The sequence below is a fragment of the Vibrio barjaei genome (assembly GCF_001639065.2).
Taxonomy (GTDB): Bacteria; Pseudomonadota; Gammaproteobacteria; order Enterobacterales; family Vibrionaceae; genus Vibrio; species Vibrio barjaei.
This window is the reverse complement of the sequence record NZ_LQXO02000006.1, coordinates 230,481-288,151: the sequence shown is the minus strand read 5'-3', so window position 1 is coordinate 288,151 and position 57,671 is coordinate 230,481. Positions and strand designations below refer to the sequence as shown.

At 44.2% G+C, this 57,671-nt stretch carries 54 protein-coding genes, 1 riboswitch and 1 other annotated feature (2 of these 56 cut by a window edge); of the genes, 16 read left to right on the top strand and 38 right to left on the bottom strand.

Annotation, left to right across the window (positions count from 1 at the left end; all coding sequences use genetic code 11):
• The 3 genes from hisD to AWH66_RS03950 form a co-directional block, all read right to left on the bottom strand.
• On the bottom strand, positions 1-1,003 hold the 5' portion of the coding sequence (gene hisD / locus AWH66_RS03960; RefSeq protein ID WP_031493478.1) for a histidinol dehydrogenase. The gene continues 296 nt to the left of window position 1, outside the view; only the first 1,003 of its 1,299 coding nucleotides appear in the window; the start codon lies at positions 1,001-1,003; its stop codon lies beyond the left edge, outside the window.
• A gap of 4 nt (positions 1,004-1,007) precedes the next feature.
• On the bottom strand, positions 1,008-1,904 hold the full coding sequence (gene hisG / locus AWH66_RS03955) for an ATP phosphoribosyltransferase (RefSeq protein ID WP_006074105.1): 897 nt from the start codon (positions 1,902-1,904) through the stop codon (positions 1,008-1,010).
• A 41-nt stretch (positions 1,905-1,945) separates the two neighbouring features.
• Positions 1,946-2,082: a sequence feature (His leader region), on the bottom strand.
• 226 nt (positions 2,083-2,308) lie between these two features.
• Positions 2,309-3,910 (bottom strand): Na+/H+ antiporter NhaC family protein, encoded by a 1,602-nt coding sequence (locus AWH66_RS03950; RefSeq protein WP_063605619.1) that lies wholly within the window; start codon positions 3,908-3,910, stop codon positions 2,309-2,311.
• A 113-nt stretch (positions 3,911-4,023) separates the two neighbouring features.
• Positions 4,024-4,207, bottom strand: a riboswitch (Lysine riboswitch).
• 542 nt (positions 4,208-4,749) lie between these two features.
• Between AWH66_RS03950 and AWH66_RS03945 the strand changes: the two genes are divergently transcribed.
• Positions 4,750-5,157 carry an H-NS family histone-like protein gene (locus AWH66_RS03945; protein WP_038230058.1) on the top strand — a complete coding sequence of 136 codons (408 nt, stop codon included), beginning with the start codon at positions 4,750-4,752 and terminating at the stop codon, positions 5,155-5,157.
• Positions 5,158-5,210: 53 nt separating this feature from the next.
• On the opposite strand, the gene AWH66_RS03940 is transcribed toward AWH66_RS03945, so the two are convergent.
• Positions 5,211-6,515, bottom strand: a complete 1,305-nt coding sequence (locus tag AWH66_RS03940) for an inosine/guanosine kinase (protein ID WP_063605620.1) — start codon at positions 6,513-6,515, stop codon at positions 5,211-5,213.
• A 240-nt stretch (positions 6,516-6,755) separates the two neighbouring features.
• Here AWH66_RS03940 and mnmA point away from each other — a divergent pair, with 240 nt between their 5' ends.
• The 3 genes from mnmA (at position 6,756) to purB (ending at position 10,028) form a co-directional block, all read left to right on the top strand.
• The gene (gene mnmA / locus AWH66_RS03935; RefSeq protein ID WP_063605621.1) at positions 6,756-7,865 is read left to right on the top strand and encodes a tRNA 2-thiouridine(34) synthase MnmA; all 1,110 of its coding nucleotides are present in this window, start codon (positions 6,756-6,758) and stop codon (positions 7,863-7,865) included.
• Positions 7,866-7,897: 32 nt separating this feature from the next.
• Positions 7,898-8,515, top strand: a complete 618-nt coding sequence (gene hflD, locus AWH66_RS03930; RefSeq protein WP_006074097.1) for a high frequency lysogenization protein HflD — start codon at positions 7,898-7,900, stop codon at positions 8,513-8,515.
• Between the two features lie 142 nt (positions 8,516-8,657).
• Entirely contained in the window at positions 8,658-10,028 is a 1,371-nt protein-coding gene (gene purB, locus AWH66_RS03925) for an adenylosuccinate lyase (RefSeq protein ID WP_063605622.1), read from the top strand.
• 98 nt (positions 10,029-10,126) lie between these two features.
• Here purB and AWH66_RS03920 read toward each other — a convergent pair whose 3' ends face one another.
• The 9 genes from AWH66_RS03920 to htpX form a co-directional block, all read right to left on the bottom strand.
• Positions 10,127-10,651: a DUF3833 domain-containing protein gene (locus tag AWH66_RS03920; protein ID WP_063605623.1), complete on the bottom strand. Its 525-nt coding sequence runs from the start codon at positions 10,649-10,651 to the stop codon at positions 10,127-10,129.
• Positions 10,648-11,205 (bottom strand): chalcone isomerase family protein, encoded by a 558-nt coding sequence (locus AWH66_RS03915; protein ID WP_083399948.1) that lies wholly within the window; start codon positions 11,203-11,205, stop codon positions 10,648-10,650. The genes AWH66_RS03920 and AWH66_RS03915 overlap by 4 nt, the downstream gene beginning before the upstream one ends.
• A complete protein-coding gene (locus AWH66_RS03910; RefSeq protein WP_063605624.1) occupies positions 11,195-11,710 on the bottom strand; it encodes a DUF2878 domain-containing protein in 516 nt (171 codons plus the stop codon). The genes AWH66_RS03915 and AWH66_RS03910 overlap by 11 nt, the downstream gene beginning before the upstream one ends.
• Positions 11,711-11,745: 35 nt before the next feature.
• A complete protein-coding gene (locus AWH66_RS03905) occupies positions 11,746-13,002 on the bottom strand; it encodes an SAM-dependent methyltransferase (protein ID WP_063605625.1) in 1,257 nt (418 codons plus the stop codon).
• 12 nt (positions 13,003-13,014) lie between these two features.
• Entirely contained in the window at positions 13,015-13,812 is a 798-nt protein-coding gene (locus AWH66_RS03900; protein ID WP_063605626.1) for a DUF1365 domain-containing protein, read from the bottom strand.
• Positions 13,812-15,104, bottom strand: a complete 1,293-nt coding sequence (locus AWH66_RS03895; RefSeq protein WP_063605627.1) for an NAD(P)/FAD-dependent oxidoreductase — start codon at positions 15,102-15,104, stop codon at positions 13,812-13,814. The genes AWH66_RS03900 and AWH66_RS03895 overlap by 1 nt, the downstream gene beginning before the upstream one ends.
• 20 nt (positions 15,105-15,124) lie before the next feature.
• On the bottom strand, positions 15,125-15,865 hold the full coding sequence (locus tag AWH66_RS03890) for an SDR family NAD(P)-dependent oxidoreductase (RefSeq protein ID WP_063605628.1): 741 nt from the start codon (positions 15,863-15,865) through the stop codon (positions 15,125-15,127).
• On the bottom strand, positions 15,865-16,284 hold the full coding sequence (locus AWH66_RS03885) for a nuclear transport factor 2 family protein (RefSeq protein WP_063605629.1): 420 nt from the start codon (positions 16,282-16,284) through the stop codon (positions 15,865-15,867). The genes AWH66_RS03890 and AWH66_RS03885 overlap by 1 nt, the downstream gene beginning before the upstream one ends.
• Before the next feature lie 174 nt (positions 16,285-16,458).
• Positions 16,459-17,334: a protease HtpX gene (htpX, locus tag AWH66_RS03880; protein WP_063605630.1), complete on the bottom strand. Its 876-nt coding sequence runs from the start codon at positions 17,332-17,334 to the stop codon at positions 16,459-16,461.
• 388 nt (positions 17,335-17,722) lie between these two features.
• Here htpX and AWH66_RS25865 point away from each other — a divergent pair, with 388 nt between their 5' ends.
• Positions 17,723-17,890: a hypothetical protein gene (locus AWH66_RS25865; RefSeq protein WP_006074074.1), complete on the top strand. Its 168-nt coding sequence runs from the start codon at positions 17,723-17,725 to the stop codon at positions 17,888-17,890.
• Positions 17,891-17,944: 54 nt separating this feature from the next.
• Here AWH66_RS25865 and bioD read toward each other — a convergent pair whose 3' ends face one another.
• The 4 genes from bioD to bioB are packed head-to-tail and all read right to left on the bottom strand — an operon-like array spanning position 17,945 to position 21,619.
• Positions 17,945-18,628, bottom strand: coding sequence for a dethiobiotin synthase (bioD, locus tag AWH66_RS03875; protein ID WP_063605631.1), 684 nt, complete (start codon positions 18,626-18,628; stop codon positions 17,945-17,947).
• Positions 18,625-19,428: a malonyl-ACP O-methyltransferase BioC gene (gene bioC / locus AWH66_RS03870; protein ID WP_063605632.1), complete on the bottom strand. Its 804-nt coding sequence runs from the start codon at positions 19,426-19,428 to the stop codon at positions 18,625-18,627. Before bioC ends, bioD begins: the two co-directional genes overlap by 4 nt.
• Positions 19,429-20,583, bottom strand: coding sequence for an 8-amino-7-oxononanoate synthase (locus AWH66_RS03865; protein WP_063605633.1), 1,155 nt, complete (start codon positions 20,581-20,583; stop codon positions 19,429-19,431).
• Positions 20,567-21,619: a biotin synthase BioB gene (bioB, locus tag AWH66_RS03860; RefSeq protein WP_063605634.1), complete on the bottom strand. Its 1,053-nt coding sequence runs from the start codon at positions 21,617-21,619 to the stop codon at positions 20,567-20,569. Before bioB ends, AWH66_RS03865 begins: the two co-directional genes overlap by 17 nt.
• Before the next feature lie 120 nt (positions 21,620-21,739).
• Between bioB and bioA the strand changes: the two genes are divergently transcribed.
• A complete protein-coding gene (bioA, locus tag AWH66_RS03855; protein WP_063605635.1) occupies positions 21,740-23,017 on the top strand; it encodes an adenosylmethionine--8-amino-7-oxononanoate transaminase in 1,278 nt (425 codons plus the stop codon).
• Between the two features lie 73 nt (positions 23,018-23,090).
• Here the strand turns inward: bioA and AWH66_RS03850 are convergent, their stop codons facing one another.
• The 6 genes from AWH66_RS03850 to lrp all read right to left on the bottom strand — a co-directional run bounded on the left by AWH66_RS03850 (position 23,091) and on the right by lrp (position 30,759).
• Positions 23,091-23,357: a DksA/TraR family C4-type zinc finger protein gene (locus AWH66_RS03850; RefSeq protein WP_063605636.1), complete on the bottom strand. Its 267-nt coding sequence runs from the start codon at positions 23,355-23,357 to the stop codon at positions 23,091-23,093.
• Positions 23,358-23,573: 216 nt separating this feature from the next.
• Complete coding sequence (gene serS / locus AWH66_RS03845; RefSeq protein ID WP_063605637.1) at positions 23,574-24,881, bottom strand: serine--tRNA ligase; 1,308 nt, start codon at positions 24,879-24,881, stop codon at positions 23,574-23,576.
• 103 nt (positions 24,882-24,984) lie between these two features.
• A complete protein-coding gene (locus tag AWH66_RS03840; protein ID WP_276204911.1) occupies positions 24,985-26,274 on the bottom strand; it encodes a replication-associated recombination protein A in 1,290 nt (429 codons plus the stop codon).
• 68 nt (positions 26,275-26,342) lie between these two features.
• Positions 26,343-26,960, bottom strand: a complete 618-nt coding sequence (gene lolA / locus AWH66_RS03835) for an outer membrane lipoprotein periplasmic chaperone LolA (RefSeq protein WP_063605639.1) — start codon at positions 26,958-26,960, stop codon at positions 26,343-26,345.
• Between the two features lie 29 nt (positions 26,961-26,989).
• A complete protein-coding gene (locus tag AWH66_RS03830; protein WP_063605640.1) occupies positions 26,990-30,103 on the bottom strand; it encodes a DNA translocase FtsK 4TM domain-containing protein in 3,114 nt (1,037 codons plus the stop codon).
• Positions 30,104-30,264: 161 nt separating this feature from the next.
• Positions 30,265-30,759 carry a leucine-responsive transcriptional regulator Lrp gene (gene lrp / locus AWH66_RS03825; protein WP_004734558.1) on the bottom strand — a complete coding sequence of 165 codons (495 nt, stop codon included), beginning with the start codon at positions 30,757-30,759 and terminating at the stop codon, positions 30,265-30,267.
• Positions 30,760-30,915: 156 nt separating this feature from the next.
• Between lrp and ald the strand changes: the two genes are divergently transcribed.
• Complete coding sequence (gene ald, locus AWH66_RS03820; protein WP_063605641.1) at positions 30,916-32,040, top strand: alanine dehydrogenase; 1,125 nt, start codon at positions 30,916-30,918, stop codon at positions 32,038-32,040.
• Positions 32,041-32,108: 68 nt separating this feature from the next.
• Here ald and AWH66_RS03815 read toward each other — a convergent pair whose 3' ends face one another.
• Entirely contained in the window at positions 32,109-33,308 is a 1,200-nt protein-coding gene (locus AWH66_RS03815; RefSeq protein ID WP_063605642.1) for a methyltransferase, read from the bottom strand.
• A gap of 80 nt (positions 33,309-33,388) precedes the next feature.
• A complete protein-coding gene (gene cysB / locus AWH66_RS03810; protein ID WP_031496747.1) occupies positions 33,389-34,363 on the bottom strand; it encodes an HTH-type transcriptional regulator CysB in 975 nt (324 codons plus the stop codon).
• Between the two features lie 261 nt (positions 34,364-34,624).
• Here cysB and AWH66_RS03805 point away from each other — a divergent pair, with 261 nt between their 5' ends.
• Entirely contained in the window at positions 34,625-35,386 is a 762-nt protein-coding gene (locus tag AWH66_RS03805) for a hypothetical protein (protein WP_063605643.1), read from the top strand.
• 63 nt (positions 35,387-35,449) lie between these two features.
• The gene (gene miaE / locus AWH66_RS03800) at positions 35,450-36,220 is read left to right on the top strand and encodes a tRNA isopentenyl-2-thiomethyl-A-37 hydroxylase MiaE (protein ID WP_063605644.1); all 771 of its coding nucleotides are present in this window, start codon (positions 35,450-35,452) and stop codon (positions 36,218-36,220) included.
• An 82-nt stretch (positions 36,221-36,302) separates the two neighbouring features.
• On the opposite strand, the gene pyrF is transcribed toward miaE, so the two are convergent.
• The 7 genes from pyrF to sohB all read right to left on the bottom strand — a co-directional run bounded on the left by pyrF (position 36,303) and on the right by sohB (position 42,967).
• Positions 36,303-36,998, bottom strand: a complete 696-nt coding sequence (pyrF, locus tag AWH66_RS03795; protein ID WP_063605645.1) for an orotidine-5'-phosphate decarboxylase — start codon at positions 36,996-36,998, stop codon at positions 36,303-36,305.
• A gap of 79 nt (positions 36,999-37,077) precedes the next feature.
• Positions 37,078-38,247 (bottom strand): lipopolysaccharide assembly protein LapB, encoded by a 1,170-nt coding sequence (gene lapB / locus AWH66_RS03790; protein ID WP_006075560.1) that lies wholly within the window; start codon positions 38,245-38,247, stop codon positions 37,078-37,080.
• Positions 38,248-38,278: 31 nt separating this feature from the next.
• Positions 38,279-38,560, bottom strand: coding sequence for a LapA family protein (locus AWH66_RS03785; protein WP_063605646.1), 282 nt, complete (start codon positions 38,558-38,560; stop codon positions 38,279-38,281).
• 215 nt (positions 38,561-38,775) lie between these two features.
• A complete protein-coding gene (gene ihfB, locus AWH66_RS03780) occupies positions 38,776-39,060 on the bottom strand; it encodes an integration host factor subunit beta (protein WP_063605647.1) in 285 nt (94 codons plus the stop codon).
• A 181-nt stretch (positions 39,061-39,241) separates the two neighbouring features.
• Positions 39,242-40,912, bottom strand: a complete 1,671-nt coding sequence (rpsA, locus tag AWH66_RS03775) for a 30S ribosomal protein S1 (RefSeq protein ID WP_063605648.1) — start codon at positions 40,910-40,912, stop codon at positions 39,242-39,244.
• A 135-nt stretch (positions 40,913-41,047) separates the two neighbouring features.
• Positions 41,048-41,728, bottom strand: a complete 681-nt coding sequence (cmk, locus tag AWH66_RS03770) for a (d)CMP kinase (protein ID WP_031496510.1) — start codon at positions 41,726-41,728, stop codon at positions 41,048-41,050.
• A 177-nt stretch (positions 41,729-41,905) separates the two neighbouring features.
• Positions 41,906-42,967 carry a protease SohB gene (gene sohB, locus AWH66_RS03765; protein WP_063605649.1) on the bottom strand — a complete coding sequence of 354 codons (1,062 nt, stop codon included), beginning with the start codon at positions 42,965-42,967 and terminating at the stop codon, positions 41,906-41,908.
• 87 nt (positions 42,968-43,054) lie between these two features.
• On the opposite strand from sohB, the gene AWH66_RS03760 reads away from it, so the two are divergent.
• The gene (locus AWH66_RS03760) at positions 43,055-43,807 is read left to right on the top strand and encodes a YciK family oxidoreductase (RefSeq protein WP_063605650.1); all 753 of its coding nucleotides are present in this window, start codon (positions 43,055-43,057) and stop codon (positions 43,805-43,807) included.
• A gap of 62 nt (positions 43,808-43,869) precedes the next feature.
• Here the strand turns inward: AWH66_RS03760 and AWH66_RS03755 are convergent, their stop codons facing one another.
• Complete coding sequence (locus AWH66_RS03755) at positions 43,870-45,015, bottom strand: patatin-like phospholipase family protein (protein ID WP_063605651.1); 1,146 nt, start codon at positions 45,013-45,015, stop codon at positions 43,870-43,872.
• Between the two features lie 223 nt (positions 45,016-45,238).
• On the opposite strand from AWH66_RS03755, the gene imuA reads away from it, so the two are divergent.
• From imuA to AWH66_RS03740, 3 genes are read left to right on the top strand one after another with little or no spacing between them, the layout of a single operon-like run.
• Positions 45,239-45,934: a translesion DNA synthesis-associated protein ImuA gene (gene imuA, locus AWH66_RS03750; RefSeq protein ID WP_063605652.1), complete on the top strand. Its 696-nt coding sequence runs from the start codon at positions 45,239-45,241 to the stop codon at positions 45,932-45,934.
• A gap of 11 nt (positions 45,935-45,945) precedes the next feature.
• Entirely contained in the window at positions 45,946-47,370 is a 1,425-nt protein-coding gene (locus AWH66_RS03745; protein WP_063605653.1) for a Y-family DNA polymerase, read from the top strand.
• A gap of 20 nt (positions 47,371-47,390) precedes the next feature.
• On the top strand, positions 47,391-50,462 hold the full coding sequence (locus AWH66_RS03740) for an error-prone DNA polymerase (RefSeq protein WP_063605654.1): 3,072 nt from the start codon (positions 47,391-47,393) through the stop codon (positions 50,460-50,462).
• Positions 50,463-50,750: 288 nt separating this feature from the next.
• On the opposite strand, the gene AWH66_RS03735 is transcribed toward AWH66_RS03740, so the two are convergent.
• The 4 genes from AWH66_RS03735 to cydH all read right to left on the bottom strand — a co-directional run bounded on the left by AWH66_RS03735 (position 50,751) and on the right by cydH (position 54,548).
• Positions 50,751-51,689 (bottom strand): chemotaxis protein CheV, encoded by a 939-nt coding sequence (locus tag AWH66_RS03735; protein ID WP_062460368.1) that lies wholly within the window; start codon positions 51,687-51,689, stop codon positions 50,751-50,753.
• Between the two features lie 119 nt (positions 51,690-51,808).
• Positions 51,809-53,026: a sugar metabolism global transcriptional regulator Mlc gene (gene mlc / locus AWH66_RS03730; protein ID WP_063605655.1), complete on the bottom strand. Its 1,218-nt coding sequence runs from the start codon at positions 53,024-53,026 to the stop codon at positions 51,809-51,811.
• A gap of 234 nt (positions 53,027-53,260) precedes the next feature.
• Positions 53,261-54,448, bottom strand: coding sequence for a patatin-like phospholipase family protein (locus tag AWH66_RS03725; protein WP_063605656.1), 1,188 nt, complete (start codon positions 54,446-54,448; stop codon positions 53,261-53,263).
• 7 nt (positions 54,449-54,455) lie between these two features.
• Complete coding sequence (gene cydH / locus AWH66_RS25635; RefSeq protein ID WP_143081457.1) at positions 54,456-54,548, bottom strand: cytochrome bd-I oxidase subunit CydH; 93 nt, start codon at positions 54,546-54,548, stop codon at positions 54,456-54,458.
• A 161-nt stretch (positions 54,549-54,709) separates the two neighbouring features.
• On the opposite strand from cydH, the gene AWH66_RS03720 reads away from it, so the two are divergent.
• The 3 genes from AWH66_RS03720 to AWH66_RS25630 all read left to right on the top strand — a co-directional run bounded on the left by AWH66_RS03720 (position 54,710) and on the right by AWH66_RS25630 (position 57,344).
• Positions 54,710-55,297: an outer membrane protein gene (locus AWH66_RS03720; protein ID WP_063605657.1), complete on the top strand. Its 588-nt coding sequence runs from the start codon at positions 54,710-54,712 to the stop codon at positions 55,295-55,297.
• A 483-nt stretch (positions 55,298-55,780) separates the two neighbouring features.
• Complete coding sequence (locus tag AWH66_RS03715) at positions 55,781-57,250, top strand: sodium-dependent transporter (protein ID WP_063605658.1); 1,470 nt, start codon at positions 55,781-55,783, stop codon at positions 57,248-57,250.
• 1 nt (position 57,251) lies between these two features.
• Positions 57,252-57,344, top strand: a complete 93-nt coding sequence (locus tag AWH66_RS25630; protein WP_006075081.1) for a MetS family NSS transporter small subunit — start codon at positions 57,252-57,254, stop codon at positions 57,342-57,344.
• Positions 57,345-57,411: 67 nt separating this feature from the next.
• Here AWH66_RS25630 and AWH66_RS25305 read toward each other — a convergent pair whose 3' ends face one another.
• Positions 57,412-57,671 carry the end of a hypothetical protein gene (locus AWH66_RS25305; protein ID WP_083399946.1) on the bottom strand. The gene runs 286 nt beyond the window's last position, so the window shows 260 of its 546 coding nt (coding positions 287-546); its start codon lies beyond the right edge, outside the window; it ends in the stop codon at positions 57,412-57,414.

The window sequence follows — 57,671 nt, the reverse complement described above, 5'->3', positions numbered from 1 at the left end:
GCTCACGTGGTGCTTTAGTCTGAACAATTAAGTGCTCAGGGCCATAGTAGTTTGAAATAGACACACACTGAGTGATCGATTCAGCGATAATAATGAGACTTGAGCCTAACGCTTGCTGCGCGATATCAGCACGCGACAATTGCTTGAGCTGTTTATTGACCGCCTCTGTTACTTGGTCTGCAATCACTGGAGATGGAGTGACAAGCACTACTTGAGAGTCTGGACCATGTTCAGCTTGGCTCAATAGATCGGCCGCGACAAAATCAGCATCCGCCGTTTCATCAGCAATAACCAACACTTCAGATGGGCCAGCAGGCATATCGATCGCTGCTCCACGGAAATCATTACTCACTTGACGCTTAGCTTCGGTAACATAGGCATTGCCCGGGCCGAAGATCTTATCTACTTTTGAAACGCTCTCTGTGCCATACGCCATCGCCGCTACGGCTTGACCACCACCGACGTTATATACTTCATCGATTTTACATAGCTTAGCAACATAGAGGATTTCATCCGCAATAGGCGGTGGGGAACATAGTACCACCTTACGACAACCAGCAATCTGAGCAGGAACCCCTAGCATGAGCACGGTTGATGGTAATGGTGCGCTGCCGCCCGGTATATACAGTCCAACAGTATTAATAGGACGAGTCACTTGCTCGCAGACAACGCCTGGCTGAGTTTCTACTCTCAGTAGTTCCGGACGCTGAGCTTTGTGGAACTTAGCGATATTAGAATACGCTTGCTCAAGCGCTTGTTTCATTGTTTCAGAAAGGCGCGATGATGCAGCTTCAATCTCTTCGTTAGAGACTCGAATTGAATCAGGTCGAACTCGATCAAACTTTTCTGTAAGATCTAGCAGCGCTTTGTCACCTTCACTACGAACTTGCTCGATAACCGCCGATACCGCAGAAGTAATATTTGCGCCTTCAGTAATCGCAGGACGCTCAAGAATAGACTCTTGTTGCGACTGACTTAATGATTGCCAAACTACAGTTCTCATAGCCTTACCCCATCATTTTCTCAATCGGAAGCACAAGGATAGAACTCGCTCCAAGTTCTTTCAGCTGTTCCATAGTTTCCCAGAACAAGTTCTCTGTACTAACTAGGTGAACAGCCACACGCTCTTTATCTGAAGATAGAGGTAATACTGTCGGATCTTCCGCACCCGGTAAAAGCGCTTTGATTTGCTCAAGTTTTGCGACCGGTGCGTGTAGCATGATGTATTTGGACTCTTTCGCTTGCTGAACACCTTGCATACGAGTTAGTAGCTTCTCGATAAGCGCCTCTTTGTCGGCATCAAACTCCCCTTTGCGCTGAATCAGTGTTGCTTTAGAACGGAAGATCACTTCCGCTTCTTTTAATCCGTTCGCTTCCAGTGTCGCCCCCGTAGAAACAAGGTCGGCAATAGCGTCCGCTAGACCAGCTCGCGGCGCAACCTCGACCGACCCTGTAAGCATACACGTGCTGAAGTCTACACCTTGCTCGTCCATATAAGCTTTCAGTAATTGTGGGTAAGTGGTCGCTATTCGTTTGCCTGCTAGATCTTGTGGACCGTTGTACGTTTCATCTTTGTCGATAGCAATAGATAAACGACAACCACCGAAATCAAGACGGCGAAGCGTTACAAACTCATTGGGTTCACCAAGTGCTTTACGGTCTAAACGAACTTCTTCTAGCTCATTCTCACCAATAAAGCCAAGATCGACGACACCATCCATGATCAAACCAGGGATATCATCATCACGAACCAACAGTAGATCGATTGGCATATTTAACGAGTGAACAACAAGACGCTCACCCATTACGTTGAACTTAACTCCGCATTTTTTTAGTAGGTCTTGGCTTTCTCTACTAAGACGACCTTTCTTTTGTATTGCGATTCTTAGGCGTTGTGTTTGCATTGCTGTATCCCTGTGCAAGATATTGATTTTTAAATTATAAAACGAAAAAACCCTCGGGAGCTTTGGTCTCCCGAGGGTTTAATTCTTTAAATCTTAAATCGAACCTCCGAGAGTTTTACCTATCTCTCGGGTATGCGTTCATCTCCCGAAAGATTAAGCTGGGTGATGATGGTGATGATGAATGTTCATATCAAAATTTAGCATACTTATGTTTAGGTCCTTTGTGTCTGTACCTTCACACTAACGAAGCTCATTATGATTTTCAACCACTATTTTGCAGATCAGCGCATTTTTTTTCCGTACTCGCCAACAAGTATGATTTGTTATTACGAATATCGGCAGAGGTAAGCTAAAAGACATAAAAAAGGAGCCTTGGGAGGCTCCTTGATATTAAAGCAATTTATTTATGCATTCGCTTCTTTAGCCATTCTTGCTTTAGATAAAGCAGAAAGAATGAAACAGACAAGTACAAACGTCACTGTTGAAGCACCGAATGAAAGTGCTACCGACGTTGTCATACCCAATGTAATAAAGCCAACACAAGAAACAAATGCCACTGACAATGCATATGGCAGCTGCGTAGACACGTGGTCAATATGGTTGCAACGTGCACCTGTCGATGACAAGATGGTCGTATCTGAGATTGGTGAACAGTGGTCACCAAATACTGAACCCGCTAACACCGCACCAAGCATTGGAAGCATCATTGCGATATCCGTCGCACCCGCCATATCACCTGCGATTGGTAACATAATTCCGAATGTACCCCATGATGTACCTGTCGAAAATGCCATTAGACCAGAAAGCATAAACAGAATAACTGGTAGCCAATGGACATCAATATTGCCTTGCACTGTTGACGATAGGTAAGCACCTGTTTTCATGTCACCAATGACAGAACCGATAGACCACGCAAAGAACAAAATCAGGATTGCGCCAAACATCGACTTAGCACCAATCCACATGGTCGTTGCAATATCAGCCGCAGAAAGCTTCTGTTTCACAACGGTATAGACTGCTGTTAATAAACCCGCAGAGCCGCCGTAAATTAAAGAAGTACCAACATCGGTATTCTCAAATGCACCAAGAACATTAAATGCAACGCCATCTGCCGCCAGAGCTTGACCACCAGTAAAGATCATCGCAGCTACCATCGCACCAATAAGGACAACAATGGGTAGAATCAGATCTGAAACTGAACCAAAGTCGCTTTCTTTAATATCCAACTCTTCATTCAGCTCATGAGCTTCAGCAGAATCGTTCTCTTTATCTTTATCAAAGCCAAGACCTTGTTTTGCACGAAGCTCGTGCTTACGCATTGGGCCCACATCTAATTGGAACCAAGCAACAGCGAACACCATTAATAGCGCAAACACTGCGTAAAAGTTCATTGGAATTAGGCGAACATACGCACCAATCGCTGAGTATTCAGTAATACCATGTGAGATAAGAATACCGCTGACGATAGTCATAATGTATGCACCCCAGCTCGAGGCTGGCATAAGCACACACATAGGAGCGGCTGTTGAATCTAAAATATAAGCAAGCTTAGCGCGCGATACGTAAAAGCGGTCAGTAACAGGGCGAGAAATCGCGCCAACTGCTAAGCTGTTAAAGTAATCATCAACAAAAATAAACACACCAAGGAATGCAGCAAGTAGCTTTGAGCCACGTTTACTTTTCACGCGTGCTTGTGCCCACTCAGCAAACGCTTTGGTACCACCTGACAACGTTAATAACGCCGTCATCATTCCAAGTAGCAATAGGAAGCCAACGATACTCATGTTCCAGGTGTTTAGACCACCATCTTCAATAACAACGCCGGATACTGTGTCATAGACATAGCCTGCAGCATTCATTACCGAGTAATCGTTAAGTAGAAAAGCGCCTAATACAATACCTACACCTAGGGAAAGCAAAACGCGACGTGTGATAATCGCCAAACTCAAAGCTACGATCGGCGGTAGCAGTGATAATGGTGACGAAGCAAAATCGATTAAATTCATGATCTTCAAAAACCAGTTTTAATTATGGTTAGAGATCTACTGCAGACATGCGTATCTATAAGTTCATACGCAAACGTTGAACTAAGCGAAAGGGAAGTGAACACTTCTCCCAACCCTACAGTAGCGCTCCATAGTTTAACAATATAATAGACTATGGCAGTGTTGTTCGTTTCGGATACAACCCCAGCGAGAGTGCTTGATATTCAACTCTCACTTCGGCGACAGCGCCTTTTTTTGTCGTTCATTGGCATCACCCCAACGACAAGGACTTTTCGCAGTCGCGCCTCTACATCAAAAGAAAAATCATTCACTACTATGCGTTAGCATGTTGAAAGAATGTTCTTACTTTTGCATTAGGTGGACGTCATTGTACTTACCAAAGCATCAATTGCAACATGAATGTTGCTATCACCTTGTAAACAGTGTTGCAGCTTAGTTATAACGCAGAGTTTAAATCAACCATTAACTACTCAGAGATAAACATTTTTTGAACGACCATCACTGACAACTTAATTTTATAGAAGTTCATTTATATCGATTTCAATCAATTCCATAATACTTACAAATAAACTATCAGTCCGAAGAACCATACTTAGTACAATATGCAACAAAATCCACTCAAAGTCCGTCTTTTGTGTAGTTCATACCAAGATCGGGTAATTATTAATGTTTTAGTTTCACCCGCTATATACGCCACTATGTATTTCTATCGCTGTCTATTATCAGGATTTTGTAAGAATTATTATATTTCTTCTCTTATCCACTAAGAAAATATTGTCAATTCAATATTTGCTGTTTATTATTAATCCGAACCAAATAATAATCTCATGGGAACTGTCATGTCTGAATTAACCAAAACTCTACTAAATATTCGTAGCCTACGTGCATTTGCTCGTGAGCTAACTATAGAACAACTAGAAGAAGCACTAGAAAAACTAACTACTGTTGTTGGTGAAAGACAAGAAGCTGAAGCAGAAGAAAGAGCAGCGAAAGAAGCACGCGAAGCTAAATTAAGTGAGTACGCTCAAATGATTGCTCAGGACGGTATTGACGTTGAAGACCTTATCGCTGCACTATCTGGTGAATCTAAAGGTAAAGCAAAGAGCAAACGTGCTCCTCGTCCAGCAAAATACAAATATGTAGACGCGAGTGGCGCTGAAAAAACTTGGACTGGTCAAGGTCGTACGCCTTCTGCAATCCAAACTGCTCTAGACGCAGGTAAATCTCTAGAAGAATTCGAAATCTAATATCTTTAAATAATATTAGATTTATAAAAAAAGCGCCTTTCGGCGCTTTTTTATTATCGTTCCCAATATGCCTCTTCAAGGCTATCTTCTTTCTCTGGCAGACCACGAGAAAGACGTGGAGAATGCTGGACCAGCACTTCATAGCTTGCTCGGTTTGAGTATTTGCATACTTGTGAGAAAGAAGAGTAAGTAAGATATGGATGTTGGTGCTTACTTGAGTTTGGCACATTTTCTTTATGGTATTTATTCGCTGCCATATCGTGCAGTAATGCGGATAAAGCTGCGTCGCCCGCACCATTGGTATTCTTGATTTTTTCTGGCCCACCCATATAAGGAGCAATATGTGAATAAACTTTCGTAGGATTTTCACATGCAGATTTTATAGCCGGCCGACTAAATTCATATCGGTTAAATTCAGCAATACACCCTGGTAATAATGGTAAAGAAGTTTCTCTTTTTGCGGCGTCCTCTGTATAACCGGCCATAAATAAACCGATTGGTCCAGCAGTACATAAAACAAGATCAACCCAATCAAGTGCTTTATCCGCAGCAGCCAATGGATCTTTTTCACCTGTTAATGCTTCAGCCTCATCCTCATTCATAGCAACAACCGAAACATGCTGTTTCAAAAAGTCTTGCCAATATTCCGGATCATCTTGAATAACGAAGCGAGTTCCCAACGTTAATACCACAGGTACGTCATATTTCTTCGCATATTCTATTGCCTGCATGGTTGCTTCTGGCATTGGGTCGCCATCTTTGCAACGAACTAGGTAGGCTGTTAATACCAATGCCGAGGCTTTCTTGAAAATTCTCTCAGGAATACTGTCCGCACGAAGTTGATTCATTTGACCTTCGCTAATTGCAAAAGTTCGCTCACCGTCTTCAGTAATTAACGTAAAACAACGTCCAATGGCACCATCGACGCCTTGCAAATAGTTTAAGTCCATACGGCTAGAGGTATTACATAGATATCGATAGCCATAACTACCGATTCGGATATCAGCACTCATTACACCTAACAATACAGATTTGTCATCTGCCAACACGGAAAAGTTATGTAATGTATTCCCTATTGTGCCCCCAGCAAACTCATTGGTAATAAGCTCTTGCTCTTTCAGTTCGTTATACAGATTTTCAGCTGCTTGGTCATCAATAACCAAAGAGTGCCCTTTGCTCAGTCCAAATTTATCAATAACACTACTATCCACTCGCGCTTCTATATCAACTAGAGTTTGGTCAATACCGATAATATGGGTTCTCGACATCTTTTTGCTAGTTTGAGATTGGCTGACTAATGGATCACGAGCGTGAACCGGAAAGTAATGCTTCGATTTTCTTTGGCCGGGGAATTTCATAAGGATATCTTCGTAACAGGAAACTAAGGGCGACAATTCTAACTCTGTATAGTTTACCTCGGCAACATAGGCAAACTTAGCAAACGTTTACGCTACGATTTTTTTATCACTGGCCTTGTTTTTCACTCTATTTGTACACACATTCATGCTCTTAGAAAGTGTGATTTAGTTCGCGGATCTGTATTGCGCCTTCGGTTTCTGCTAGAATCTGCGTCCAATTGATATAGGTGGTATTTTAACATGTCTGATAACAGCCAAAAGAAAGTGATTGTCGGTATGTCCGGCGGTGTAGACTCCTCTGTTTCTGCCTACCTTCTGAAACAGCAAGGCTACCAAGTAGAAGGCCTGTTCATGAAGAACTGGGAAGAAGATGATAATGAGGAATATTGTACTGCAGCGGAAGATTTAGCCGACGCACAAGCGGTCTGTGATAAGTTAGGTATCCACCTACATACGATAAACTTTGCTGCTGAATACTGGGATAATGTATTCGAGTATTTCTTGGCAGAATACAAAGCGGGTCGTACACCCAACCCAGATATTCTTTGTAACAAAGAAATCAAATTTAAAGCATTTTTAGAATTTGCAGACGAAGTTCTCGATGCTGACTATATCGCAATGGGTCACTACGTTAGCCGTACCTTCCCTGAAAACGGTGAAAAGCCGCAAATGCTTCGCGGTTTGGACAGTAACAAAGACCAGAGTTACTTCCTTTACACATTAAGTCACGACCAAGTGGCTCGTAGCTTGTTCCCTGTAGGCGAGTTAGAGAAACCAGAAGTGCGTCGCATCGCCGAAGAGCAAGGCTTAATTACCGCGAAGAAAAAGGACTCGACAGGTATTTGTTTTATTGGTGAGCGCAAATTTACAGACTTCTTGTCTCGCTATTTGCCAGCACAACCGGGTAAAATTGAAACACCGGAAGGTAAAGTCATTGGTGAACACCAAGGTCTGATGTACCACACATTGGGTCAACGTAAAGGGTTACATATTGGGGGCCAAAAAGGTGGCGGCGGTAACGAAGATCCATGGTATGTTGCTGAAAAAGATCTTGAGCGTAATGTATTGATTGCGGTTCAAGGTGCTGATCATCCGTTACTTAAATCAAACGGACTGCGTGCATCTCAACTTCATTGGGTGAGTCGCGAAGCGATTAAAGAACCAGTGCAATGCACAGTGAAAACGCGCTACCGTCAACAAGATATCCCTTGTACGATTATCCCAATTGACGATGACAACATTAAGGTTATCTTTGATGAACCACAAGTAGCTGTCACTCCGGGACAGTCTGCTGTCTTCTATAGCAACAATGTTTGCTTGGGCGGCGGTATCATCGAAGAGCGTATCTAACATTTTTTAGTTTATTATCTTAGGAGAGCTACGTGGCTAATACACTTTATGACCGTACAATAGCATTTGCAGGAATATGCCAAGCCGTTGCCCTTGTTCAACGTGTTGCTAAAGACGGTTACTGTGATTCAGACGCGTTCGAAACTTCTATCAAAGCCATTACCAACATGAACCCATCCAGTACTTTGGATGTATTTGGTGTTGAATCCGACCTTAAAGTTGGACTCGAGTGTTTGGTAAAAGGCATTGATAGCACACCAAGCGGAAGTGAGATTACTCGTTACATCATCAGCCTAATGGCACTAGAGCGTAAACTGAACGGACGTAATGATGCCATGTCTCAACTTGGTGACCGATTACAAATGGTCAGTCGTCAACTTGAGCACTATGAGCTTCTTGACGAGCAGATGATCAGTAATTTAGCTAGCGTTTATTTGGATGTCATTAGTCCGATTGGTCCTAGAATTCAAGTGACAGGCACTCCTGCAGTACTGCAACAAACAGGCACCCAGCAAAAGGTGCGCGCGCTTCTGTTGTCGGGTATCCGTAGCGCAGTGCTTTGGCGACAGGTAGGTGGCAAACGACGTCACCTCGTGTTCGGTCGTAAGAAAATGATCGAACAAGCTCAGATTCTACTCGCTAGAATGTAATCATCGACTCGCGACCTTGTCGCGAGTTATTTTTTCCTACCAAAATAAATTTAGCGCAAACGTTTGCGCAATATTCGTGACAAATGCCGCAGTTATTGGTATAAAGCTCACGAAATTTAGAAACCCAATTCAGGAGAACATCATGGAACTGTCAGCATTGACTGCTGTTTCACCAGTAGACGGCCGTTACGGTAGTAAGACAACTGCACTTCGCAGCATCTTTAGTGAGTTTGGCCTACTAAAGTACCGCTCTATCGTTGAAATTCGTTGGTTGCAAAAACTAGCAGCAACGGATGCGATCAAAGAAGTTCCAGCATTCAGTGCCGAAGCTAACCAGTTTCTTGATGAGCTAGCCGCTAACTTTAGCGAAGAAGATGCGGCGCGTATTAAAGAGATCGAGCGCACTACTAACCACGATGTAAAAGCGGTTGAGTACTTCCTAAAAGAGAAAGTCGCTGGCGTTCCTGAACTGCACGCGGTAAACGAGTTCATCCACTTTGCATGTACTTCTGAAGATATCAACAACACGTCTCATGCTCTTATGCTTAAAGAAGCACGCGATACTGTGGTTCTTCCTGAGATCCGCAATATCATCGATGCGATCAGCAAACTAGCTGAAGAGTACCGTGACATTCCTTTGCTTTCACGTACCCACGGCCAACCTGCCTCACCTACTACTATGGGTAAAGAGATGGCAAACGTTGCTTACCGTATGGAGCGTCAATACAAGCAAATCGAAGCTGTAGAAATCCTAGGTAAGATTAATGGCGCGGTTGGTAACTACAACGCTCACCTATCTGCTTACCCTGAGTTGGATTGGCACAAATTTAGTGAAGAGTTCATTACTGAATCTCTAGGCGTAACTTGGAACCCTTACACGACTCAGATTGAACCACACGATTACATTGCAGAGTTGTTTGACGCTATTGCTCGTTTCAACACTATCCTAATTGACTTTGACCGTGACGTATGGGGTTACATCGCTCTTGGCCACTTCAAGCAAAAAACGATTGCTGGTGAAATCGGCTCTTCAACTATGCCTCACAAAGTTAACCCAATCGACTTTGAAAACTCGGAAGGTAACCTAGGCCTAGCCAATGCTGTGTTCGCTCACCTAGCACAGAAACTGCCAGTTTCTCGTTGGCAACGTGACCTTACTGACTCCACGGTACTTCGTAACCTAGGTGTTGGTTGTGGTTATGCCATCATCGCTTATACGTCGACACTAAAAGGCATCAGCAAGCTTGAAGTTAACCGTGAAGCACTTCTTGCTGAGTTAGACAAAAACTGGGAAGTACTTGCAGAGCCAGTACAAACGGTTATGCGTCGTTACGGTATCGAAAAACCTTACGAGAAACTAAAAGAGTTAACTCGTGGTAAGCGCGTAGATGGCGAAGCAATGCGCAGCTTCATCGATGGCCTGGAATTGCCAGAAGAAGAGAAAGCACGCTTGAAGTTAATGACGCCGGCTAACTACATCGGTCAAGCAATCGAGCTCACCGATAAACTGTAATCATTAATCAATACATAAACTCAAAAAGGCTGCTTATATTGCAGCCTTTTTTGTGGAGATCATCAACGATAAGTGTTCTAGACTGCCGCTATTGAGTTCTACTGTTTTTGGAAAAACAGTGTGATCTTTCCTAACTCGATACCAAACTTGCGGATGCTCGTTAGGTTAAATACATGCTTATCATCTTGGCGATACAACCAATCATCGAATGCCACGGTATAGGTTGAGCCATCAACCTTGAGTTCGAAGTCGTACTGCCATTGTAAAGCGTTGCCTTCTTCCTTACCGATTGCCGCACCAATGATGTCATCGGCTACCCCGCGATATGAACCATCTTTGAGCTTTTCAATGGTCCAAATCCTTTGGTCAATTTCCCCGTCATCAAAAACGAAGTCTTCAACTAGGACAAGCTTATTGTTCTGCACTGTGCCGACAATAGTGACGTCAAAGCGTCGGTTCTGTTTATTGGTATAGTCTTGAACCATTCCCCAAGCTTTTGTCTCTCCTTCAAAGTACCCGAACAAGTCAAATCTTGGGTCGCTGTTTTTATAATCTGGCAGGTCTGCACTACAGGCACCTAACATGAGTACAAGCGGCAGTGTAAGCCAACGAAATAACGTCATCTATTCATCCCTATTAGTTGGGCTCTGAGTTTCGGATACTGGCTATTTGGAGCTAGCCAAATACCAAGGAAGCCGTCGTTCAACGACTCATCATCTATAGACCCTACCAGCTGAAGTGGTTTCTGATTCGTAAGATAATAGAATTTGCCCGATGTTCCATCACTGACATAAATGAGCTGCTGTCCATCTGAAACACTTGGGAAAATATCGTATAACTTGGCAATCCATTGATTTCTTGTCGCTTTATCGACACCCATTTTTTGCCATTGGTCTAGCGTCGCATCTAAAAGTTGTTGTCGACTGATGTCTCTTTGGTACTGAATTCTTAATGCTATGGGATGGGGAGAAACATCTTCTGACACTTCGTATATACCTTGAGGTGCAAGCAATTGAGAACGATAGACGTCAAAGAACAACCAACTTAATTGCGCCTCCCCAACGACTTGCCACTGGCCCCACGCTTGATAACTGACGGGGGAATCTTTGGAGGCGACTGCGTTATGAGAACTCAGTAACAAGCTCAGCACGACCGCCAAAATCATCTTATGTTTCATGAGTCCAACTTCTCTCGTTTGGTCTTGGATATCGCACAATTATGTAAACGATTAAGACCCATTCAATAAAAAGGATTCCGAGAGTGACCTGCATCGAGTAATGCGTAGTTACAGCCCCAAGCTTAAAACCCGCCAAGTAACTAATCGCTCCACCGAATCCACCAATTATTGATACGAGCAGAATTGGGTAAGACGTCAAAAAAGTTTTCAAATAAAACGCATACCAAGAAAAAATTAACCAAAGCGCCATGAGCCATACTGGCAAAACATGAGTGTCGAACACAAGTAGACTAGCGAACATGTTCAGACTATCAATAACTAGGCCAGCGACAACCAACAGCGACAGTTGCAATAAGCGAAGGTTTAGCATTCGATACGAAATCAAAATCGTGACAATACTCAATGTCAGCGCTAGCCACTGAAACCTTGTTTGACCAATGACTGACAGTAACCAGATCACCTGAAACCAACTACTGATAATGAGAAGTTTCCACCCTGGTGACATGTTGTGACCTCCCCTATTTAGCATCAAACGTTTTATTAACGACCACGCTGGAATGTAATATGAACAGTACTGATACTTTTTGCCCTAAACCCGCCTTCGCAATAACAAAAATAGTAGCGCCACATACGGATAAATCGCTCGTCGTAGCCCAAGGATCTGACTCTCTCTAATGATGCTTCAAACCTTAGACGCCAATCCACCAATGTCTTCGCGTAATCCAAGCCAATATCAAACAGATCTCTCACGATGAGATCCGTGTGCTTAGTACTGTTAGTGGTGAGCGCTGTGATGGAGGGCAAGAAGCCCCCTGGGAAAATGTACTTCTGAATAAAGTCGACATTATCGGCATAGTAATCGTATCGCTGATCAGCAATAGTAATAGCCTGAATCGCCATCAAACCTTGGGGCTTTAGTAAAGACTGGCACTTTTGTAGATAGGAAACTAAGTATTGCTTACCAACTGCTTCAATCATTTCGATGGAAACAAGCTTATCGAATTCTCCCTCGAGTAAGCGATAGTCTTGCTTCAAGAGAGTAATCTTATCTTCGAGTCCTGCTTTTTCGACCTGCTGTTTTGCGTAATCAAACTGCTCATCAGAAATAGTGGTTGTGGTGACGTGACATCCATAGTGTTTGGCCATATAGATCGCCATACCGCCCCACCCTGTGCCTATTTCTATTACGTGATCTTCCGGTACCAATTGCAATTGCTGACAAAGCCGTTCCATTTTATTGAGTTGGGCTTGTTCTAGCGTGTCTGTCGGACTTACATAAATGCCCGAAGAGTAAAGCATTCTCTCATCGAGAAATGTCTCATAAAGACTGTTACCCAAGTCGTAATGCGCTTGAATATTCTCTTTTGACTTAGTGACCGTATTACGGTTCACCCAATGCCCGAGTTTATACATTACTTTCGTGAGTAGACTCGATTGGTCTTCAATAGAATCAAGAGCGGCTAGGTTGACCGCCATCAATTCCATTAAAGCGGACAAATCAGGGCTATCCCACCAATCATCCATGTACGCTTCACCCGCTGCTATACTACCTCCTTGGATTAGTCGACGGTAAAACTCTGGGTGTTTCACTTCGATAATCGCCGTCGGTTCCCCGCCTTTGGGTTTACCAAAGCGTTCACCAACATGTTTGCCGACACTTCCTTCTTCTTGAAAGCTCTCTATGATGGTTAAACAACCAATCTCTAGCTTGTATAAACATTTGAATGCAATACTTTTCGCGGTTTTTTGTAAACCAGTTAGGGCTCTAGGCGCCTCTATAGAGGTCGTATTTAACATGTTGAATTCTCCCTAATTCTTTGAGTTCGTATGCTGCGAAAATTCGTCAGAAGGAGCTGAATGAGCCGAAGCCTTCTTGGGTTTAGAGTGGTCATAGATGGGTGTTCCTTTAAGCCATAGCTTTAAGGCGTGCCAATATATCCCCATCACGACTTTCACCGTCATAATTGGGGTTTTGACCAGTTGCCGGATTAAATTTTTTGAGGTAAACGCACGCCCTTTCATTGACAAAGTGGCATCAAACACTTTCTCTGACTTGTGACACGCTAAGTACACAAACAAGCGCTGCCCTAGCGGCTTCAGACGCCACTGATACTGCTGATCCAAAGGATTAAACGGAGAAACGTGGAATGCCTTGTCATGGCGCCAATTTTGATGGTTTACGCCCTTGTCAGCCTCTATGGCGTAATAGTGCCTTTCATTCCAAGGGGTGTTACTTACTTCTGCCAACAGATAACGCCAGTTATCCTCATCATCATAAAGGTAATAGAAGTTGACCGGACTGAAATACAGACCGAGATATCTCAGATGGCAAACCGCAACCACTCTGCCCTTGACTCTTTCACCAGTCAGTTCTTCAACTTTATTTTGCACCGCCAACTTCAAATCACCTTCACCTAAGTAGTCTTCTCGGCGAAATCGAGCCCAATGCCACCAACGTTCCCCAAAACCCCATACTTTTTGCTGCAAGCAACCAAGCTCATCCAAATCGATAGCAGGCATAAACAACGGATAATCTAAATGGTGCTTGGTAGGCGTATAGCGACGATGCGCTACGTGCCCAACCATAAGTTGGCTGTTGGAAACCATCACGCAGCTCCTCGTGCAGAGCCGGAATCATCGTCAACACCGGTTAAGATACCTTCAACTACGTCTAACGCACTCTTCACTCCATCTTCATGGAATCCGTTGTACCAATAAGCTCCGCAAAACCAAGTGTTATTTTGTCCCCACAGTTCTTCTCTATGTTGCTGTGCTTCGATACTTTGGGTCGTAAACACTGGGTGGTTGTAGTTGAAGGTCCTGAGGATTTTGGAGCGGTCAATCACGTTAGATGAATTGAGCGACACACAGAATGTCGTATCAGAGTCAATATGCTGAAGAATATTCATGTCATAGGTCAATGTCGGCAAGCGAGCTTGTTCATCCTCCGAGCCATCTAACGCGTAGTTCCACGACGCCCATGCAGACTTTCTCACTGGAAGTAGACTTTCATCGCAATGCAGCACTACTTCATTTGATTGATACTCCATAGCACCAAGAATCGATAACTCGGATTGTGTCGGCTCGGCAAGCATCGTTAACGCTTGGTCGCTATGACAAGCAAAAACCACTCTGTCAAAACGTTCTGACTTGCCATTAGACGTTACTGTAACACCAGCAGAATCGCGAGAAACCGACGTGACAGGGGAGCTCAATCGGATCTGATCTGCAAAGCCCTGGGTCAGCGGACCGATATAACTGCGAGATCCACCTTCAATCACATACCACTGCGGTCTATTAACCACATCAAGCAAACCATGATTTAGGAAAAAGCGTAGAAAGAAACCAAGCGGGAATGCTCGCATATCGGCTAGAGTCGAGGACCAAATCGCAGCGCCCATTGGCAAGATGTAGTTTTGAGTGAAATAATCAGAGAAACGATGATGACTTAAAAAGTCGCCTAGCGTTTGAGTTGCTAGCAGGGATTTTTCTGATTCCGCAGACGATTTAGCAAGCTTGTTGAACCTTAATATTTCAAAGATAAAGCGGTAAAAGGTCGGGCTGAGTAGATTGCGTTTTTGGGCGAACAAGGTTGATAGTGTATGACCGTTGTACTCTAAGCCCGTGGCTGCATTCTTGACGCTAAAACTCATTTGTGTGGGAATACCCTTTACTCCAACCTCATCCATCATTCTCATAAAATTAGGATAAGTTCTATCGTTATAAACGATAAATCCAGTATCGATGGCATAGGACTTTCCTTGTACCTCAACGTCCACTGTGGCGGTATGACCACCAATGTAATCATTGGCTTCAAACAGAGTTACATCGTGATGGTTATGTAGATAGTAACCACACGTTAAGCCTGAAATTCCTGTACCGATAATTGCTATTTTCATAGAAGAATGTCCTATACCTATCACGATTTATTAAGCAAACGTGTTACTAATTTAGTTTGTAAGCCATAAGGTAAGATACCAACAAGGCGAAGAGTCCATGTGAAGCGCTTGGGGAAATAAATGTAGGCGGATCGTTTAACTATTCCATTTTGAATCGCATTTGACGCTTCTTCTACCGATACCATCATCGGCATATCAAAATCGTTTTTATCCGTAAGTGGGGTTTTCACAAATCCAGGGAAAACACAGCTGATGGCAACCCCTTTGTTTTTCCAATCGAGCTGTAGAGTGCGCACTAAATAGGTGACAGCGGCTTTCGAAGCACCGTAAGCTTCAGCACGAGGCAGAGCCAACTCGCCCGCTATTGAACTGACGACCACAACATGATGTTCCGATGACAATCTTGTCTGCATTTGTTCCAGTACATTCACGGTCCCCATCACATTGACTGTGATCACTCGCTCTATCAACGCTGCGTCAATCACCCCTTCATCGATGTATTCGCAGTCACCAGCATTGACTATCCACAGCGTTGGAACTTGTTCAATCTTGCTAAATGCCTGCGCTACCGCTTCCCTATCGGTTACGTCAAACGAAAGTGGAACGATATTCTCTCTCCCCGCTTGTAACGAATGAAGTTTCGCCTCTGAACGCCCGCAGGCGTAGACAAGATAACCTTTTTCAGCATAATCATTAGCTAACTGCCATCCTATGCCCGATGACGCGCCAGTAATGAAGACGGATTGATGCGAGTGCTCCATTACTTACCCAACCTCTGTTTAATGTTTTTAATCACAAAACCGAGTAACGGTATGTTTTCGTAAAGCATTTCCCCTAGATCGAAGTAATCCCGATGAAAGATGACTCGATCCCCGCTGAAACGAATGTGACTAACTCCATTTACTTCAACGGCTTCTCCCCCATTAAGCTTGGGATGCTGTAACTGCATGGTCCAAGTGAGAAAACCTGAATCTTCTACCTGTTGATGATGACGAATGTCAAAATCACATTTGATGACATTGGTATACAAAGAATCGAAATAAGCGGAAAGCTGCTCCCACCCCTCTAAGCGATGAGCTGAGTCCTCAAACACCACATCCTTGTGATAAATCTGTTCAAGAAGATGCAGGTTGTTCTTGTTTAGCTTCTGATACACCTCGCTAACTATTTCTATATTCATAACAACCCTTAATTCGTTTTTTCAAAAGTCTTTAAAGTACAAGCTAGTACAGCCTGAAAGTTATACAAGATTTGGAAAGTACAACTTTTTGTATAAGTGTTACGGTGGGGAGGTTTGAAAGGATCAAAAAAAAAGCTTGGAAATTTTTCCAAGCTTTTTAACAAGTTCTAAGAATTAGTACTGTTGATTTCTTAACGCATCAATACGCTTTTCTAGTGGCGGGTGGCTCATTAGAAGTTCGGTCATCGATCGCTTACCGTTGATGCCAAATGCCATCATCGAACCTTCAAGATGAGACTCTTGGCTCATTTTCAATCTTTCTAGTGCTGCAATCATCTTCTGTTTGCCAACAAGACTTGCCGCCCCCGAATCCGCATGGAACTCACGATGGCGGCTATACCACATAGTGATAAAGCTCGCTAGGAAGCCAAACACCAGTTCAAGCACCATAGAAACACCGAAGTACACCATCATGTTAGTGCCGCCTTCGCCTTCATCGCTGTTATTGTTTGACGCAACAATATTAGCGATAAAGCGAGATAGGAAGATAACGAAGGTATTCACGACACCTTGCATTAGCGTCATAGTAACCATGTCGCCGTTCGCGATATGGCTAACTTCGTGGGCAAGTACAGCTTCTGCTTCGTCTCGTGTCATATTGTGTAATAGGCCGCTAGACACAGCCACCAACGAGTCATCTCTCTTTGCACCCGTCGCAAATGCGTTAATATCTGGAGAATCATAAATCGCAACGGTTGGCATACCGATGCCCGCCTGCTGAGATTGTCGACTGACTGTTTCTAGTAACCAATGCTCTGTTTCATTACGAGGGCTTTCGATCACCATCCCACCAACTGAACGTAGCGCCATTTTCTTTGACATCATCAAAGAGATGAATGAGCCGCCAAATCCAAATACTGCCGCCATGACTAATAAACCCGACAGACTGCCCGGTTGCATGCCAGTAACTGCATAGACAATGTTAAGGACAACACTTAACACTAGAACCACAGCAAGGTTAGTTGCTAGGAAGAGTAATACTCGCTTCATTCACATTTCTCCAAATTAAGAAGCTTGATTATGACGAAAATGCCATTTTGCTTATAGTTTTAGTCAAAGTTCTACGGCCCAAGTTTGAGATCCGTGTGGCATTTTTCGATTTCACTATATACATATAGTCTTAGATTTAAAAATCAAGGTTAAGCTTTAAATTGAAACAAACGGTTAATATCTTGATTACTTCATAAACTATAAGCTCATGAAATAACAGAGATGCACATCAACCACATCAAAATGCAATTATATGCATAATATATATTGAGCTAAGATTTCATTGTGATTGATGAAAAGGTCTTAGACTTTGGTCGTATTGTGAGTGATAAGCGTGCGAGTTAAAGTCCAGTGAGATTGAACACTCCATGTCGAAAAGGAAAATACCATGGTAGAGAACAACAACTTTCAGATGGCAATTGATTTGCTTTGCTGCCACCTCGGTATCAGCGAAGACGAAGCTCGTGAGCAACTAGGTATTCAAGACACTACTGAGCTAGACATTCATCTTATGGAAACTCAGTCTGCACTTATGGGCCTATCGGAAGATAAGTAACTTCCTACATGTTATCTAATTAAAAAGGGCTGTCACAATGACAGCCCTTTGCATTTATATGCTTTCGAGTACATCTAACTTGATGTATTTGCCTAAGTCTCGCTTCTTACAGCCAGGAACGTAAGGCACCTCCCCTAACTTGGGCGCATCAATTTTATTTTCTAGCATCTCTATAATTTCAGCGTAATGCTCAACGCCTGGATTTACGCGGTTAGCCACCCATCCGACTAATTCAAGACCATCCGCTTTAATCGCTTCAGCAGTAAGCATAGCGTGGCTCAAACAGCCCAATTTAATACCCACGACCAAGACAACCGGTAACTTTTCTTGTTGAACCCAAGTCGACAGACAATCGTCTTTCGAAACTGGTACGCGCCAACCACCAGCGCCTTCAACTAACACAAAGTCACTGTTTTCTTTATGCAGGTGTAAGGTTGTAGAGAGCTTGTCGTAACTAATTACTTCATCATCAGCTATCGCAGCAATATGCGGCGACGCAGGTAACGAAAGCGCATAAGGATTGACTAAGTCGTAGTCGATATCTTGATTCGCAGCCGCTTGAAGATGTAACGCATCTGAATTTCTCAGACCGTGTTCTGTAATTTCGCATCCTGCTGCGACAGGCTTATACCCTATCGTTGATTTTCCTTGTGCACCTACAGCACTTAATATCGCTTTTGATACAACGGTTTTCCCAACTTCAGTATCCGTACCGGCAATAAATAGTGCTTTCATCATAATGCAACTGACCCCAAACAAATTTGATAACTAGCAGGTAGCAACCCATCTTGGTTTGCGTATTTTTGATATTCCATTTCAAGTGCCCTTAGAGCCTGTTTACCAGTAAACCCTTTTGAGCGACCTTCTACGTGATTGGCTCCTATGCCTTTCAAGTCCTTCATCAAACCAAGTGCGGTGCGATACCACATAACCATTTCCGGCAAGTCTAGTTGATGGTCACGACATCCAGATTGCGCTAACGCAATTTTTACCTGATTCAACGTCGTAAAGTCGTTTACATGTTGATATGCATCAATTTTACCCCATGACCTCTTTAGTTCTTTAAGAGAACCATCAATAAGAGATGAGAAGAATACAGCACCACCGGCTCTGGTAACGCGCTTCATCTCTCGCAGCGGTATCGACAAATCCGCACACCACTGTAAAGCCAAGCTGGAGACTACATAGTCAAATTCAGCTGACGTAAAAGGTAGCTGCTCAGCGTCTGCCAATTGATAAGTCACATTTTCGATACCACAACGACGTTGAGCCTCAGTTAACATCTCAGCGGAGAGATCAGCACAAACCACCTCAGCGCCTCTAAGCAGCAACTGCTGTGCGCAGTATCCCGTTCCACAGCCAAGATCGAGCACTCTGCATCCAGATAAGTCATTGGGCAGTTTGTCCAACAAACGGTCCGCTACTTTTCGTTGCAGTTCAGCATGCTGGTCATAATGCTCCGCAGCACGTCCAAATGCGGCGGAAATTGCATCTTTATTGGGTAATGGAGCATGCAAATGAGCTAACACTTCGGTCATTTATCCTTCCTCCGAAAAACGTGTCAATTGGTTGGCAAGCATGAGCACATCTTGATGCTGATGCGACGCAGAGAGAGTAATACGCAGCCTTGCACTTTCTCTGGGTACCGTTGGAGGACGAATAGCCGTGGTCCACACACCTTTTTCTTTTAAAGAAGAACAAAGCGCTAAAGCGCGAGCTGAGTCACCGACAACCCAAGGCTTAATTGGCGTAGAGGTGGAAACATATTCTGGGCAATCGCTTAACAGCTCCTCAAACATGGCAGACAATTCCATCCATTTTTCTCTGCGCCAATGTTGCGTTTGAATCATTGACAGGGCCTGTAACAGCGCTCGGGCATGAGCTGCTGAAAATGCCGTTGAATAAATGTAGTGACGAGCAAATTGGGTTAGATATTGGCCCATTTCTTCTGAGCAAAGTATTGCCGCACCATTAAGACCAAACGCTTTGCCAAACGTCACGACTAATATCTCTGGCTTGAGTTCACTGATCCCACAGGCTCCCAATCCATTGTCGCCAATAACCCCAATGCCATGAGCATCGTCGACCATCGACAACATACCGCGCGTCTGGCAAATTCCGACAAACGCTTCGATATCGGATAGATCGCCATCCATACTAAACACACTCTCGGTGACCGCAAGTGTTGAACGCTCAGCTCTAGCCAATGACTCTAGATGGGCAAGATCGTTATGACGAAAGCGCTTCATATCTGCGCCACAAAGCGAACCAGCTTCCATCAGTGAGGCATGATTGAGTCTATCTTGAAGTAACAAATCCCCTTTCGTTAATAGCGTGAGCAGCAGCGCTTGATTCGCGGCATAACCTGACGAAAAAAACAGTGCAGTATCAAAACCCAGCCATTCAGTAAGCGCAGATTTCAATGACTCATGCTGTGCAGAGTAACCCGTTACTAAAGGAGAGGCTCCACTACCCACTCCAAGCTCTCCAATGGCTTGTTGATAGCTGTGTTTGAGCTCAGAACTTGACGCCAGACCTAAATAGTCATTGGAAGAGAAGTTAAGGAATGACTGACCGTCTTTATGAAAAACAGATTGATTCCCTGACTCCAATGTTTGGACAGAGCGAAGCAAATTGCTCCGCTCCCTTTCCATTAGAGCATCCGAGATTCGCTGGTTAAACGCTCGCGTCATAGAACAAATCGTCTTTTGTTGGACGCGCAGCAACACGCTCTACTACTCTATCTAGTAATTCGCTTTCTTGGATTTCATCTGGCTTTTGCGATGTCTCTTCACGATTGATACCCAACTTCTTAAACAATTGAAGGTCGGTGTCTTCATCTGGATTAGGGGTCGTCAGCAACTTACAACCATAAAACACTGAGTTTGCTCCCGCCATGAAACACAGGGCCTGCATTTGCTCATTCATGTTTTCTCGCCCAGCAGACAAACGCACTGCTGACTTCGGCATCATAATACGGGCAATCGCAATAAGACGGATGAAGTCAAATGGCTCTACGTCATCCACTTCTTCTAACGGCGTGCCTTTTACTTTTACCAACATATTGATGGGTACACTTTCTGGTTGCACTGGTAAGTTGGCTAACTCCATCAGCAGACCCGCGCGGTCATTAGCACTCTCTCCCATACCAATAATGCCCCCTGAGCAAATCTTCATACCAGCATCACGAACATGGCTAAGTGTGTCTAAGCGGTCTTGGTAAGTTCTTGTGGTAATGATGTTGCCGTAAAATTCAGGTGAGGTATCAAGATTGTGGTTATAGTAGTCAAGTCCAGCCTCAGCTAAGTGACTTGCTTGGTCTGGCGTTAGCATCCCTAAGGTCATACAGGTTTCTAAACCCATATCTTTCACGCCTTTAATCATATCAGTTAGCAAAGGCATATCGCGCTCTTTGGGGTTTTTCCATGCAGCCCCCATACAGAATCGCGTTGAGCCAGCATTTTTCGCTTTTTTAGCCGCATCTAGTACACGCTCCACTTCCATCAAGCGTTCAGATTCTACGTCTGTTTTGTAACGTGCACTTTGGGGACAATATTTACAGTCCTCTGGGCACGCACCGGTTTTAATCGACAGCAAAGTGCTCACTTGGACGTGATTCGTTTGTTGATACTGCCTGTGCACCAACTGCGCCTCAAACAGCAGATCCATAAAGGGTTTGTTCATCAACGCTTGCACTTCGGCATGGGTCCAATCATGTCGTACTTCCACTGGTTTATCCTTTGCTCACTTATAATTAGTCTTGGCTAGTGTACTGACAAGCGGTACACTGTCAACACCGACCACACCAACAAGTTTACACTTGGTTAACTTTTAATCAGAGCTTATTCCATGGATTTAGAGTTTGATAAACAGCATATCTGGCACCCTTACACTTCTACCCTTAACCCATTAACTTGCTATCCCGTTATCTCTGCTAATGACGTACTTCTTAAACTAGAAAATGACCTTGAACTCGTGGATGGCATGTCTTCTTGGTGGTCTGCGATACACGGGTATAACCACCCAAAACTCAATCAAGCTTTGATTCAACAAAGTGAAAAGATGGCTCATGTCATGTTTGGTGGCATTACTCACCAACCCGCAATCGACGTCAGCAAACGACTGTTAGCACTGGCGCCTGATAATCTCGAGCACATTTTCTTAGCTGACTCTGGTTCGGTCTCAGTTGAAGTAAGTTTAAAGATGGCTCTGCAATATTGGCATGCAAAGGGCGAAAGCCGACCTAAGTTCCTGACGTTAAGTCACGGTTACCATGGTGATACTTTTGCGGCTATGTCAGTGACTGATCCCAATAACTCAATGCACAGTTTGTATAAAGGGTTTCTTCCGGAACATATTTTTGCGAAATCGCCAACGATCGGTTTTGGCGAGCAGTGGGATGAGGCCGATATTACCGACTTTAAAGCAAAGATTGACCTGCACCACCGCGAGATCGCCGCAGTAATCCTTGAACCTATTGTTCAAGGCGCTGGGGGGATGCGAATTTACCATCCTACGTTTCTTTCCCGAGTGCGCGAGCTCTGCGACCAATACGGTATTTTGCTGATTTTGGATGAAATCGCTACGGGCTTTGGAAGAACAGGAAAACTGTTTGCCTGTGAGCACGCCAATGTCCAGCCGGACATTATGTGCGTTGGCAAAGCACTAACTGGCGGCTATATGACTTTGTCCGCTACACTCACGTCGAAGCATGTCGCTGATACTGTATGTGGTGGGGAAGCAGGCTGTTTTATGCACGGGCCTACTTTTATGGGGAACCCTTTGGCTTGCGCTGTTGCTTCAGCCAGCTTAGAGCTCATTGCAGAGAACCACTGGCAACATCAAGTCAGCAGTATTGAAGCACTGTTTGCTGAGCTACTCCCTGCCTTAACTCGCCACCAACAAGTTGAGAACGTGCGTTGGCTTGGCGCAATTGGTGTGGTTGAAACCAAACACCCCGTAAATATGGAAGTGATTCAGAAGCATTTCGTCGAACAAGGGGTTTGGATCCGACCTTTCGGCAAGTTGATCTATATGATGCCACCTTACATAAGCCAGCCGGAACATATTGACGCCTTAGTTAAGGCGATTGATTTAGCGTTGGAAAATGAAGCTTGCTTCATTTAATCAAGCGCAGGATAACGTGCACTGAAAAGCGGTTTGACGCTTGGTTTCAAACCGCTTTGTATATCGATGATAATTAACGTAATTGGCTATCTTTACTTGCCCGACGATTAAACAACGCCTGACGTTGAGTCAAGTGCTCTAGCGATTGCTGACATTGAACGCAAAATCTAACACCCTTGATCGCTATGCGTCTCGCTTCAGGAATTGACTCCCCACACTCATCACAATAAAGCGCACTTTCTCCGCGACTCGTCGCGCTTCTTACCCGTGAAATCTCATCGTCAATGGTATTTTGAATTTGTTGGCTGACACTATCGTCATTTGCCCACCCTACGGCCATATGCCCTCCTCAATTAGGTCGAGAAATGAATACTTACCGTTGTAAGGCGGACATTATAACTATTAGGCTTAAGTTAATAATCCGTCGAAATTAGGAAAGACTATTACATTGGTGTAATAGTTACACCAGACGTCGCGTAGCTATACAAGGGGAAAGTAGACTTCCAGATATAAAAAAGCCCAGCAATGCTGGGCTTAGTAATTAGTAGGTTATGCATTAACCGATATGCGTTGCGCCACTCATGTACTTCTGAAGAACCGCTGGAATCGCGATACGACCATCTGCTTCTTGGTTGTTCTCTAGGATAGCAACCATAGTACGGCCAACCGCTAGACCAGAACCGTTCAGAGTGTGCACCAGCTCAGGCTTCTTCTCACCTTTACGGCGGAAGCGAGCTTGCATGCGACGAGCTTGGAAGTCCCACATGTTTGAGCAAGAAGAGATCTCACGATACGTCTCTTGCGCAGGAACCCAAACTTCAAGATCGTAAGTTTTACGAGCACCGAAGCCCATGTCACCAGTACAAAGTACCACTTTACGGTATGGAAGTTCTAGCAACTGAAGTACTTTCTCAGCATGACCTGTTAGCTCTTCAAGCGCGTTCATTGAATCTTCTGGCTTCGTGATTTGTACTAGTTCAACTTTATCAAACTGGTGCATACGAATCAGACCACGAGTGTCACGACCATAGGAACCCGCTTCAGAACGGAAACAAGGCGTGTGCGCCGTCATCTTAAGTGGCAAGTCCGCCTCTTCAGAGATGGTGTCACGAACTAGGTTTGTCACTGGCACTTCTGCTGTCGGGATAAGAGACAGTTTACGTGGCTCTTCATCGCTCGCTTTTTCAGTTAGTGGCTCAGTGTGGAAAAGGTCTTTACCAAACTTAGGTAGCTGACCTGTACCAAACAGGCTGTCCGCGTTCACTAGGTAAGGAACGTACATTTCTGTATAGCCGTGTTCTTCCGTGTGAAGATCCAGCATGAACTGAGCAATTGCACGGTGAAGGCGAGCAAATTGGCCTTTCATAACGATAAAGCGTGCACCAGTAATCTTCGTTGCGCTAGCAAAGTCTAGACCATCACCCATCTCACCAAGATCAACGTGATCCTTAACATCAAAGTCGTAAGACTTAGGCTCACCCCAACGTGAGATTTCTACGTTGTCGTTCTCATCTTTACCTTGAGGAACGTCGTCCGCTGGCAAGTTAGGGACAGACAGTGTGATGTCTTCAAGTTGAGCCATTACCGCTGTGAGCTCTTCTTTCTTCGCTTCAAGATCGCTACCCAGTGTACCGATCTGCTTTTTGATCTCTTCAGCGCCTTCTTTGTCGCCTGCAGCCATTTTCTGACCGATCTGCTTGGAAATGGAGTTACGCGTGGATTGTAAATTCTCAACTTCTACTTGAATGGACTTACGTTGTTCTTCAAGTTTACGGATAGTCTCTACGTCTAGCTTGAAGCCGCGACGTGCTAATTTTTCAGCTGTTTCATCCAGCTCTGTACGAAGTAATTTAGAATCCAGCATTGCCAATCCTATGCTTTTTAGTTGTGAATACCTCTACAACTGATTACTTTCCAACCAGTTGTAGATATTGATTTGTTAACCGGATAAAGATAACTAAAAGCCACTACTTTTCATAGCGCTTTTGTGGGCTTTTTGCGTCTAAATCCGCCAGATAATCTAACTTTTCGCCAATTTTGGTTTCGAGACCACGATTTGTTGGCTGATAATAGCGAGTTCCTTCCATTTCGGGCGGAAGATATCGTTCACCAGCCGCATACGCACCCGGCTCGTCGTGAGCGTAGCGATACTCTGCTCCATACCCCATATCTTTCATCAGTGAAGTCGGTGCATTTCTAAGATGATGCGGGACTTCATATTCTGGTAGGTTATGGGCGTCAGTTAAAGCCTGTTTCCACGCGGTATACACGGCGTTACTTTTTGGAGCGCATGCCAAATAGACAATCGCTTGAGCGATGGCCCTCTCACCTTCTGCTGGCCCGACACGAGTAAAACAGTCCCATGCGGATAGTGCAACTTGCATCGCTCTAGGGTCAGCGTTACCTACATCCTCTGACGCAATGGCTAATAGGCGGCGTGCGATATAGAGAGGGTCACAACCCGCCGCTATCATGCGTGCAGACCAATAAAGCGCCGCATCTGGATTTGACCCTCTAATGGACTTATGTACCGCAGAAATCAAGTCGTACCAGATATCGCCTTTATTATCGAAGCGATTGACTTTCTCGCCTGCGACTTCCGCTAATAGAGCTAACGTAATGTCCTTCTCACCCTGCGCATTATCTTCGGCCATATCGTAGAGTAGCTCTAGGTAGTTCAGCGACATACGCGCGTCACCATTAACCAGCTCTGCTAAACACTCTAGAACGTTGTCATGGAAATTTGCCGCGATACTTCCCAAGCCTCGCTTTTCATCATCTCTTGCTTGCTCCAATACCAATAAAATATCGGTTTTGTCCAAAGACGTCAGTTTGTAGACTCGAGCTCGAGATAATAGTGCGTTGTTAAGCTCAAATGACGGGTTTTCGGTGGTCGCGCCAATAAACGTCACTGTGCCATCTTCAATATGAGGTAGAAACGCATCTTGTTGGCTTTTGTTAAAACGATGGACCTCGTCCACAAACAGAATCGTTCGTTTACCGGCAAGCTTATTCTCACGAGCTCTTTCGATAGCCGCACGAATATCTTTGACTCCTGACGTCACTGCCGAGACTCTTTCTACTTCTGCATCCGCATAATTTGCAGCCACTTCAGCTAGGGTCGTTTTACCTGTACCTGGTGGGCCCCAAAGAATCATTGAGTGCAATTGACCCGCTTCAAGTGCACGTCGAAGCGGTTTACCCACACCCAGAATGTGTTGCTGACCAATATATTGCTCAACATTTTCTGGGCGCATTCTAGCAGCAAGGGGACGAAAATCTTCGTCCCCTGAAAAGTCAAAACTGAAATTACTCACGCAATCTCCTAGTTCCTTTGGTCGTCCACTTCGACGCCATTAGGAATCACAAAGGTAAATCGATCGGCAGAAGGTTTGCCTAACTTAATATTGTCAAACGCAAAGGTCCCTTTCTGACCATCTTGCTCAATAACATTAAAGCCATGCACAATACCTTTGCTATCGATATTAATCTGGAACTGCCCCTGTGTTGAATCAACAGCAGTAGGAATCAGAGTAAATACATCGCCCTTTTGATTGACGTTGTAATTGTCCCAGTCACTGGCGCGATTACGAGTCAATAATACAAACGGGGTTTGCTCGGTCGCTTGCTCCTGATTGTAAATACTGACTTGCTCTATGAATGGGCTGTAGTACCACAAGTTGTTGCCATCTGATACCAGGACATTTTCGTCAGGCATGGTTGTCACCCAGCGGAACATACTAGGCCGTGATATTTCAACGTTGCCCTCGCCTTCCATCACCACCTCACCCTCAGGGCTAGTGACTTTTTGAGTGAAGGTAGCACTAAATCCGTCGTTTAGCTGTAATCTGTCGCTTAGCTCCTGTTGAGGCGTCGCAGTTGCTAGTGCAGAAAAACCTAGCGTGGAAAAGCTCAAAGCGGCGAGCGTTAACCATTTCTTCATGTAGTCTCCTCAGAGCTTATCAATCATCATTAATCTTTAGGTGGCGGCGGTGCGAGCACCTCGCGATTACCGTTATGGCCTGGCGCACTAACAATACCTTGCGCCTCAAGTTGCTCTACGATACGAGCAGCACGGTTGTAGCCAATTTTAAATCGTCTTTGTACACCTGATACCGAGCCTCGACGAGACTGAACAACGTGCTCAACTACTTGGTCGAACAGCGGATCCATCTCTTCATCACCTTCCATTTTTTCACCTGGAAGTAGAGTTTCTGGTGATTGTTCACCGCTGGTAATCTCTTCAATGTAGTTAGGTTTACCACGAGCTTTCCAGTTATTCACCACCGCATGCACATCATCATCTGAGGCAAATGCACCGTGAACACGCGTGGTATGGCTTGAACCTGGTGGCAAATACAACATGTCACCCATACCTAATAGCGATTCCGCGCCGCCTTGATCGAGAATGGTTCGTGAGTCTGTTTTTGTCGATACAGTAAAGGCCACACGTGTTGGGATGTTCGCCTTAATAAGACCAGTGATAACATCAACAGAAGGTCGCTGCGTCGCAAGAATAAGGTGTACACCTGCCGCACGTGCTTTTTGCGCCAAACGAGCAATCAATTCTTCAACCTTCTTGCCAACTACCATCATCAAGTCAGCAAATTCATCGACGATAACGACGATGTAAGGCAGTTTTTCGAGTAATGGCGGCTCAGGATCCATACTGTCCCCAGCTTGCCACAGTGGATCATGAATTGGATGCCCAGCTTCAGCAGCCATCTTAAGTTTGTCGTTAAAGCCTTTAATGTTACGCACGCCTAATGCCGACATTAACTTGTAGCGACGCTCCATTTCTCCTACACACCAACGTAGTGCATTGGAGGCGTCTTTCATATCTGTCACGACTTCAGATAACAGATGAGGAATACCCTCATAGACCGATAGCTCAAGCATTTTCGGGTCGATCATAATGAAGCGAACGTCTTCTGGTGTCGCTTTATATAGCATACTCAGAATCATAACGTTCACACCGACCGACTTACCCGAACCGGTTGTACCTGCCACCAGCACGTGAGGCATCTTCGATAAGTCTGCAACGACGGCATCACCTGCGATATCTTGACCAAGCACGACTGTAGTAGGAGATTTCGCTTCAATAAACGCCTGACTGCCCACAACATCAGAGAAGAATACCGTTTGACGAGACATGTTCGGCAATTCTAGTCCAACATATGGTTTACCTGGGATAACCTCCACCACACGAACCGCCATTGCTGAAAGTGAGCGTGCTAAGTCCATCGACAGACCTGAAATACGACTTACTTTAACGCCCGGAGCGAGATCAAGCTCAAAACGGGTGATCACCGGACCAGGGAAGATATCCACCACCTCGGCTTTTATCTTGTAGTCGGCCAATTTCGATTCAACCAAACGAGCGATGTTTTCTAATGCCTCTCGGTCAATGAAATTCTCACGTTTTTCTGGATGATAAAGAAGTTCCAATGTCGGCATCGGCTCGACAGGTTTAGGAAGATTCTGCTCTTGCTGTACTAAGAACGGGTTCATCTTAGCCATTTGCGCTTTCTGGGCATCTGCGACTAAGTTTTGGAACGCAGCGGAGTCTGGGTCGACGGCTTCAGGTTCTGGCTCATTACTTTCTTGAGTCACTGAAGCGTGCAACGTTTCCTCTTGCTCGAGCGCATCAATATCGAATATAGGCTCTACATGGGTACGAGACGGTTCAACTTCAAGTTCCTCAAAATTCCCCAACTCGCTACTTGCTTTGGGCATCGACTCTGATGGAACAGCGTTAGTCGCCTCATCAACACGATTTGTGTCCACCGATACAGCTTGCGTTGTCGGCTCACTCGCTTCCCATGGCATGGTATCGATGTTGACACTCTCAACCGAAGTTTCAGCCAGAGCCGAGGTAGACGATAATGCCGCAGCTCCAATAACCGCAGAAGTTAGCGGTAAAGAAGCATCCACTTCTGGCTCACCGTTATCTTGCGCAGCAAAGTCATCACTGGAGCGCGCGGCCATCTCAAGCTCTTCGATGGTAGCACCCAATTGACGAGTTCGTTCAACCTGAGGTTCGTTGCTGGTCTCTGAATGAACCGCTGGTTCTTGTGCGGGAGCTTCAAATTCAGGCTTGACGGGCTCAATGGTCGGTGCTGCTTGATGATATTCTGGCTCTGGTTCAATCTCCGACTTAGGTATTGACATCGTCGGCTCAATACGTTGCGCGTCCGTTTCTGGTTGTTGCCAATCTGAAGAGAAGAGTGGGTCGAACTCTTCTTTATTTGAAATAGGTTGAGCTGCGACAGTATTAACTGGTTCTGGTACATGGATGTTGTATTGTTTCTTCGCAACCGGCGCAGTATCTACGTTGTCCGTTTCATACTCATTGGCTTTTGCTGAGAAGTGTGGCAGTTCGTCAGTCGACTCTTCTCGCTCAGGCTGCGATAAAACAGGCTCATACACTTCTTCCTTGGTACCACGCGCTTTATTGACGACGCTGGAAGACATAGACAACACAGAATCGCCAATCCATTCGACAATACTCAGCCATGAGACACCGGTTAGTAGCGTAAACCCAGCGCCCCAAAGAAATAACAGAACAATGGTTGTTCCTAATACGTTAAGCGTAGGTAAAGAGAGGCTCGTCAGAACATCACCAATAACACCGCCCGATGAAAAATACCAGATATCATCGAAGTTAATATCTGCAAGGCCGCAACTGGTTAAGATAAGTATAACCAAGCCGAGGATACGCGTTCCCCAGATCATCAAGTCAATTTCATCGTCTTCATCGCGATTGCGGAAAAAGACCCAGGCACTAAAAGCCACAATGAATGGTATTGGGTATGCCAAAGAACCAAAGACAAAAAATAAGGTGTCCGCCAACCACGCTCCGACAATCCCCCCTGCGTTTTGAATGTCTCCTCCCCATGAGGTCTGAGACCATGAAGGATCGGCAGGGTTAAAGGTGAATAGCGCTACAGCGAGTAGAATGGACGTAAGCACAGCCAAGATAAAGCAACACTCTCTCAGCCGTTGAAATCCGTTTAGGCGAAGCGCGTCTTGCTCTTCGCTCGTCTTGATAATCGTTTCGACTCTTTTTTTGTCCTGTTTGAACATAACCAACATCTAATTATTGAAAACAGCCCGAGCGGCAAAAGCCGCTCGGTGTATTCATTGATTTAACCACATCAAGGATTAAAACCCAATCTAGGCAGAGAATAAAGCATGGATTTTCATTACTTTAGTCAGCTTCCTGTAAGACTTACTGTAACTACAGTTTAGCGGGTTTTAATCACAAGTTGGTTGGTTTGCTTCACTTCTTCCATTACAACGTAGGTACGAGTGTCATTGACGCCCGGTAGACGAAGTAAGGTATCCCCAAGAAGCTTACGATAAGCACCCATATCCGACACCCTTGTTTTCAAAAGATAGTCGAAATCACCAGAAACTAGGTGACACTCTTGAATGTCATCCAGCTTTTGTACCGCAGTATTAAACTGCTCGAACACATCTGGCGCACCACGGTTCAATGTAATCTCTACGAAAACAAGTAGTGACGCATCTAAATATTGAGGATTAAGAAGAGCAGTATAGCCCGTAATATATCCCTGTCTCTCAAGTCGACGTACACGCTCTAGACATGGAGTGGGAGAAAGCCCCACTCGTTTAGAGAGTTCGACGTTTGAGATTCGACCATCTTTCTGCAACTCATTTAGAATGTTGCGGTCAATTCGGTCTAGTTCCTTGGACGGCTTCTTATAGTTGTCTGCCATTTTTTATTCCACCTTGTTACTTCCTTGCAAAAAAATATACTACAACTCTGTAATATTCAGTATCAAATTTTGTTTATTAGCTTCTATACTAGTACGTAATTCGACAATAACACCCTACAAACAGTTAATACAACCACAATATAATGAGGAGTCAGGATGATAATTGGCGTACCTAAGGAAATTAAAAACCACGAATACCGTGTTGGTATGGTTCCAGCAAGCGTTCGAGAGCTAATCTCAAACGGCCACGATGTTTACATTGAAACTAACGCTGGCGTTGGTATCGGTTTTTCAGACGATGATTACATCGCTGTAGGCGCATCCATTCTTCCTACCGCTGCTGACGTTTTCGCGAAAGCAGAGATGATTGTAAAGGTCAAAGAACCCCAAGCTGTCGAGCGTGCTATGTTACGCGAAGGACAAATATTATTCACTTATCTTCACCTAGCACCAGATTTTCCACAAACTGAAGAGCTAATCAAGAGCAAAGCTGTCTGCATTGCTTATGAGACTGTAACAGATAATATGGGTCGCTTGCCACTATTAGCACCAATGTCTGAAGTCGCTGGGCGAATGTCTATACAGGCTGGTGCACAAACACTCGAAAAGTCCAATGGTGGACGTGGCCTACTCCTAGGTGGCGTACCTGGTGTAGAACCAGCGAAGGTCGTCGTTGTTGGTGGTGGCGTAGTGGGTTCTAACGCTGCTCGCATGGCTGTAGGTATGCGTGCAGACGTCACAATCCTCGACCGCAATATTGATACATTACGCGTTTTGGACGAAGAATTCCAGGGTCGCGCAAAAGTCGTTTATTCTACTGAAGACGCTCTAGAGAAGCATGTTCTAGAAGCTGATCTTGTCATAGGCGCTGTTTTAGTACCTGGTGCTGCTGCACCTAAGCTAGTGACCAAAGAGCACATTGCTAAAATGAAGCCTGGTGCGGCAGTCGTTGACGTTGCTATCGACCAAGGTGGTTGTTTCGAGACATCGCACGCAACCACTCATGCGGACCCAACTTACATTGTTGATGATGTTGTTCACTACTGCGTAGCAAACATGCCTGGCGCGGTTGCACGTACATCAACCTTCGCACTGAATAACGCAACTCTGCCTTACATCATCAAATTGGCGAACAAAGGCTATCAACAAGCACTGACAGAAGACAAAGGCTTCCTAGACGGCTTAAACGTTATTCACGGTAAAGTGACTTGTAAAGAAGTAGCAGAGAGCTTCAACCTAGAATACGTCGAGCCAGCAACTGCTATTGCGATGTTTAACTAATCGCAAATCTATTTTGAAGGTTATGTTCTAAACCTCAAAAAGTTAAAAACGGGCGTCATGCCCGTTTTTTAATCCGCTCTCTTCGCGTGGATCAGAATATTTCTTGGCGTCACACTAGTCTCACAGAATGTACTAAGTCCCACATTATACCCTTGCTCTTGCAAATATAAGGCTTTGTCCAAAGCTAGCCACACTTCCAATGGTCGCCTGAAAACGCCTTGTACTACGCTTAATGCTTCCATTTGCCAATATCGTCGGTGACCCATTTGTTCAAAATGGCCAAAATCAACATCAGGTAAGTCGAGTTGCTTATTATGAGCCGCCCATTCGCACAATGCTTTAAAACCACTAGATAGCTGCGATTTTTTTATACTCGGTATAGGTAAGTAGCCTTCAGTTAACTTATGACTCTGGCATAAAGCATCAAAGCCTAAACGAAACACCATCTCTTGTTCACGATGACGACGAACACGCTCTCCTCCTGTCACGGTTTCTTGAAGTGGAATTCGCAACTCATGTTTACTTAGTGACAGTTTTGCGGCCTTCCCTTCTTTGGACAATGGCGAGTAATTCTCTCCTTGGATAAGGTGATAACAACACGGTGATATCGTCAATGCGGATAAATGTTGCTCTACGGCATGTTTAATAAGAGTAACGTGTAGATCGCCACATGCATGAAGCGCAACAGCATGTTGAGTTGGCTTAAAGACCAATTTAGATTGCGGAGAAAATGCATCGCCTTGAACAAACCGCATGGGTAACGTGCGTTTATCTGCTTCTTCCTGCCCTGCTTTGCAAAGTGCTGATTGAAACTCAAAGCTTGTAACGGACTGCTTTGACTCTGAAGCTAATAGCCGGCCTAAAAATCCTTTCCCTGAGCACCACTCTAGCCATTCATTGCCAGCATGATCATTCAAACACGCCATTGTCATCTGCTTTATTTGTTCTAGTTTACGACCGGGAATTCCTGCATCGATACCTCTTGGCAACACTAGCTCTTCCGTCGAGTGCATTGAGCTGAGCTCAATTGCGGTATGAGCAGTTCTAACATCGGAAATATACGGCTCTAGCGCTTCAATGGCGTACTGAGTCGATGATTTGAGTTCCAGTATCTCTTGTGGGGACAGCGTTTGGATCCACTCAAACAATTGAGGCGCTGACTCGTGCCATAATACTCGCCCAGAGATCACTTGATGAAAAGGATCATGGCGCCAATAGTTTTGATGACGAAGAAGAAATGAAGTGATGTCTGCAAACGACTGATGCATTTGCGTCCCCCTATTCCCGGTGCAATACGTTAATCGCACCGATTGTAGGAGGAAGTGTTCAACAACGAAAGGAGTTTATGCTATCGAACGGGTAAGTCGATATCTTTAAACATCTCTTCAATCTCCACATTGGACTTGAGAGAGATGGCTTGTTCAACAACTGGGCGAGTCAAATGAGGAGCAAAACGCTCCATGAAATCATACATATACGAACGCAGGAACGTGCCTTTTCTAAAGCCAATACTGGTGGTACTAGCACCAAATATATGGCTTGCATCAATGGCGACAAGATCGGTGTCTTGCGATTCATCCATAGCCATACTAGCAATCACGCCTACACCAATCCCCATTCTTACATAGGTTTTGATGACATCAGCATCAGTTGCAGTAAAGACTACTTTAGGCGTCAACCCTACCTTGTTAAAAGCAGTATCAAGCTCTGAACGACCCGTAAAGCCAAATACATACGTCACCAACGAATACGCAGCTAAATCTTCAATGGTGATCTGTTGTTTCAGTGCCAAAGGATGGTCTTTGGGTACCACGATAGAGCGATTCCAGTGGTAGCAAGGCAACATGATGGCGTCTTGATAGAGATGCAATGCTTCTGTCGCGATAGCAAAGTTAGCGGTACCTTTGGCAATCGCCTCTGACATTTGTGACGGTGTACCTTGGTGCATGTGCAGAGACACTTTAGGATAACGAGCCGTAAATCCTTTAATGACTTCAGGAAGCGCATAACGAGCTTGCGTATGGGTAGTCGAGATATTAAGCGTTCCCATTTCAGGGTGAGTATGCTCACCGGCGACCGCTTTAATACTCTCAACTCGAGAAAGAATTTCTTGAGAGATACGAATGATGTCTTCACCAGCCGTAGTGACTTGCGTAAGATGTTTGCCGCTGCGCTCAAAAATCTGAATACCCAACTCGTCTTCTAGCAAGCGAACCTGCTTGCTAATACCAGGTTGAGAGGTATAAAGACTCTCTGCCGTGGCAGACACATTCAGGTTATGGTTCACTACTTCGACAATGTATTTTAACTGCTGTAACTTCATCGGTTTCTCATCATCCCTGTTGATATTGCATTGAGCCCATCACAACTCAAAACAAGCATATAATTATTAGTTATAACGAATTACTAGAAAGATTAACAGTTTTTTTGACTACAAAATGCTCATTTGCATTTTTGCTGGATGAAAAGCTATCGAATTCCTTGCTTTATGACCGAATCGACAACTTAGCAGTGTTGATGCTTTTGTCTTTGGTGTATCCTGTTTATCGAATTGTAGGGAAACTCATTGTAGATACAAAACGTTATGAATATTGGTTTAATCATCGCACTGGTTGCACTGTTGCTTGTCCTGATCCTTGGGTACAACATCATGCTGCAATACAAATTAAAAGCGGAAGCGACACGACGTCAAGAATCCGCTCGCTATGTAGCCTTAATTGATGCTACTGAAGAACTGATAAGCGGTGCTAGTTACCTCCCTTACAGCAAAGAATTGATGCTTTGCCTTCATAATCGCATTCTCGATGCTCTAATGAACATGCATGAGCTCGATCCTAAGAATAAACACCTTGTCCAAAGAGTTGAGTCTGCCAAAGGTCAAGTTCAGCAGATTCAAGACAGTTATGAAGGCAACGACGCTACATCGTTTAAAGTACCAACGAGCGATAAGCAAGCCATTATCATGCTTAAACTGGTTAAGCGCCTACGAGACACTGTTCGCACTGAACACAATAAAGGCCGGATGGATACTCAGTCGTATATGGTAGAGAACGCTCGACTCGAAACCATTCAAATTCGAATCAATATCGAAAATGTGGTTAAACGCGCTCACGAATCTATCGCAAAAGGCCAACCAGGCACCGCCGCTCAGCTGCTTAAAAAAGGCATTGATGCGCTAAGCACAAAAAATGACAACTACTCGATGCAAGCCAAACAAAAGCTGTCTGAAATGCTAGAGCAACTTCAAAATAGCCGACAAGCTAAAGCAGAAGAAAAACAACAACAAACCAACAGAGAGCGTGATGACGACATCAACGCACTGTTTGGTGAAAAGAAAAAATGGTAATCTTTACCGGTTCAAAAAAGGTCGCTTTGGCGGCCTTTTTCAATTAGCTCAACGAAAAATATTATGATTACTTCATCTCAAATAGACGCGATTCTTGCCCCGATTAATCAGTTTCTACAATGCTCAACGCCTAACGAGTGGGTTGAAGAAGCAAAAAAGCCCGACAACCTGCCTACCATACTTATCGACCACTTATTGTGTGAGTTGAAAGCTGGTCAGTCGGCGATGTTCCTGATTCGCAAATACGCGGTAGATAAGCAAAGCGCGACTGTGTTGTTTGATTGGTTTAAGCCTTATGAAGAGTTTGCATATCGCCGTATTGGTAATATGGAAACACTGCGTGGTAAGAGCAATATTTCTAAGTCCATTATCGCCAAGTCCGATTCACCTTATAGCCAAGACTTAATTGATAAAATGGTGCTACTGATTAAGGAAGAGCTGCATCACTTCTATCAGGTATTGGAAATAATGGAACAGCGTGGTATCGCCTATGAACCAATACCCGCAAGCCGATATGCAAAAGGGTTATTGTCAAAAATGGCGACTTATGAGCCAAATACCCTAGTAGATAAGCTTATTATTGGTGCCTATATCGAAGCTCGCTCGTGCGAACGTTTTGCTAAGTTGGCGCCTCACATGGACGACGATATTGCAAAATTCTACATATCACTATTGCGATCGGAAGCACGCCACTATCAAGACTACTTAACGTTGGCTGAGCAGGTGGCCGGCGAGGATATCAGTGAACGAGTAGCTTACTTTGGTAAGATCGAGGCGGAGCTGATTTCATCTCCAGATAATGACTTTAAGTTCCATAGTGGAATACCCGCTTAAGCCTATTTAGCAAGCTGCATAAAAAAGAGCCAACATCTTATCGATATTGGCTCTTTTCTTTTTAATGGCTTAGCAATTTGGTTTAACGCAAAGACGCATTTATGTCTGCTAGAACCTGAGCTGGGTTTTCTGCTTGAGTAATTGGGCGACCAATCACAAGATAATCAGAGCCCGCCTGAATCGCCATATCTGGTGTCATGATACGTTTTTGGTCACCAACTGCAGCACCTGCTGGACGAATACCTGGAGTAACGAGTTTAAACTCTTTGCCAAGTTGTGCTTTTAGCATGCTAGACTCTTGAGCAGAACAAACCACCCCATCCAAACCAGCATCTTTGGTTAAGTTAGCCAAACGAAGAACGTGCTCCTGAGGCGCAACATTAATACCAATACCTGCGAGATCTGACTGCTCCATGCTCGTCAGTACAGTTACACCAATAAGCAGTGGTCGGTCTTTACCATAGGGTTCTAGAATCTCGCGAGATGCCGCCATCATGCGCTCACCACCGCCAGCATGGACGTTCACCATCCAAACGCCCAACTCTGCTGCAGCTCGTACTGCTTTCGAGCAAGTATTAGGAATGTCATGAAACTTAAGATCTAGAAATACAGAGAAGCCTCGTTTATGAAGCTCTCGAACGAACTCAGGACCAAATAGTGTGAACATCTCTTTGCCCACTTTTAGTCGGCAAGAGCTTGGGTCAATTCTATCGACAAAAGCTAATGCATCGGCTTGGTTATCATAGTCCAGTGCAACAATCACTTTTTGGTCAATCATTTTCGCTCCTCGTTGAAAGTTGAGTTTTACTCAAAAAAAGCAGCACATAAGTGCTGCATTGAAAATTCTGTGTCGGAGGCTACTCGCCATCCAGTCCTCGTATAGGCTTGATCGTACCCCATCCTTTACATGAAGGACAATGCCAATATAACGAATGCGTTGAAAAGCCACATTTACGGCATCGATAGTGCGGCTTGGTTTTTAGTTGCTCGCCCACCAGCGATTGCAAGGTCGTTAAACTCTCCTTCGCTCGGCCCTCTTCCGCATTTGCAAGATGGTAGTCCATTAGACGGTAGAAACCTTTCATGGTCGGACTGCGAACCAACTGCCGAGTCAACAACGCCTGCGCTGCCTCCGTTCCTTCGTGGTTTGCAACGAGCTGCGCTAACATCAGCTCAGCAGAAACACCGGCACCTTTTTCAATACTGGCTCTTAGGAATTCAACCAGGCCCTGTTCTTGGCCTAAATGGTGATAACACTCAGCCAAGGTGGGGAGAACTTCACTGATAAAGTCTTTATCTTGTTCTAGCACTGATTCAAGGTAGGACACGGTTTTAGCATAATCTTCATCTTCCAGATAAAGTTTGCCTAATGAAATGCTGGCACGAGCACACCTAGGGTCAACAGCAAGGGCCTTTTTAAAGTTTTGGATCGCCTTATTGGTATTACCATCGGCTTTTTCGATCATAGCCAACTCACACCAAAAATGAGCGATGCTGTTCTTCACTCGCTTCTTGCCCATCTTTTGTAATGCTGTGGCGTACTCAATCGCTTTATGCCACTCACTTGTCTGCTGATAGATTGCCAGCAGTTGCGTTAGAGCAGCTTCACGATGTTCAGGTTCATCAACCAATTGAACGAAGATCTTTTCTGCACGGTCAAGAAAACCTGACACCATATAGTCTTTGGCAAGCTGTTGCAGAGCGAGGTTTTTCTGATCGATGGTTAACCCGGAACGGGAGATAAGGTTTTGGTGAATTCGAATGGCTCGGTCTACTTCTCCGCGTGAACGAAATAAGTTACCCAAAGCTAGGTGAGTATCAATAGTCTCATTATCGACTTGTAGCAGTTCGATAAAGTGATCAACCGCTTTATCCGATTGATCAGAAAGCAATAGGTTAAGGCCCGTCATATATTGACGAGATATCTGATGCGATTGCTCCTGTCGATCATGCTTCACGCTGCGCTGTCCCATGTACCAACCATAGGCTGCAGCTATCGGAAGAAGCAGGAATAATAGCTCAAGCATTTAGTAAATAGACCTTAACCCTTTTGTTTGATTAGCTATTCGCGCTAACCACTTCTTTAGATTCTGATGGTTTCTGTTTCGCTAACTGTTTTTTCAACTTGCGTACCGTCAATTGAGACTTGAGGTGCAAGCTACCGAAAATAACCCAAGAGATAACAAAACCTACGACAAACACACTCCCCAGCAAGGTCGATAGATGGAAATCACCTTGGGCCAGCAAGTAATTAAAAGTCACCACTTCTTGGTTCTGTGAGCCAAGAGCTAAGGTCACTAAAAAAAGTACTATCAGTAAAACTATTTTTATAATCTTCATGCGTTTTTACCACAGTTATTGGATAGCTACGATTATGCAGGAAATTGGATTCACACACCATGCTCTCTAACAATAATCTTGTTAATCGTGACCAAAATTAGAGTATCTAGACTACTCTGTGCGCATTTGTAATGATAATTAAGCGAACACACTCATTTGAACATAAAACAAAACGGCACACTAATAAGTATGCCGTTTTATCGATTAACGAGTATTTATAGACTGTCGTTTACGCGTTCGCGTAGTTCTTTACCTGGTTTGAAGTGCGGAACGTATTTGCCTTCAAGTTCCACTTTATCACCCGTCTTAGGGTTACGGCCGACACGTGGCTCACGGTAGTGAAGGGAAAAGCTACCAAAACCGCGGATTTCAATACGGTCACCACTTTCTAACGTATTGGCCATATGTTCTAGAATATCTTTTACCGCATCTTCAATTTCCTTTGCGGACAAATGAGTTTGCTCCGCACAGAGTCTTTCTATCAGTTCAGACTTAGTCATAGGTAGGTACCCTCGTTACTCTTTATCTTTAGTGTTTTTATATTCAGTGAATAGTGGTCTATTTGTCATTTTACAACAACAGTGTACTAACTGCCTGTATAAATTGATAATAGTCTATATTTTGAAAAGATAAAAACAAAAAAAAGGAGCCTTACGGCTCCTTTTTCACTAATGGCGTAAATTATTCGCCTTTAGCAGCTTTGAATGCATCAGCCATAGCATTACCGAACGCGCCTTCTTCTTGCTTGTTCAGTGAAGCCATTGCTTCTTGCTCGTCAGCTTCATCTTTAGCTTTGATAGATAGGTTGATTACGCGGTTCTTACGGTCAACACCTGTGAACTTCGCTTCAACGCTGTCGCCAACGCTTAGGATTAGAGACGCATCTTCGATACGGTCACGTGATACTTCAGAAGCGCGGATGTAACCTTCTACACCTTCTTCTAGCTCGATAGTAGCACCTTTAGCATCAACTGCAGTAACAGTACCGTTTACTAGAGTACCTTTCTTAGTGTCTGCAACGTAAGCATTGAATGGGTCATTTTCCATTTGCTTAACGCCTAGAGAGATACGCTCACGCTCAGCGTCTACTGCTAGAACAACTGCAGAGATCTCGTCACCTTTCTTGTACTCACGAACTGCTTCTTCACCAGCAACATTCCAAGAAATGTCAGATAGGTGAACTAGACCGTCGATGCCGCCTTCTAGACCGATGAAGATACCAAAGTCAGTGATAGACTTGATCTTACCAGTAACTTTGTCGCCCTTAGCTTGCATTTCAGCGAATGACTGCCATGGGTTAGCTTTACACTGTTTCAGACCTAGAGAGATACGACGACGTTCTTCGTCGATATCAAGAACCATAACCTCAACTTCGTCGCCAACATTAACAACTTTAGATGGGTGGATGTTCTTGTTAGTCCAATCCATTTCTGAAACGTGTACTAGACCTTCAACGCCTTCTTCGATTTCAACGAAGCAGCCGTAGTCAGTTAGGTTAGTAACACGACCAGTTAGCTTGTGACCTTCTGGGTAACGCTTAGCGATTGCTACCCATGGATCTTCGCCTAGTTGCTTAAGACCTAGTGATACGCGAGTACGCTCACGGTCGAACTTAAGAACTTTAACTAGGATCTCGTCACCAACGTTAACGATCTCAGATGGGTGCTTAACACGCTTCCACGCCATATCAGTGATGTGTAGAAGACCGTCAACACCGCCAAGGTCAACGAATGCACCGTAGTCAGTAAGGTTCTTAACGATACCTTTAACTTCAGTACCTTCTTGTAGAGTCTCAAGAAGTTCGTCACGCTCAACGCTGTTTTCAGATTCGATAACAGCACGACGAGAAACAACAACGTTGTTACGCTTCTGGTCTAGCTTGATAACTTTGAACTCTAGCTCTTTGTTTTCTAGGTGAGCAGTGTCACGGATTGGACGCACGTCAACAAGAGAACCAGGAAGGAAAGCACGGATACCGTTTAGTTCAACAGTGAAACCGCCTTTAACTTTACCGTTGATGATACCAACAACAGTTTCAGCTTCTTCGTAAGCTTTCTCAAGAACGATCCAAGCTTCGTGACGCTTCGCTTTCTCACGAGAAAGTTGAGTTTCACCGAAACCGTCTTCAACAGCGTCTAGAGCTACGTCTACTTCAGCACCAACTTCAACTTCAAGTTCGCCAGCAGCGTTCTTGAACTGTTCAGCAGGGATAGCAGACTCAGACTTAAGGCCAGCGTCAACAAGAACGAAACCGTTCTCGATAGCTACTACAGTACCTTTAACGATACTACCTTGTTGGAATTCTGTTTCGTTTAGAAACTCTTCAAAGAGTTGAGCAAAAGATTCAGTCATTATTTAATCTTCAATAAGTAAACGTCCATGGGCATCCTACCGCATGGGGTTGATAATTTAGTCGGTCATCATCCTTGCGACCAACGGCTCAAAGCTCACCAAGCTCTTTCTACTAAAAGCAGTGCCTGATAGAGGCTACTTAGTGAGTTTAGATTCGATATATTGTAGCGCTTTTTCCAACACTTGCTCGATGTTTAGCGAAGTTGAATCTAGCACTAGAGCGTCATCAGCCGGACGAAGAGGTGCAACCGCACGGTTACGATCTCGGTAGTCTCGTTCTTCGATCTCGCTCAAAAGGTCGTCAAATCTAACATCTAAACCCTTTAGTTGCAACTGCTTAAAACGCCTTTGCGCTCTTTCTTCTGCACTGGCATCTAGAAAGATTTTTACTGGTGCTTCAGGGAAAACAACGGTTCCCATATCACGACCATCGGCAACCAAACCAGGCTCGACATTAAATGCTCGCTGACGACGTAGCAGTGCTTCTCTTACCCGAGGCAGCGCTGCGATTTTTGATGCCGCATTGCCAGTTTCTTCTTTACGAAGTTCACCTGACACATCTTCACCTTCAAGGATCACTTTAACCAGTTCTCCTTCAGCGACAAACTGCACATCTAGGTGCATCGCCAATGGGACTAGCGCGTCTTCAGACTCAAGATCCACGCCATGATGAATTGCAGCTAACGCTAAAACGCGGTAAATCGCCCCAGAATCCAGTAAGTGATAGCCTAATTTCTCAGCTAGCAACATACACAGTGTGCCTTTGCCAGCACCACTTGGTCCATCCACAGTAATCACTGGTGTGTTTGAGGACATGTTTTACTCCACGTTATCTTTTCACAAGCTCGACTTTGAAGGTCCAACTCATTTTTGTTCTTAATTTTACGGCGCAGAATTATATACCCAATAGCCTCAAGATGCCATTTTCTTTACCTTCAAACATAAAAAAGCGCCAACAAATAACCTTGTTGGCGCTGTATTCACTTAATGTGTTTATACGATTGGTTTTTGGCCGCGGCTAATCAGTTTTAGTAGCACGTTATCGGCAGCCTCACCAGCTACGCCCGCCAGCTTATCGGTGATCTTTTTCTTTTGAACATAGTGGATAGACAGCACAGTTTTATCCTTACACGCTTCGATAACAATATCATCCGATGCTTTAATTTCATCCACCAGCCCTAGCTCTTTAGCTTGAGTACCAAACCAGTGCTCACCCGTCGCAACTTTGTCTAAGTCAAGATCCGGACGGTGTTCGCGAATAAAGTCTTTAAACAAACCGTGGGTTTCTTCAAGTTCTTGTTTGAACTTGTCACGAGCTTTATCCGTGTTTTCGCCAAACATTGTCAGCGTGCGCTTGTACTCACCCGCTGTAAGCTGTTCAAATTCGATATCATTTTTCTTCAATAACTTATTGAAGTTTGGTAATTGTGCAATCACACCGATTGAACCAACAACAGCAAATGGCGCTGAGACAATCTTGTCAGCAATACACGCCATCATATAACCACCACTTGCTGCGACTTTGTCTACAGCGATAGTCAAAGGTAATTTCGCCGCTTTAATACGGTCAAGTTGTGAAGAAGCCAAACCATACGCATGAACCATACCGCCACCGGATTCAAGGCGTACTAGTACTTCATCGCCATCACGCGCTACAGCCAGAATCGCGCTCACTTCTTCACGTAGCGATGCCACTTCTTTCGCATCAATGCTGCCATTAAAGTCGAGAACAAATAGGTGTGGTTCTCGCTTGCTATCAAGCTCGCCATCTTTTGACGCTTTTTTGATCTCTTTCTCGCGCTGCTTGGTTTTTTCTTTTTCCGCTTTCTTTTCTGCTTTATCACGAGCTTTGATGAACGCGTCATCGTGTAAGTGGTGTTCTAACTGCTCCACCGTTTGTTTACGTTGTTCCGTTAGGTTAGTGATTTCAAGTTCGCCTTTTGCGCCACCAGAGCGTCCACCAACTGACTTAGCAATAACCAACAATGCAACTATCGCTACGACAACAGTCACGATCTTGGCTAAAAATAATCCGTAGTCTAATAAAAATTCCAATGTGTTAATCCCCTGTACGACGAATTAGTGTATTGTAACCATCTTGTCACGATTACCAAGAATTATTCAAAACTAAGGAAGTGTTCAGTGGAATATTCAACCGCTCCTGAGGCGCTAAAAGGTAAAGTTATTCTAGTCACAGGCGCTGGTGCCGGCATTGGTCGCCAAGCTGCTTTGAGTTATGCCGAACATGGCGCAACAGTCATTTTATTGGGTCGTAACGTTAAGAATTTAGAGTACCTCTACGACGAAATTGAGAATGCAGGCTACCCACAACCCGCTATCATCCCTTTAGATCTAAAGGGTGCGACGAAGCAGAATTACATCGATATGGCGGAAACGATTGAAGGACAGTTTGGAAAACTCGACGGCATTCTCCACAACGCCAGCGTCTTGGGCACATTAAGCCCTTTCGATCAAATTGACGAAGAGACCTTCAACGACGTGATGCAAATTAACGTCAAATCTGAGTTTCTGATGACGCAAGCCTTGCTACCTGCACTGAAAAAAGCCGAGGCAGGACGAGTAATCTTCACTTCCTCTACCGTTGGCCATTCAGGTCGTGCTTTCTGGGGCACTTATGCGATTTCTAAGTTCGCAACAGAAGGCATGATGCAAATTTTAGCGGATGAACTTAGTGATACTGAAATTCGAGTCAATGCCATCAATCCTGGTGCTACACGTACTCGTATGCGTGAAAAAGCGTATCCAGGAGAAGATGCCAATACGCTAAAAACACCAAAAGATATTATGCCATTGTATCTACACCTGATGGATCCTAGTGTCACCGACGTTAATGGTCAGTGCATTGACGCTCAGCCAAAGCGAGTGGTTAGCTAATATTTTTCCAGGAATCCGTCATTCTCAGTAGATCTGAGAATGACGGGTATTCACCATTTGCATCAGCGACTCACATTATGATGCTCAGACAGAAACTCTCCTGCCATTGCAAAACCATGCTCATAATCTTCCATTATTTGGTCTTTCTGGCTCAGCAACCCTTTTGACGATAATTCATGTTTCGGTTGAATGTGCCATAGGTTTACATCCTCCGGTGGTGATAACAGAAACTGCTCCACTTCCGCATGGTTAGCATAGTGAGACACCAACATATCCAAATGACTTGTACCGCTACGACTGAAAGGTACACGCTTGTTTTGAATGTCGATCAGTCGACTAAGCTTTTCTTTGTCTTGAATCCAATTGGATAACTTAAGTTTTTCGGCCGCTTTGAGTTTGTTCTGCTCTCGGTAAGATTCCAAGCGAGGTCCTGTTAACCGTTGATAATCCGCTTTAATGCTCTCTAATTTTTCGGAAAAGTTCTTATGAAACTCTGACAACTTTTCCTTAGTACCAGAGATTTTTAAGTGGTTGATGTGAGTATCTAACCCAGCTTCAAGTTCTTTCTTCCACTTCTCTAGTGAATCTTTTACTGACGCAGTCACCGCATGTTGCTGTTTCGGCTGCGGAATGGTACTGATGACCACCATGTTGTTTATCCCGCGACGATAAGACTCTTCTACTGGGATAGTCGCAGAGACACCACCATCGATCCATTTTTTACCATCAAATTCAATGTCATGATAATAGAGCATTGGAATGGCGCAGGTCGCTCTTAGTACATCAAACCAATTCTCCGCAAAAATCGGATAGTAGTAATCTTTAAGCTCTTCGACATCGGTAATACAAGCGAGTGCGACTCTATCCTCACCAAGGTACTGCTCACCCTTAGCGAGATCCAAAGGAAACTCACCACTGTTTACAAACTCAAACGCCCAGTCCAAATCCATTGGCTGCTGTTTTTGTAAGAACTTATTGAAGTCAAAAAATCGGTCTCGAGTGGTGTAATTCATAATAAAATCTAGCCCTAGACCACGTTGCTTAGTGACAAAAGAAGAGACATTCAATGCCCCTGCCGATGTGCCAATATAGAGTGAGAATGGGTCAAAATTCACATCGATAAATTTATCAAGTACACCTGCAGCAAACGCCCCTTTTTGGCCGCCTCCTTGTACAATCAACGAGTATTTTTGATTTTGTTTGAACACGACCACTTCTCCTATCCGAACCGACGATGGTGCAATCTTCCTTTGAGATTAAAATATTTGCTCTAGTCTGAACACTGCTTTTTTGCTGTTTTTTGTTACCACTAAATTCGGCTAATGCTTTGTTTATGTTAACTGTCTCCTAATATTCGTGTACCTCGTGATTATACAAGGCTTGCAGCCGTTAAGAATTATTATATACTGTACATATATACAGGTATTTATTATGCATGAATTGATTAGCGAATTACAAAGTAAACAATTGATTTGGAAAGGCGCAAGAGCCGAGTCTTTCAGTGAATGTCATTCAACAGGATTTGCTGAATTAGATCGTCGTTTAGGTGGAGGCTTCCCAACTTCTGGGGTTATCGATATTCAATCACCCCTTGGTATCGGTGAACTGAGACTATTGATGCCCTACGCACAAGCACAAACAACAGAACGACTTCTGGTGTTCATCAACCCACCTGGTTATCTATGTGCGGAATACCTATACGCTCAAGGAATTGATCCTGCCAAGATCTTGCTGATTTACCCTGAGTCTGGAAAACACGCACTCTGGGCAGCAGAGCAATGCTTAAAGAGTGGCGCATGTTGTGGTGTCTGTTTATGGCAAGAAGGACTCGAAATCCATCAAGCAAAGCGCTTACAAGTAGCTAGTGAAGTCGGACACTGCTTACAGTTCTTATTTAAGCCAGCCTTGTCCGGTGCCGCATCACAGGTGTTTTCACTGCCCGTCTCCTTGAGTTTGAATTTGACTCCTCATGAAACAGGGCTTTCCATCTCTATCACTAAACGTAAAGGCGGCTTTGTTCGAGACAGTTTTGTTATTGATATGAGCACTTATTGGCCTGAGTTAACACTTTCTACAAAACCTCATACTTCTACCGTGATTCCTTTCCCAATGCAGCAACAAGGATAAGTGGAACAACGATGTTACTGTGGTTATATTTGCATTTCCCGACTCTGCAACTCGACACTCTATTTAATAATAAAGACAGCAACCATGATGCTGATGTCGCTGTTGCTATCGTCGATGGTCGCCGCCATGAAGTCATTCAAGCCAACCAGTATGCCCTTGAACAAGGTGTTAAATTAGGAATGGGGCTTGGTAGTGCAGCCGCACTTTGCCAGGATCTTCAAGTACACCCATACGACCCAGAAATGGAAGCTAACCGGTTGAATGATATCGCTCAATGGTTGTATATGATCACCTCTGATATTTGCCTATTTCCGCCTAATGGATTGTTAATCAAAGTAACGAATATGCTTTCACTCTATGATGGCATCGACAATTACTGGTCGACCCTATACGCACACCTTAGCCATCTTGAGGTTCAAACGAATTACTCTACAGGCCAGTCACCTTTCAGTGCAATGTTAATGGCGAAACAAGGTAAAAACTGGATTGAACCACAGCTCACTCATCTGAAACACGCCATCCTTAGCTACCCCTTAGCATGTACTGAGCTACCTAATAAACAAGTAGAGAAATTGCAACGAGTCGGCATTCAGACTATCGACGATTTGCTAGTACTACCTTTACCTGAAATAGCAAAACGTTTTGATATCGATCTCGTCAATTATGTAGGAAGACTGACTGGCCAGTTTAAGCATCCTGTGGAGTTTTATCACCCTGCAGAACACTTTAGCCAATATCTGGAGTTGCTGTTTGATATTGAAAATATCGACTGGCTACAAAAGCCGTTGACGCGGTTATTCAAGCAATTAGAGGTATTTTTGAAGCTTCGTGACAAGGTCGCGTTTGAATTACAGCTCACGTTACATCAACGAGATCATGGCGATAAGCCTGTGACTTTTCATTCCGCTCAAGGCGATTACCTTGCCACGAAATGGCAAGCACTTTCTAAGTTAACTTTGGAGAATATCCAGCTTGATGGTCCCGTAAATGGATTAACGCTTTCTATCGTTCGAGCTGAAGAAACTCAGGTGAATGAACACGACCTCTTTGACGGTGTGAAAGGAAGTCAAACTAGCCTTGAACTCATATCGACCTTACAAGCCAAGCTTGGCTTACAAGCAGTCACATCCCTCAAGCTCACTGATGATCCAAGACCTGAATTTGCCACCCAACCTATGATGCCAACAGCCAATGATAAAACCGAGGTAAATGCCTACTTACTCAAAAAGCTTCGTCCTAGCTTGCTCTACCCTAAGCCAGCTTTATTGGAGCAGCGTGTTTCTGTCATTTTAGGACCTGAGAGAATCATCAGCGGTTGGTGGGATGGTAATGACATTAAGCGTGATTACTACGTTGCTCGTAACGAACAAGGACAATGGTTGTGGTTGTTTCGAACCGAAGATAAACAGTGGTTTATTCATGGGTTATTCAGTTAGTCCGGAAAAGTAAAACAGATATGAAATACGCCGAATTATTTTGCCAAAGCAACTTTTCGTTTTTAACCGGTGCTTCTCATGCCGAAGAGCTAGTATTGCAAGCAGAGTTCTTACAGTATTCCGCTATTGCTATTACGGATGAATGCTCCGTCGCAGGTGTAGTGCGGGCTCATACCGCCATTAAGCAGCATGGTCTCTCGCTAAAACAAATCGTCGGTAGCATGTTTTGGCTCAATGATGAGTGTCAGTTCATTTTGCTTAGTCCAACACGGGAAGCCTACGCTGAACTCTGCCGTATTATCACGAATGCTAGACGGCGCTGCGAGAAAGGCGATTACCAACTATCAGAATGGGACATCATGTCATTACGTCATTGTCTTATTCTATGGCTACCGACGGGCAAAGAGTCTGATGTGAGATGGGGTCGCTGGTTGGTACAGTATCACCACCAGCGTCTTTGGATTGGCTTACAACGTCACCTAACCTCCAATGAACATCGCTATATACAACATTGCGAGACACTGTCTGTCGATTTACAACTACCAATTACCGCTTGTGGTGGCGTTCTGATGCACACCGCAACCCGGCTTCCGCTACAACACACATTAACCGCGATAAAACTCAATACCTCTATCGAAAAAGTGTGCAGTCACTTACTGGTTAATACCGAACGAAGCTTAAGACCTAAGACTAAATTAGAGAAACTGTATCGCTCAAAGTGGTTAAACGAGAGTGTGTATATTGCAAGCTTGTGTGAGTTTAAGCTGAGCAAACTTCGTTACGAATACCCTAGTGAGCTTATCCCTAACGGAAAAACACCAATGGGATATCTCAGAGAGTTGGTCGAGCGTGGTAAAGAGCAGCGATTCCCTGAAGGACTGTCTTCACATGTGGAGCAAACCATTCATAAAGAATTAGCCTTGATTGAGGAGCTGAATTATCCGTTTTTCTTTCTCACTATTCATGACATCGTCATGTTTGCCAAACAACAAGGCATTCTTTACCAAGGACGAGGTTCAGCGGCGAACTCTATCGTCTGTTACTGTTTAGAAATAACCGCTGTTGACCCAAGACAAATCTCGGTCCTGTTTGAACGTTTCATTAGTAAAGAACGTAATGAGCCACCCGATATCGACGTTGATTTTGAACATGAGCGCCGTGAGGAAGTGATACAGTACATCTATCAAAAGTATGGACGAGAGCGTGCTGCCCTTGCGGCGACCGTTATCTCTTATCGTTTTAAAAGTGCTGTGCGTGATGTAGGTAAAGCCTTAGGGGTTAGCGACACTCAACTCGACTATTTCATCAAAAACATCAATCGCCGTGATCGCACTCAAGGCTGGCAAGCTCAACTTGTCGAGCTAGGACTGAAGCCAGATTCACTGAAAGGTCAGCAGTTTATTGAGCTCGTCAATGAGATCATCGGGTTTCCACGGCACCTCTCGCAACATGTGGGAGGATTTGTCATTTCATCAGGGCCACTTTATGAATTGGTTCCAGTAGAAAATGCCGCTATGGCTGAGCGTACTGTCATTCAATGGGATAAGGATGATCTGGAAAGCCTTGGTCTACTCAAAGTCGATGTCCTTGCGTTGGGCATGCTAACCGCAATCCGCAAATGTTTTCAGCTGATCAATAAGCACTACGGTCAAACATTGACCATTGCAGACATCACTCGCCGACAAGATGATCCTAATGTATATGCCATGATTCAACGCGCCGACACTATTGGCGTATTCCAAATCGAATCTCGAGCACAAATGAGCATGTTGCCACGTTTAAAGCCCGCTACGTATTACGATTTGGTCATTCAAATTGCCATTGTGAGACCCGGGCCGATACAAGGAGATATGGTTCATCCTTTTCTGAAACGGAGAAACGGAGAAGAAGCCATTTCTTATCCTTCCAAAGAAGTCGAATCTGTCTTGTCTCGCACTCTAGGGGTGCCTATTTTTCAAGAACAGGTCATCAAACTTGCGATGGTTGCGGCTGGGTTCACTGGTGGTGAAGCGGATCAACTACGCAGAGCCATGGCAGCTTGGAAGAAAAATGGCGATTTATTTAAGTTTCGCTCTAAATTGATTCAAGGTATGCAAACCAAAGGCTATGAGACCGAATTTGCCGAGCGACTATTTGAGCAAATATGTGGATTCGGAGAGTATGGTTTTCCGGAAAGTCATTCGGCCTCTTTTGCTGTGCTTGCTTATTGCAGCGCTTGGCTTAAACACTATTACCCTGATGCTTTTTATACCGCATTACTCAATAGTCTGCCTATGGGCTTTTACAGCTCATCACAACTGCTTCAAGACGCTAAGCGACATCATGTTTCTATTGCCCCTGTGTGCGTCAACTACTCGCAGTACCACCACTATTTAAGACCTACCCCACAAGGCTTAGTACTACAACTTGGCTTTAGACAAGTTAATGGGCTCAGTGAATCGAGTATACAACGTTTGCTACAACACAGGCCTCTCGAGGGCTTCACAACAGCGACGCAAATTAAACAGCTTGGACTGAATCGTCGTGAGTTGGAAATACTCGCCTCAGCTAATGCCCTAAAAGCCATATCAGGGCATCGTTACGCTACACGATGGGCGATGATGGATAATTTACAGGATTTACCCTTGTTTAAAGCGGAGAAGAGTGATGACTCGTCACTCCCCCACCAGCCATCGCCAATTGAAGATATGTTAGAGGATTTCTCTGCGATGAACGTGTCTCTCAATCAACACCCTATCACTCTCTTAGACCAAGCAGGCAAGTTAGGACGCTTTACTCGTATGCGTGACCTTACTCTGAAACCACACAAATCTTTGGTCACCGTAGTGGGTACGGTCACAGGAAAACAGTCACCAGGCACCGCAGCAGGCGTGACCTTTTTTACACTCGAAGATGATACCGGCAATATTAATGTTGTTGTTTGGCAAGCCACCGCAAGGGCTCAGAAAAAACAGTACCTCACCGCGAAGATCCTCAAGGTGAAAGGGATTTTAGAGCGTGAGGGGCAAGTCATCCACGTAATAGCGGGACGCTTGATCGATATGACCGACCAACTTTCTGCTCTTAAGGTACAGTCAAGAGAATTCCACTGATTGCAAATCATAAAACGAAAAAACGGGAGCTATTGCTCCCGTTTTTAAATCGTATTGAATCATAGATCCGCTTCGACTGCCGCTTCCGTACGTCTTTTTTTCCATTCCTTGAAAATGAGTAAACTTAACGTCATCAAGACCTTAGAAGTTAACCAAATCATTCTGATGGAACAACCTTTAGCTGGTAGTTAAACTGTATTTATGACTCTTATGGTCTTTAACCATAATACAACCAAATTATAGCTCATTTTTAACGTACGGCGTAAATTATTTTGCGATGCAAAACAATTACAATGTCTCTCGCATACGGTCTTGCACAACTTCAACTAGTAAATCAGGTTGAAACTTAGAAATAAAACGGTCACAGCCGACTTTCTCTACCATCGCATCATTAAAGCTACCACTAAGCGAGGTATTTAAAGTAATAAACAGATCTCGCATTCTAGGATCACTTCTAACTTCATGCGTCAGCTTGTAGCCGTCCATTTCGGGCATTTCTGCGTCTGTAATCATCATCAATAATTCATTACATACATCAATGCCCTCATCACACCACTGCTTGAGAAGGTTGAAAGCCATCGCACCATCAAAGCACTCTATGATCTCGACGCCAAGCTGATCCAATGTACCTTTCACTTGATTACGAGCCGTGGAAGAATCATCAACGATAAGGATTTTTTTACCTGACAAGTGAGGCAATAAGCTGCGATCAAGGGTATGTTCAGAAATCGACACATCATAGTCGATGATCTCTGCTAGTACTTTTTCAACATCGATGATTTCAACTAGATTGACTTGCTGATTTTCTTCAACCTTGGTGATCGCCGTAAGGTAGTTTGCACGACCTACTGTACGAGGCGGGGGTTGAATCTCTGTCCAAGCAGTATTAACGATATTCTTCACTTCACCAACTAAAAAGCCCTGAACGGAACGATTGTACTCTGTAATAATCAGGTTTTGGTCGCCACCGTCTTTTGCTGGCGGAAAGCCGATAGCACGACGTAAATCAATCACCGGAACGGACTCGCCACGCAGAGAAGCCACTCCGCGAATACTGGAATGAGAGCCAGGAAGCTGAGTTAAGGCAGGAAGCTTTAGCACTTCCTTTACTTTGAATACGTTGATAGCGAACGTTTGACGGCTGTTAAGCGTAAACATTAACAGCTCTAATCTATTTTCTCCCACTAACTGGGTACGCTGATCTACTGAACTTAAAACGCTCGACATGAGGCTTCCTTGGCATAACACGAACTAAAACTCTTATCTCATGTAATCGGCAGAAAGCACAAGAAGTTTACTGACTTTGTATAGAAAAGTATGACCATCAACAAAAATGGTGAAAAGCCTTATCCTTCAATCACTTTCATCAAGAGCAAGCCATCATATAGCGCTTGTTTCACCAAAGCAGCGCCCGGCATTGTTGCTTGTTTATAAAAACGAGACTCGACAAGTTGTAGATCTTGAGTATAAACAGGGAGGCTTTGCTCAGCGATACAACGCTCAATAGCGGGGTATAAAATCGATTTCGCTTGATTGATAACGCCACCAATCAGTACCTTTTCAGGATTGAAGAGGTTGATCACAATAGCAATGGCAGAGCCTAAATGTTCGCCTAGTTTCTCTATCACTCCGATCGCTAATGCGTCACCACTTGCCGCCGCTTCACAAATAGCTTCAACCGTAATGTCTTCGCATTCAGAAAGAACCGACGCTTCCCCTTTCGCTAATCTTTTAGAGACTTCATCCCTGATAGCTTGCGAACTGGCAACAGTTTCAAGGCAGCCTCTGTTACCACAGTGACAAGGTGCACCATTGCGATCAATCTGGATATGCCCTAACTCACCGATATTGCCATGGCGACCTTGTAATACGCGACCATCTAAGATGATCCCAGCACCTAGTCCATGGTGAATTGAGATTAACACTGAGTTATCGCAATCTTGAGAGTGCCCAAAGAGGTTTTCCGCTAATGCCCACGCACGGGTATCGTTCGCTACGAAAACGGGCAATCCTGTTGCTTTAAAAATTTCCTCACCAATGTTTAAGTTCTTCACATTGTAATGAGGCATTTGCAACACAATGCCTTGATCGGAATTCACCAAACCGGGCAACGTCAACGCAATACTGGTGACACGATCGAGTTGCTCATTATAACTTTCAAAGAAGTCATCAATTTCGTAAAGCAGTCTCGCGAGTACATCTTCCTGATCAACTTCATGAATTTCGATTTTAGTATCGATAAGAACGTCGCCGCCAAGCTCGTGCAACGCGATAGATAGGTAGCCTCGCCCCAAACGCATGGAAAGGAACTGCCAACCTTGATTGTTGGTTTGCAATCCAACAGCCGGACGACCTCGACTGGTCGCCTCCTGAACGGTGGTTTCGTGTATTAGGTGTGCATCAATAAGTTCGCGAGTGATTTTAGTAATACTAGCCGGAGCCAAACTACTGAGTTTCGATAAATCGATTCGCGAAATAGGCCCAAATTGGTCTATCAGTTTATACACACGACCAGCATTGATCTGCTTGATATGATCAATGTGCCCGGGTTGAGCCATGTACATTTTGCACTCCAAAAAACAACAACCTATTAATTTTTTTACTTTGCGAAGTAATTGTGAAGCAGTTTAATGGATTGCCGTGACAAATATCACGCATATAGATGAATCTTTGGGGCTTAAATCACCATCCGCCATTGGTTGGCAAAGGAATCAATAAAATCTGACGTATAAAAAACAATCAATAGATGATTAAAGAGCTGTTAACAATATCGGTGCTTTTTTCACGACAAATAATAACTAGCCTGTTTGAGATGGTAGCCAAAGGCCGGACGTTTCTGAAGCGTTAACTTGAGTGATGCTTGCAAGATTATAACGCTCGACAAAATGGAATCCAGCATCGAGCCCAAGCTGATAGTCATGCAAAATATCCTCAGGATCACTCATTAAAGAAGCGGTTTTTAAAGCCACTTCTGGAGCAATTTGTAATACGAAACAGTCATCAGGTGGGGTTTTCAAGAACTCTTGAGTTAACGCATATGTTTGGTAATGCACCATGAGCATGTCAGCTAACCCAGAATCAAACTTTTCTCCAAATAAATGACTAAGACGGTAAATATCTGCAGCGCCGAACAGCCATCGGCCACCATTAATTAGATTAAGGTGTTGTGCATGCTTACTTTCTTGAGCTTTTAATATTTGGTTATCAAAGAAGCCATTCCAATCATTAGACCAACTCTGTATTTTTTCTTGCCACTGCTGTTGCAAACCGTTAAGCGACTCCCTGAACCAGGTTGGCGGTTCGGTGGCAACGGGTTGATCATCCACCACTGGAGTATCTTCACCTCCACACTCTTCTGTTCTAATCACAACGATTGTGCGGTTTTCTTGTCGCCATGCTTCTTGAACGGGTATTGACGCGGATACCCCCCCATCGATGAATGCTTGTTGATTCAATGTTACCGATCCCTCAAATAAATTGGGAATCGCACTCGTGGCCATCAAAACTTGATACCAATCCTCTCGCAACATCGGGAAATAATGATCTTTGAGAGTTGAAACATCAGTGACCGCTGCGAATGCTCTTCGCTGACCAATGACCCTTCGCCCCATATCGATATCTAGCTTATACGGATACTCGCAAATTCTGTCGAGCGCCCATTCTAAGTTGAGATACTGTTTCCGACGAATAAAGCTGAACAGATTAAAAAACTGTGGATCGGTGGTGAGGTCGAGAATAAAAGATTTGCCGAGGCCGGCTTGTCTAGAAAGGTATGCGCAAATGTTCAATGCGCCAGCTGAAGTCCCATAAAACTCATCAAATGGGTCAAAATTAGACAACAAAAAGGCGTCTAGCACACCAGATGTGAAGATACCTCGCTGGCCTCCTCCCTGTGCAACTAACGCCGTTTTACCGCCAATATATTTTTGTAACTGAGCATCATCTATGACGGTTCGGGTATTGGTAATTAACCCAAGATTCGCCATATAGCCCCTATGCAGTTAGGATAGCGATAAGTCCAAACGCAACAATAGTGCTAAACGCAATCGTCGTGATCGTCAGAGCTAGTTTAAGATCGTATTCCATAACACCTCCAGTTGTAACAATTTAATTACTATTATGACATACAATTACAATATACAGGTAACCACTTAAAATTTATGACGTAAATGTCACACTATAATTAAAACTAGTACATCCCAGACGTGAATTGTAGCCAATCGGTTCTTATTTAGAGGAAAGCAAAAATGATATACAGGTTCTTACTGCTCCCCCTTGTCACGACACTCTTAAGCTTTTCAAGTTATGCCAGTGTCATTGTGACACCGTTTATCGGCTACTCGATGGGAGGTGCTGCGGAAAATGGCAATGGAGAGAGTTATGATATTTCCCCATCGGCAAATGCAGCATTAGCGATTGAGTTGCCATTTCGTAACGGGCGAATGGGTGTATTTTACTCTCAGCAAGACTCTTCATTAGATACCTTAAACTTGGACTCTCAAATTCAATACCTCCAGTTTCAAAGTAGCGCTGAATATCGAGTTAACGACCAAACCTCTACATACATAGGAGCAGGACTTGGCGCATCTCATACTTCTGGGGAGTGGACTAAGTCACATACTGGATTTGCGGCAAGTATATTTGGTGGAATGGAATATCATCTAACCAAAAACTTCGCTTTAAACGGGCAAATTCGTTGGCAAGGCACCGTAGTGAGTAACGAAACCATATCCATTTGTAACTTGCCGACAGAAGACCAAAGCTGTCTTATCGGCTTTAAAACCAAATGGATGAATCAGTTTCAAACCAATTTTGGCATCAGTTTCAGATTCTAACTTAATTGTTAACATTTACAGTACATTACGAGAACTTTTATGCTACACGGCGATATATGGCCAGATAAAATCACAGGAAATTTTTAAGAATATTTCACTGAATTTTATAAAAGAAAAAAGAAGCATAGAGAGTGAAAACTCATCAATTTGACATATAAATCCATAATACCTCAATCACAAGAGATTAATCACTAGATACCAGCTCATTCCCTCACAGTGAAATCTATTGCGATCAAGCAATAACGGCGTTACTCTGATTTTAATTTGTAGCTAAATGTTTCATTACAAAACATTAGAAAGCACAAAACCCAGTCGCATCATCTATTTTAATCACTCTATGCAGAGTAATATTCAAACTAAGAACCATTTTAGAAAATATATTATTTGAATATTCATCAATAAGCAGAAACATCCATTCCAGAACAATATTTGGATTTAAATATAGATGACGCCATGTAGAAGATTCACTAAAAGGAGTTAATTATGAAACGTGAACAGTGGGGATCTCGAGCGGGATTCATACTTGCAGCGGTAGGTTCAGCCATTGGACTTGGTAATATCTGGCGTTTCCCTTATATGGCTTATGAAAATGGCGGTGGTGCGTTCTTTATTCCCTATTTGTTCGCCATGATTACTGCCGGTATCCCCTTTATGATCTTAGAGTTCAGTATGGGTCAGAAGTATCGCGGTTCTGCGCCAGCAACCTTGGCTAAAATCAACAGCAAGTTTGAATGGCTGGGTTGGTTTCAAGTTGGTGTCGCAGCCACCATCGCCGTTTACTATGTGGCGGTTATCGGATGGGCTATTTCATACTTCGGTATGTCTTTCACGCAAAGTTGGGGAACCGATACCAATGCGTTTTTCTTCAGTGAATACTTGCAGCTTGGTGACAACTCTCCGAGTAACCTTGGTGATATTCAATGGAAAATAGCAGGGTCGATGCTTATTGCTTGGGCCATTACTTATGCAGCAATTGCAGGTGGCGTTAAATCTGGTATTGAGCGCGCGGCGAAAATCATGATGCCTGTACTGTTTATCATGGTTTTACTGCTGATCGGTCGTATGATCTTCCTTCCAGGCGCACTAGATGGTGTCAACTATATGTTTGAACCTGATTTCAGCAAGATTTGGGATGTAAAAGTTTGGGCAGCCGCCTATGGGCAGATCTTCTTCACGTTAAGCATTGGCTTTGCCATCATGCTCGCCTACTCCAGTTACTTACCCGAGAAGTCAGATATCACCAATAACGCGTTTATGACAGTCCTTATTAACTGCGGCTTCTCAATACTAGCGGGTATCATGATTTTCTCTGTTTTGGGCTATATGGCACAAGAACAGGGTAAACCTTTGACTGAAGTCGTTACCGCAGGGGTTGGTCTTGCATTTGTAACTTTACCGGCAGCGATTAACTTACTACCAGCTCCATATATCCTAGGGCCACTTTTCTTCTTTGCACTTGTCATCGCAGGTTTGAGCTCACACATTTCTATTATGGAAGCTGTGACATCTGCCGTCATTGACAAGCTGAAGTGGCGTAGAAATAAAGCGGCAAGCGTTATCTGTGGTGCAGGCTTAGTTATCTCTATGGCCTTTGCCACTAACGGAGGTTTACTACTGCTCGACCTTGTCGACCATTTCGCAAATAACGTTGGTATCGTCGCAAGCTGCTTAATCGAAATTATACTTATGGCTTGGTTGTTAAAAATTGCGGATGTACGTGACTATGTCAATCAAATATCCGACTTCACTATTGGTACTTGGTTCGACGTATGTCTTCGATTCATTACTCCTGTCATCCTAGCAATTATCGTCGCCACGAAGTTTAAAGCTCTCTTTACCGAAGGCTATGGTGGTTACGACCAATCGGATCTGCTTTTGTTAGGATGGGGACTTATGGGGCTGCTCGTTGTGGTCGGAGTCGTGATTAATTTAACCAGTAAGAAAGAGGCGTAATATGACGGTCAGTGCAATCTTTATGATGGTTTTAGGACTTGGCATTACATGGGGTGGTGCATCCTACTGTATTAAGAAAGCCATGGATAAATAACCCAAAATTTCTTTTTTAAAAAAAATGCCAGCATCTAACTAAATGCTGGCATTTTTTATGATTCAATTTAGAAGCTGTATCTAACACCGATACCCGCACCAATACCTAACTTCAAATCACTATTATCAAACATCAGATTCGGTGTTAACTGAGCGTAAGCGTCCCAACTGCGTGCAAAAGGGAGTTCTACGCCAAGTGCAACACGCGGTCCAAACTTGTCAGAACGTTGAATTTGACCACCAACGCCAGCAAACCAGCTAAACGGTACGTCTCCACCAAATTGTCCACGACTAAAAATATAGTCCGCAGCAACACCATCGTTGCCCA

Excerpts from the sequence above, each read along its gene's own strand:
- AWH66_RS03745 (WP_063605653.1), top strand. The coding sequence starts at position 45,946 with ATGTTACTGTGGTTATATTTGCATTTCCCGACTCTGCAACTCGACACT.
- AWH66_RS25630 (WP_006075081.1), top strand. The coding sequence starts at position 57,252 with ATGACGGTCAGTGCAATCTTTATGATGGTTTTAGGACTTGGCATTACA.
- mnmA (WP_063605621.1), top strand. The coding sequence starts at position 6,756 with ATGTCTGATAACAGCCAAAAGAAAGTGATTGTCGGTATGTCCGGCGGT.
- AWH66_RS03915 (WP_083399948.1), bottom strand. The coding sequence starts at position 11,205 with ATGAAACATAAGATGATTTTGGCGGTCGTGCTGAGCTTGTTACTGAGT.
- AWH66_RS03890 (WP_063605628.1), bottom strand. The coding sequence starts at position 15,865 with ATGGAGCACTCGCATCAATCCGTCTTCATTACTGGCGCGTCATCGGGC.
- pyrF (WP_063605645.1), bottom strand. The coding sequence starts at position 36,998 with ATGATTGACCAAAAAGTGATTGTTGCACTGGACTATGATAACCAAGCC.
- bioC (WP_063605632.1), bottom strand. The coding sequence starts at position 19,428 with ATGACCGAAGTGTTAGCTCATTTGCATGCTCCATTACCCAATAAAGAT.
- purB (WP_063605622.1), top strand. The coding sequence starts at position 8,658 with ATGGAACTGTCAGCATTGACTGCTGTTTCACCAGTAGACGGCCGTTAC.
- AWH66_RS03905 (WP_063605625.1), bottom strand. The coding sequence starts at position 13,002 with ATGTTAAATACGACCTCTATAGAGGCGCCTAGAGCCCTAACTGGTTTA.
- lrp (WP_004734558.1), bottom strand. The coding sequence starts at position 30,759 with ATGGCAGACAACTATAAGAAGCCGTCCAAGGAACTAGACCGAATTGAC.
- cmk (WP_031496510.1), bottom strand. The coding sequence starts at position 41,728 with ATGTCCTCAAACACACCAGTGATTACTGTGGATGGACCAAGTGGTGCT.
- AWH66_RS03815 (WP_063605642.1), bottom strand. The coding sequence starts at position 33,308 with ATGCATCAGTCGTTTGCAGACATCACTTCATTTCTTCTTCGTCATCAA.
- AWH66_RS25865 (WP_006074074.1), top strand. The coding sequence starts at position 17,723 with ATGGTAGAGAACAACAACTTTCAGATGGCAATTGATTTGCTTTGCTGC.
- ihfB (WP_063605647.1), bottom strand. The coding sequence starts at position 39,060 with ATGACTAAGTCTGAACTGATAGAAAGACTCTGTGCGGAGCAAACTCAT.
- AWH66_RS03735 (WP_062460368.1), bottom strand. The coding sequence starts at position 51,689 with ATGTCGAGCGTTTTAAGTTCAGTAGATCAGCGTACCCAGTTAGTGGGA.
- ald (WP_063605641.1), top strand. The coding sequence starts at position 30,916 with ATGATAATTGGCGTACCTAAGGAAATTAAAAACCACGAATACCGTGTT.
- AWH66_RS03865 (WP_063605633.1), bottom strand. The coding sequence starts at position 20,583 with ATGACGCGAGCGTTTAACCAGCGAATCTCGGATGCTCTAATGGAAAGG.
- mlc (WP_063605655.1), bottom strand. The coding sequence starts at position 53,026 with ATGTACATGGCTCAACCCGGGCACATTGATCATATCAAGCAGATCAAT.
- AWH66_RS03715 (WP_063605658.1), top strand. The coding sequence starts at position 55,781 with ATGAAACGTGAACAGTGGGGATCTCGAGCGGGATTCATACTTGCAGCG.
- AWH66_RS03850 (WP_063605636.1), bottom strand. The coding sequence starts at position 23,357 with ATGGCCGTAGGGTGGGCAAATGACGATAGTGTCAGCCAACAAATTCAA.
- AWH66_RS03895 (WP_063605627.1), bottom strand. The coding sequence starts at position 15,104 with ATGAAAATAGCAATTATCGGTACAGGAATTTCAGGCTTAACGTGTGGT.
- AWH66_RS03885 (WP_063605629.1), bottom strand. The coding sequence starts at position 16,284 with ATGAATATAGAAATAGTTAGCGAGGTGTATCAGAAGCTAAACAAGAAC.
- serS (WP_063605637.1), bottom strand. The coding sequence starts at position 24,881 with ATGCTGGATTCTAAATTACTTCGTACAGAGCTGGATGAAACAGCTGAA.
- AWH66_RS03805 (WP_063605643.1), top strand. The coding sequence starts at position 34,625 with ATGAATATTGGTTTAATCATCGCACTGGTTGCACTGTTGCTTGTCCTG.
- AWH66_RS03950 (WP_063605619.1), bottom strand. The coding sequence starts at position 3,910 with ATGAATTTAATCGATTTTGCTTCGTCACCATTATCACTGCTACCGCCG.
- AWH66_RS03940 (WP_063605620.1), bottom strand. The coding sequence starts at position 6,515 with ATGAAATTCCCCGGCCAAAGAAAATCGAAGCATTACTTTCCGGTTCAC.
- bioD (WP_063605631.1), bottom strand. The coding sequence starts at position 18,628 with ATGATGAAAGCACTATTTATTGCCGGTACGGATACTGAAGTTGGGAAA.
- AWH66_RS03840 (WP_276204911.1), bottom strand. The coding sequence starts at position 26,274 with ATGCGCCCAGAAAATGTTGAGCAATATATTGGTCAGCAACACATTCTG.
- AWH66_RS03725 (WP_063605656.1), bottom strand. The coding sequence starts at position 54,448 with ATGGCGAATCTTGGGTTAATTACCAATACCCGAACCGTCATAGATGAT.
- cydH (WP_143081457.1), bottom strand. The coding sequence starts at position 54,548 with ATGGAATACGATCTTAAACTAGCTCTGACGATCACGACGATTGCGTTT.
- cysB (WP_031496747.1), bottom strand. The coding sequence starts at position 34,363 with ATGAAGTTACAGCAGTTAAAATACATTGTCGAAGTAGTGAACCATAAC.
- hisG (WP_006074105.1), bottom strand. The coding sequence starts at position 1,904 with ATGCAAACACAACGCCTAAGAATCGCAATACAAAAGAAAGGTCGTCTT.
- lapB (WP_006075560.1), bottom strand. The coding sequence starts at position 38,247 with ATGCTTGAGCTATTATTCCTGCTTCTTCCGATAGCTGCAGCCTATGGT.
- rpsA (WP_063605648.1), bottom strand. The coding sequence starts at position 40,912 with ATGACTGAATCTTTTGCTCAACTCTTTGAAGAGTTTCTAAACGAAACA.
- miaE (WP_063605644.1), top strand. The coding sequence starts at position 35,450 with ATGATTACTTCATCTCAAATAGACGCGATTCTTGCCCCGATTAATCAG.
- AWH66_RS03740 (WP_063605654.1), top strand. The coding sequence starts at position 47,391 with ATGAAATACGCCGAATTATTTTGCCAAAGCAACTTTTCGTTTTTAACC.
- htpX (WP_063605630.1), bottom strand. The coding sequence starts at position 17,334 with ATGAAGCGAGTATTACTCTTCCTAGCAACTAACCTTGCTGTGGTTCTA.
- imuA (WP_063605652.1), top strand. The coding sequence starts at position 45,239 with ATGCATGAATTGATTAGCGAATTACAAAGTAAACAATTGATTTGGAAA.
- lolA (WP_063605639.1), bottom strand. The coding sequence starts at position 26,960 with ATGAAGAAATGGTTAACGCTCGCCGCTTTGAGCTTTTCCACGCTAGGT.
- AWH66_RS03945 (WP_038230058.1), top strand. The coding sequence starts at position 4,750 with ATGTCTGAATTAACCAAAACTCTACTAAATATTCGTAGCCTACGTGCA.
- AWH66_RS03900 (WP_063605626.1), bottom strand. The coding sequence starts at position 13,812 with ATGGTTTCCAACAGCCAACTTATGGTTGGGCACGTAGCGCATCGTCGC.
- AWH66_RS03720 (WP_063605657.1), top strand. The coding sequence starts at position 54,710 with ATGATATACAGGTTCTTACTGCTCCCCCTTGTCACGACACTCTTAAGC.
- AWH66_RS03910 (WP_063605624.1), bottom strand. The coding sequence starts at position 11,710 with ATGTCACCAGGGTGGAAACTTCTCATTATCAGTAGTTGGTTTCAGGTG.
- AWH66_RS03785 (WP_063605646.1), bottom strand. The coding sequence starts at position 38,560 with ATGAAGATTATAAAAATAGTTTTACTGATAGTACTTTTTTTAGTGACC.
- AWH66_RS03920 (WP_063605623.1), bottom strand. The coding sequence starts at position 10,651 with ATGACGTTATTTCGTTGGCTTACACTGCCGCTTGTACTCATGTTAGGT.
- bioA (WP_063605635.1), top strand. The coding sequence starts at position 21,740 with ATGGATTTAGAGTTTGATAAACAGCATATCTGGCACCCTTACACTTCT.
- AWH66_RS03830 (WP_063605640.1), bottom strand. The coding sequence starts at position 30,103 with ATGTTCAAACAGGACAAAAAAAGAGTCGAAACGATTATCAAGACGAGC.